The 57,671-nt window shown below is 39.5% G+C and carries 48 protein-coding genes and 1 tRNA gene (1 of these 49 cut by a window edge); 20 read left to right on the top strand and 29 right to left on the bottom strand.

Going from position 1 to position 57,671, the window contains the following annotated elements:
* Positions 1-4 precede the first annotated feature (4 nt).
* From PALPR_RS11100 to PALPR_RS11080, 5 genes are all read right to left on the bottom strand, one after another.
* Positions 5-931 carry a M14 family metallopeptidase gene (locus tag PALPR_RS11100; RefSeq protein ID WP_013445728.1) on the bottom strand — a complete coding sequence of 309 codons (927 nt, stop codon included), beginning with the start codon at positions 929-931 and terminating at the stop codon, positions 5-7.
* Complete coding sequence (locus PALPR_RS11095) at positions 928-1,872, bottom strand: M14 family metallopeptidase (protein WP_013445727.1); 945 nt, start codon at positions 1,870-1,872, stop codon at positions 928-930. The genes PALPR_RS11100 and PALPR_RS11095 overlap by 4 nt, the downstream gene beginning before the upstream one ends.
* Positions 1,869-2,648 carry a transglutaminase family protein gene (locus tag PALPR_RS11090; RefSeq protein ID WP_013445726.1) on the bottom strand — a complete coding sequence of 260 codons (780 nt, stop codon included), beginning with the start codon at positions 2,646-2,648 and terminating at the stop codon, positions 1,869-1,871. The genes PALPR_RS11095 and PALPR_RS11090 overlap by 4 nt, the downstream gene beginning before the upstream one ends.
* 9 nt (positions 2,649-2,657) lie before the next feature.
* Positions 2,658-3,353, bottom strand: coding sequence for an alpha-E domain-containing protein (locus PALPR_RS11085; RefSeq protein WP_013445725.1), 696 nt, complete (start codon positions 3,351-3,353; stop codon positions 2,658-2,660).
* Positions 3,354-3,454: 101 nt separating this feature from the next.
* Entirely contained in the window at positions 3,455-4,771 is a 1,317-nt protein-coding gene (locus PALPR_RS11080; protein WP_013445724.1) for a circularly permuted type 2 ATP-grasp protein, read from the bottom strand.
* 444 nt (positions 4,772-5,215) lie between these two features.
* Here PALPR_RS11080 and rpiB point away from each other — a divergent pair, with 444 nt between their 5' ends.
* The 3 genes from rpiB to PALPR_RS11065 all read left to right on the top strand — a co-directional run bounded on the left by rpiB (position 5,216) and on the right by PALPR_RS11065 (position 8,220).
* A complete protein-coding gene (rpiB, locus tag PALPR_RS11075; protein ID WP_013445723.1) occupies positions 5,216-5,665 on the top strand; it encodes a ribose 5-phosphate isomerase B in 450 nt (149 codons plus the stop codon).
* A 103-nt stretch (positions 5,666-5,768) separates the two neighbouring features.
* The gene (gene thiL / locus PALPR_RS11070) at positions 5,769-6,797 is read left to right on the top strand and encodes a thiamine-phosphate kinase (RefSeq protein WP_148226529.1); all 1,029 of its coding nucleotides are present in this window, start codon (positions 5,769-5,771) and stop codon (positions 6,795-6,797) included.
* Between the two features lie 43 nt (positions 6,798-6,840).
* The gene (locus PALPR_RS11065; RefSeq protein ID WP_013445721.1) at positions 6,841-8,220 is read left to right on the top strand and encodes a C1 family peptidase; all 1,380 of its coding nucleotides are present in this window, start codon (positions 6,841-6,843) and stop codon (positions 8,218-8,220) included.
* A 78-nt stretch (positions 8,221-8,298) separates the two neighbouring features.
* Here PALPR_RS11065 and PALPR_RS11060 read toward each other — a convergent pair whose 3' ends face one another.
* Positions 8,299-10,668 (bottom strand): cation:proton antiporter, encoded by a 2,370-nt coding sequence (locus tag PALPR_RS11060; protein WP_049777041.1) that lies wholly within the window; start codon positions 10,666-10,668, stop codon positions 8,299-8,301.
* A 278-nt stretch (positions 10,669-10,946) separates the two neighbouring features.
* On the opposite strand from PALPR_RS11060, the gene PALPR_RS11055 reads away from it, so the two are divergent.
* Complete coding sequence (locus PALPR_RS11055) at positions 10,947-11,906, top strand: TerC family protein (protein ID WP_013445719.1); 960 nt, start codon at positions 10,947-10,949, stop codon at positions 11,904-11,906.
* Positions 11,907-12,067: 161 nt separating this feature from the next.
* Here the strand turns inward: PALPR_RS11055 and PALPR_RS11050 are convergent, their stop codons facing one another.
* From PALPR_RS11050 to PALPR_RS11030, 5 genes are all read right to left on the bottom strand, one after another.
* Positions 12,068-12,520, bottom strand: a complete 453-nt coding sequence (locus PALPR_RS11050) for a GNAT family N-acetyltransferase (protein WP_013445718.1) — start codon at positions 12,518-12,520, stop codon at positions 12,068-12,070.
* 52 nt (positions 12,521-12,572) lie between these two features.
* Positions 12,573-13,256, bottom strand: coding sequence for a hypothetical protein (locus PALPR_RS11045; protein ID WP_013445717.1), 684 nt, complete (start codon positions 13,254-13,256; stop codon positions 12,573-12,575).
* Positions 13,257-13,320: 64 nt separating this feature from the next.
* Positions 13,321-13,809 (bottom strand): GNAT family N-acetyltransferase, encoded by a 489-nt coding sequence (locus PALPR_RS11040; protein ID WP_041620908.1) that lies wholly within the window; start codon positions 13,807-13,809, stop codon positions 13,321-13,323.
* 484 nt (positions 13,810-14,293) lie between these two features.
* The gene (locus tag PALPR_RS11035) at positions 14,294-15,235 is read right to left on the bottom strand and encodes a hypothetical protein (protein WP_013445714.1); all 942 of its coding nucleotides are present in this window, start codon (positions 15,233-15,235) and stop codon (positions 14,294-14,296) included.
* A gap of 40 nt (positions 15,236-15,275) precedes the next feature.
* A complete protein-coding gene (locus PALPR_RS11030; RefSeq protein ID WP_013445713.1) occupies positions 15,276-17,795 on the bottom strand; it encodes a DEAD/DEAH box helicase in 2,520 nt (839 codons plus the stop codon).
* A 560-nt stretch (positions 17,796-18,355) separates the two neighbouring features.
* Here PALPR_RS11030 and PALPR_RS11025 point away from each other — a divergent pair.
* The 4 genes from PALPR_RS11025 (at position 18,356) to PALPR_RS15475 (ending at position 24,042) form a co-directional block, all read left to right on the top strand.
* Entirely contained in the window at positions 18,356-19,099 is a 744-nt protein-coding gene (locus PALPR_RS11025) for a hypothetical protein (protein WP_013445712.1), read from the top strand.
* 921 nt (positions 19,100-20,020) lie between these two features.
* Entirely contained in the window at positions 20,021-20,722 is a 702-nt protein-coding gene (radC, locus tag PALPR_RS11020; RefSeq protein WP_013445711.1) for a RadC family protein, read from the top strand.
* A gap of 564 nt (positions 20,723-21,286) precedes the next feature.
* Positions 21,287-22,180, top strand: a complete 894-nt coding sequence (locus tag PALPR_RS11015; protein WP_013445708.1) for a S66 peptidase family protein — start codon at positions 21,287-21,289, stop codon at positions 22,178-22,180.
* Positions 22,181-22,320: 140 nt separating this feature from the next.
* Positions 22,321-24,042: a LysM peptidoglycan-binding domain-containing protein gene (locus PALPR_RS15475; RefSeq protein ID WP_013445707.1), complete on the top strand. Its 1,722-nt coding sequence runs from the start codon at positions 22,321-22,323 to the stop codon at positions 24,040-24,042.
* A 17-nt stretch (positions 24,043-24,059) separates the two neighbouring features.
* Here PALPR_RS15475 and recO read toward each other — a convergent pair whose 3' ends face one another.
* The gene (gene recO, locus PALPR_RS11005; protein ID WP_013445706.1) at positions 24,060-24,782 is read right to left on the bottom strand and encodes a DNA repair protein RecO; all 723 of its coding nucleotides are present in this window, start codon (positions 24,780-24,782) and stop codon (positions 24,060-24,062) included.
* Between the two features lie 217 nt (positions 24,783-24,999).
* Between recO and PALPR_RS11000 the strand changes: the two genes are divergently transcribed.
* The 4 genes from PALPR_RS11000 to PALPR_RS10985 all read left to right on the top strand — a co-directional run bounded on the left by PALPR_RS11000 (position 25,000) and on the right by PALPR_RS10985 (position 28,059).
* A tRNA-Glu gene (locus PALPR_RS11000) sits at positions 25,000-25,071 on the top strand.
* Positions 25,072-25,107: 36 nt separating this feature from the next.
* A complete protein-coding gene (gene rpsT / locus PALPR_RS10995; RefSeq protein WP_013445705.1) occupies positions 25,108-25,362 on the top strand; it encodes a 30S ribosomal protein S20 in 255 nt (84 codons plus the stop codon).
* Between the two features lie 298 nt (positions 25,363-25,660).
* On the top strand, positions 25,661-26,041 hold the full coding sequence (locus PALPR_RS10990) for a BlaI/MecI/CopY family transcriptional regulator (RefSeq protein ID WP_171805059.1): 381 nt from the start codon (positions 25,661-25,663) through the stop codon (positions 26,039-26,041).
* Positions 26,038-28,059 carry a M56 family metallopeptidase gene (locus PALPR_RS10985; protein ID WP_041620386.1) on the top strand — a complete coding sequence of 674 codons (2,022 nt, stop codon included), beginning with the start codon at positions 26,038-26,040 and terminating at the stop codon, positions 28,057-28,059. The genes PALPR_RS10990 and PALPR_RS10985 overlap by 4 nt, the downstream gene beginning before the upstream one ends.
* Before the next feature lie 148 nt (positions 28,060-28,207).
* Here PALPR_RS10985 and polA read toward each other — a convergent pair whose 3' ends face one another.
* Positions 28,208-31,057, bottom strand: a complete 2,850-nt coding sequence (gene polA, locus PALPR_RS10980; protein ID WP_013445702.1) for a DNA polymerase I — start codon at positions 31,055-31,057, stop codon at positions 28,208-28,210.
* Positions 31,058-31,239: 182 nt separating this feature from the next.
* Here polA and PALPR_RS10975 point away from each other — a divergent pair, with 182 nt between their 5' ends.
* Positions 31,240-32,214 carry a polyprenyl synthetase family protein gene (locus PALPR_RS10975; RefSeq protein WP_041620906.1) on the top strand — a complete coding sequence of 325 codons (975 nt, stop codon included), beginning with the start codon at positions 31,240-31,242 and terminating at the stop codon, positions 32,212-32,214.
* A 45-nt stretch (positions 32,215-32,259) separates the two neighbouring features.
* On the opposite strand, the gene deoC is transcribed toward PALPR_RS10975, so the two are convergent.
* The 3 genes from deoC to PALPR_RS10960 form a co-directional block, all read right to left on the bottom strand.
* Positions 32,260-33,138, bottom strand: coding sequence for a deoxyribose-phosphate aldolase (gene deoC / locus PALPR_RS10970; protein WP_013445700.1), 879 nt, complete (start codon positions 33,136-33,138; stop codon positions 32,260-32,262).
* A gap of 98 nt (positions 33,139-33,236) precedes the next feature.
* Positions 33,237-33,563 (bottom strand): nucleotide pyrophosphohydrolase, encoded by a 327-nt coding sequence (locus tag PALPR_RS10965; protein ID WP_013445699.1) that lies wholly within the window; start codon positions 33,561-33,563, stop codon positions 33,237-33,239.
* On the bottom strand, positions 33,564-34,238 hold the full coding sequence (locus PALPR_RS10960) for a phosphatidylserine decarboxylase family protein (protein WP_013445698.1): 675 nt from the start codon (positions 34,236-34,238) through the stop codon (positions 33,564-33,566).
* Positions 34,239-34,462: 224 nt separating this feature from the next.
* Between PALPR_RS10960 and purB the strand changes: the two genes are divergently transcribed.
* The 4 genes from purB to PALPR_RS10945 all read left to right on the top strand — a co-directional run bounded on the left by purB (position 34,463) and on the right by PALPR_RS10945 (position 38,955).
* The gene (gene purB, locus PALPR_RS10955; RefSeq protein ID WP_013445697.1) at positions 34,463-35,806 is read left to right on the top strand and encodes an adenylosuccinate lyase; all 1,344 of its coding nucleotides are present in this window, start codon (positions 34,463-34,465) and stop codon (positions 35,804-35,806) included.
* A gap of 108 nt (positions 35,807-35,914) precedes the next feature.
* Positions 35,915-37,753: an ABC transporter ATP-binding protein gene (locus PALPR_RS10950; protein WP_013445696.1), complete on the top strand. Its 1,839-nt coding sequence runs from the start codon at positions 35,915-35,917 to the stop codon at positions 37,751-37,753.
* Between the two features lie 232 nt (positions 37,754-37,985).
* A complete protein-coding gene (locus tag PALPR_RS16105; protein WP_272867134.1) occupies positions 37,986-38,117 on the top strand; it encodes a hypothetical protein in 132 nt (43 codons plus the stop codon).
* A gap of 208 nt (positions 38,118-38,325) precedes the next feature.
* Positions 38,326-38,955, top strand: a complete 630-nt coding sequence (locus PALPR_RS10945) for a hypothetical protein (protein ID WP_013445695.1) — start codon at positions 38,326-38,328, stop codon at positions 38,953-38,955.
* Positions 38,956-39,633: 678 nt separating this feature from the next.
* Here the strand turns inward: PALPR_RS10945 and PALPR_RS10940 are convergent.
* The 8 genes from PALPR_RS10940 to PALPR_RS10905 all read right to left on the bottom strand — a co-directional run bounded on the left by PALPR_RS10940 (position 39,634) and on the right by PALPR_RS10905 (position 45,402).
* Positions 39,634-40,314, bottom strand: coding sequence for a queuosine precursor transporter (locus tag PALPR_RS10940; protein ID WP_013445694.1), 681 nt, complete (start codon positions 40,312-40,314; stop codon positions 39,634-39,636).
* A gap of 157 nt (positions 40,315-40,471) precedes the next feature.
* A complete protein-coding gene (locus PALPR_RS10935; RefSeq protein ID WP_013445693.1) occupies positions 40,472-41,284 on the bottom strand; it encodes a purine-nucleoside phosphorylase in 813 nt (270 codons plus the stop codon).
* Positions 41,256-42,344 carry a tetraacyldisaccharide 4'-kinase gene (gene lpxK, locus PALPR_RS10930; protein ID WP_013445692.1) on the bottom strand — a complete coding sequence of 363 codons (1,089 nt, stop codon included), beginning with the start codon at positions 42,342-42,344 and terminating at the stop codon, positions 41,256-41,258. The genes PALPR_RS10935 and lpxK overlap by 29 nt, the downstream gene beginning before the upstream one ends.
* A gap of 117 nt (positions 42,345-42,461) precedes the next feature.
* A complete protein-coding gene (gene yidD / locus PALPR_RS10925; RefSeq protein ID WP_013445691.1) occupies positions 42,462-42,683 on the bottom strand; it encodes a membrane protein insertion efficiency factor YidD in 222 nt (73 codons plus the stop codon).
* 12 nt (positions 42,684-42,695) lie between these two features.
* The gene (gene rnpA / locus PALPR_RS10920; protein ID WP_013445690.1) at positions 42,696-43,130 is read right to left on the bottom strand and encodes a ribonuclease P protein component; all 435 of its coding nucleotides are present in this window, start codon (positions 43,128-43,130) and stop codon (positions 42,696-42,698) included.
* A gap of 76 nt (positions 43,131-43,206) precedes the next feature.
* Positions 43,207-43,965: a uroporphyrinogen-III synthase gene (locus PALPR_RS10915; RefSeq protein ID WP_013445689.1), complete on the bottom strand. Its 759-nt coding sequence runs from the start codon at positions 43,963-43,965 to the stop codon at positions 43,207-43,209.
* 18 nt (positions 43,966-43,983) lie between these two features.
* Positions 43,984-44,814 (bottom strand): DUF4271 domain-containing protein, encoded by an 831-nt coding sequence (locus PALPR_RS10910; RefSeq protein ID WP_013445688.1) that lies wholly within the window; start codon positions 44,812-44,814, stop codon positions 43,984-43,986.
* Positions 44,815-44,823: 9 nt separating this feature from the next.
* Positions 44,824-45,402 (bottom strand): LOG family protein, encoded by a 579-nt coding sequence (locus PALPR_RS10905; protein ID WP_013445687.1) that lies wholly within the window; start codon positions 45,400-45,402, stop codon positions 44,824-44,826.
* 91 nt (positions 45,403-45,493) lie between these two features.
* On the opposite strand from PALPR_RS10905, the gene PALPR_RS10900 reads away from it, so the two are divergent.
* Positions 45,494-46,495: an NAD-dependent epimerase/dehydratase family protein gene (locus PALPR_RS10900; RefSeq protein ID WP_013445686.1), complete on the top strand. Its 1,002-nt coding sequence runs from the start codon at positions 45,494-45,496 to the stop codon at positions 46,493-46,495.
* Between the two features lie 20 nt (positions 46,496-46,515).
* On the opposite strand, the gene PALPR_RS10895 is transcribed toward PALPR_RS10900, so the two are convergent.
* Complete coding sequence (locus PALPR_RS10895) at positions 46,516-47,646, bottom strand: aspartate aminotransferase family protein (RefSeq protein ID WP_013445685.1); 1,131 nt, start codon at positions 47,644-47,646, stop codon at positions 46,516-46,518.
* A 192-nt stretch (positions 47,647-47,838) separates the two neighbouring features.
* Here PALPR_RS10895 and PALPR_RS10890 point away from each other — a divergent pair, with 192 nt between their 5' ends.
* Positions 47,839-49,509, top strand: coding sequence for a nucleoside kinase (locus PALPR_RS10890; protein ID WP_013445684.1), 1,671 nt, complete (start codon positions 47,839-47,841; stop codon positions 49,507-49,509).
* 463 nt (positions 49,510-49,972) lie between these two features.
* Entirely contained in the window at positions 49,973-50,662 is a 690-nt protein-coding gene (locus tag PALPR_RS10885; RefSeq protein WP_013445683.1) for a DUF6089 family protein, read from the top strand.
* 87 nt (positions 50,663-50,749) lie between these two features.
* Here PALPR_RS10885 and PALPR_RS10880 read toward each other — a convergent pair whose 3' ends face one another.
* The 4 genes from PALPR_RS10880 to PALPR_RS10865 all read right to left on the bottom strand — a co-directional run.
* Positions 50,750-51,619 (bottom strand): hypothetical protein, encoded by an 870-nt coding sequence (locus PALPR_RS10880; RefSeq protein WP_013445682.1) that lies wholly within the window; start codon positions 51,617-51,619, stop codon positions 50,750-50,752.
* Positions 51,620-52,775: 1,156 nt separating this feature from the next.
* Complete coding sequence (locus PALPR_RS10875) at positions 52,776-53,432, bottom strand: hypothetical protein (RefSeq protein ID WP_013445680.1); 657 nt, start codon at positions 53,430-53,432, stop codon at positions 52,776-52,778.
* A complete protein-coding gene (locus tag PALPR_RS10870) occupies positions 53,425-56,637 on the bottom strand; it encodes a T9SS type A sorting domain-containing protein (RefSeq protein WP_171805042.1) in 3,213 nt (1,070 codons plus the stop codon). The genes PALPR_RS10875 and PALPR_RS10870 overlap by 8 nt, the downstream gene beginning before the upstream one ends.
* Positions 56,638-57,657: 1,020 nt before the next feature.
* On the bottom strand, positions 57,658-57,671 hold the end of the coding sequence (locus tag PALPR_RS10865) for a response regulator (protein ID WP_013445678.1). 622 nt of this gene lie beyond the right edge of the window; 14 of the gene's 636 nt are visible here — the last part of the coding sequence; its start codon lies beyond the right edge, outside the window; the stop codon is at positions 57,658-57,660.

The raw sequence follows: 57,671 nt of genomic DNA, 5'->3' as shown, positions 1-57,671 counted from the left end.
CGGTTCAAAACCTGACTATTTTGTACATAACCGTGTTCTGATGAATCAGTGGTTTATCGTGTGCAAAAAAGATGGTTCCATCGACCGGCGAAAAAATTTCGCTACGAACAGCTCCTGTAAATGGATCGAGAATTTTGGCCAACAAGTCACCTTCTTTGACCTCGTCTTTCGCACCGCGCAGACTGTACAAAATGCCGGCCTGATTTGATTTTATCGTTTTTAAATCCTGATCGGACAAAACACATGAATTATACCCATCGTGAATATTATTATCGATAATCTTCATGCTGTTCAGAAAACGCAGAATAGATAACCACGCGATTTTTGCAGATTCTTTATTAATCGTATCCGTATCGCCGGAGTAGATAGAAAAAGCCTGCGTATCGAACACCTGCCAATTGTAATTTAAAACCGTAGTATCGTAAGGCTTGGGCTTACGCACAAGCACATAAGGCAAACCAAATTTCTTAGCAAGCTTAGTATTCTGAAAACCCGTATCCATCATCCGCACATGCGGAATAAATTCGCCGGGCATGTAAAAACTGGCCAATTGTATTCCGTATTTAAAGCCCCTCACCTGCTCAAAAAGTGCAGAAGCTATACGCTGCGTGGTTTCTCCTTTATCGTACCCCGGGAACATCCGGTTGATATCCGTATTATCCATTGCCCAGAATCGCTTGTTGATATTCATCGAAAAATGATTGGCCGATGGAATTACAAGAATTTCATGGCCGGGCAAAATTCGTCCTTCATTCTCCAGTTCAATAAGGTTTTTCACCACTTGCGAGCAGGTAAATTGCTGTTGAATTTCATCGCCACGCATGGCTCCCACTATGGCTACAGATTTCTCTCCTTCACCAAACCGGAATCCCTGTATTTTAAAATCATCGCGGTAAGGCGACTTCATTTGGAATAATATCTCTTGTTTCATAACGAATCGTGACAAGGTGTTTTCGAAAAAATTCGGGCTATCAATGAACCTTCATAAACTACCGGATAAGTACGTAAAGTGAAAACAACTCCATCAACCGGTGAAAGTACATTCTGAAGAATCACACCCTCGAATGGATCAACAATCTGACAAAGCAAATCACCTTTTTTTACGTCTACGGAGTGTGAAACCGACGGAATAATAATACCCGATGCTTCCGCATTCATAAAACACACCTCACCCGTAGTAGAAAGCATTGGATGACTGATATCTTTCGAGACAGGACCGGACCACATCTTCATTTTTTTCATCATATTGAAAATGCCATCCACCAACCTGTTACCATAGTCGCGGGTTATACGCATTCCTATTCCCATTTCCACCACGATAGTCGGAGTTTTAATCACGTTCAGCGAATGAGCCAGTGTAGATTCCAGCACGGTAGCCGCATCATGAATCCATATAAAATCGATATTGAGCATTTTTGCATACGGAATGAGCTTGCGGGACATCTTTACGTTAATACGAGCCTGCGGCATTTCACGCAAAAAAATGTTGCTGGCGTGAATGTCAATCACCATATCGGCACCCCGCAAGTCCTGAATAATCTCGTAAGCTGTATGTTCTATCAAGTGGCCATTAGGATCGCCGGGAAATATGCGGTTCATGTCCAAATCAAAAGTCGGAATACCGCGGGTTACAGAGTCAACTCCAAGCGGATTGAGTGCCGGATAAACCTCAACAGTTCCATCCAGAAACTGAATATTCTCATTTAATCGGCGAATAAGTTCAAAACACACATATTGTCCTTCGAGTTCATCGCCATGGGTACCGGTGACAATACAAATTCGTTTTGGACCTGTTCCGTTTTGAATTACTTTCTTCCGAATCAGCAACCGCTCATCTACCGGAAGTCCTTCAGATATTATCGTTTTAATCATGAATGAATTTCTTCAACTTTTAAAAATACTTCTAAATTTTGCTGAGCCATACCGGTAAAAACACCTTTATCCAATGCGCAATCGGAGTAATCGCGACCATGAGCAATTTTTATGTATCCGGTTTCTATACAGCGGTCGTGTGTGGGATCGAAACCATACCAAACTCCAGCCTCATAGTATTCAACCCAGGCGTGGGTAAATCCTTCGCCCTGCATAAAACCACTTACGTAGCGAGCCGGAATGCCATTGCCACGGCAAAGAGCAATCAATGTATGAGCAAAATCCTGACAAACACCTTTGCCTATTTCCAATGCTTGCTCGGCGGTAGTTTGAATAGAAGTAACCCCCGATTCGTACACCAAAACCTTGCGCAATTTGGACGAAAGAAAAACCACTTTTTCAAGCGTAGTTGCATTGGTTGGCAACTTAGCATCGTCAAGCAACCTTCGAATATTACTCATTGGGAGGGTGTATTTGGAAGGATAAAGATATAGGCGATTAAGCTCTTCCTCTATGCTGTAATAGCTCTGTTCAACAATACCCGTTGCTTCAAATTCAAAAAAATTATGAAAATCTCCGATATAACCATCGTAAATCAGGTTTCCAAAGCTATCTCTTCCCACGCTTACAGTTCCATTGGGAGAAATCACACATTTTTCTTCAATAATTTTCTGAAAATCAAACACACTGGGCGCACATCTCAGCAAGAAATGATGTTTATATATGTTTTCACTAAAAGTTATTCGGGTCTTGTAACTATACTGTAGTTTTATCATTTTTTAGTGTTAAGCTCGAAATAAGGTATTTATAAGCTTCAATACTCCTATATTTTTATAATCGTCGAATGTAAAATACTGCTTTAGGGTCAATAAAGTCATTTCATCACAAATATAACATTCTTTTTCTATAGTGTGAAGCATGCGTTCAAAGATTTCATTGACGCGGTTAAACGGATAGTCGAAACGAATATGCAAATCCAGACTTTCGAGGTATTTTCCGAATTTAATGGAGTGTCTTATCTGATTATCAACAATGCGTTCGTCTATTGAGCCCCAAAATGCCAACATATAATCAGTAATCCGCTGAAGTCCCTCTATTCCCCGGGTTTGCACCTCGGGTTTATTCATGTAAGCAATGCTAAGTTCAATGTAACAAAGTGTCTCGGTCATAATTTCTTCGCGCAACATCATAGCATTATCTTTCACCCGCTCAAGCATATTTATGACCGATTCGGGATTTGAGAGGTCATACAAATAACGTCTTGTAAAATCATCGGCAGAAATGTACTTGTTCTCTATTCCCATTTTAGTACAAAAAACAATATACGAGTCTTTATCTTCATCTATCATGATGTCGAAATGTTTGCGAAGCATGTGCAAAGTAAGGTATACACGTTCGGCATATCTGCCTAACCAAAAAAGGCGATTAGCCTTTGCCGACGAAACGCCGGAGTTTATTTTTGTTGCTGTTAATGTTTGCATAATTTATTTTTTAGTTTCGTGTTACAAGGATTTAGTTAGAGTTAAATAAAAATAGTAAAGAGATACTCGTTACTTGTAACCATACCTTAGTAACTATGTTATTATTTTTTCATTATCCATGTATCTTTAAACCCGCCTCCCTGCGACGAATTGACTATGAACGATGTTGGATTGCGAGTATATCGTGTAAGTCCACTGTGCCAAACCTTGGTTTCCGCTTCGCTGATAACAAAGGCACGTAAATCCGACTTCCGAAACACTTTTTCTTCTCCTTCCATAATTTCCAGGTCGATGAAATCGATAATTTCTTGTGCAATCCAACGCCTCGGTTCGGTTTCGATAAGTCGTGTGATATTGGCCAGTTGCTCGTCGTTCATATCTCTTCCGAACATTACGCCGTATCCACCTGCTTCAGCCACATCTTTTATGACCAAGGTTTTCAGGTTTGCCAGCACATAGTTCTTATCATCAGCATAGTAAGGTAGATATGTTGGCGCATTTTGTAAAATAGCTTTTTCTCCCAGATAAAATTCAATCATCTTCGGCACGAAATAATATATCCCTTTGTCATCGGCCACCCCGTTACCCAACGCATTCATTATGGCTACATTGCCTTTGGCGTAAGCACGCATAAGGTTGGGAACACCCAGCAGCGAAGTACTTTCAAAAGCCAGCGGATCAAGATACTCATCGGAAATTCTGCGGTAAATCACTCCCACCCGTTCGCGCTTGTCAAACAGACCTTTATAATATACCGTATCGTTTTCCACGATCAAATCATCGGCAAAAGCCAGAATAACGCCTGCTTTTTCGGCCAAATAAGAATGCTCGAAATAAGCCGAGTTATATCGTCCGGGAGTAAGAATCACCTCCAGTCCGTTGTCGATATTCACATAATCCATCGCTTTTCGGATCAGCGTTGAATAATTCCGGTTATCAAATACTGCATTTTCTTTAAATGTCTCGGGCGAAACTTTACGGGTTACCGTTCGGGCAATCATTGGGTAAGAAGCTCCTGAAGGTATACGCAGATTGTCTTCGAGCACTATCCATTTTCCATCCTTAGCCTGTACTAAATCTATACCTGATATGTGAGAGAAAATTTTCTTTGATGGTGTTATGCCTTCGCACTGAGCCAGATATCCACTCGAAGAATAAATAAATTCTTCAGGGATAATGCCTTTTTTTACGATGTCTTTCTCATTGTAAACATCTTCCAGAAACATGTTTAATGCATTTACACGCTGTATTAAACCGGCTTCTATTTCTAGCCAGTCTTTGTGACTTATTACCCTTGGAATCGGATCGAACGGAAAAAGTTGTTCGTGAAAGTTGCCACCTTTATAAATTCCGAAACGAACCCCGAATCGCTCCATCCATTTGTTGACGGTGTCTCTTTGTTTTACTAGTGAATACATGTACTGCTTTTTAGTTTTACAATCTTTTTGATAGAATCAATTCTATTTTTGTATTATTATGTAATATATTCTTGCGACTACATATCCATATAATGCAAATATAGTTATTTTGATGATATTATGTCATATTTTATCAATTTATTGTCTCATTTTGTATCAAAACATTTAAATTCAGTATCAAAAAGAATTATTTCTATGAAATTTTAGTCACTTTAAGGACAGAATCATTCCGATACCTGTGCAGTTCGAGAAGTTTATACTGGCAATTAGTCCTACAAAAAAGTAATAATTATACAATTATTGGAATTATTACAACCATAACAGATAAGATGGAGAAGCAATTGGAGAAGATAACTGGTTGCATACTCAGGCTTTTTATCTTCACAATTAGTGGAAGTTGAAAATTAATTTCTACTTTTGCAAGTCAATAAAAACTCAGTATTTATGAATCCATTTAAGAACCTTCGAATTGCTATTTGTAACGACCATGCAGGTTACGAACTGAAAAACAAAGTTGTGGAATACCTTCAGGACGAAGGCGTAAAAAAGCTAAAAGATTTTGGAGCTTTTTCGGCCGAAAGCAGCGATTATCCCGACTACGCTCACCCAATGGCTACAGCTATCGAAAATAAAGAATTCGATTTTGGTATTTCAATTTGCGGAAGTGGCAACGGTATCAGCATGACATTGAATAAACACCAGGGTATTCGTGCGGCACTTTGCTGGAAACCCGAAATTGCAGCATTAGCTCGCCGTCATAACGACGCCAATATTCTTTCATTACCCGCTCGTTTTGTATCCGAGTCTGAAGCACTGGATATGATTTTTACATTTTTCTCTGCAGAATTTGAAGGCGGAAGACATAAAACACGTGTGGACAAAATCCCTTGTTAAACAGCGAACTAAGAGATAAAACATCCTTAGTTTCTGACATCTCATTCTAACCCCAAAAACTTTTCCAAAGGACAACCCTTTGGAAAAGTTTATTTTTACAACTATTATGCAACGAACAGAAATATCAGCTTACGGTGAATTCGGATTAATAAAACACCTGACCGACAAGTTCAAAATCCAGAACGAATCAACCTTGAAAGGAATTGGCGACGATGCTGCTGTTCTAAGCTATGAGAACAAAAAAGTGTTGGTTACCACTGACTTATTATTGGAAGGCATTCATTTCGATTTGGTGTATGTTCCGCTTATGCACTTAGGCTACAAAGCTGCTGTTGTTAATTTTTCAGACATATATGCTATGAACGGTCAACCGAAACAAATGACCGTTTCCATCGGTGTTTCGAAGCGTTTTTCGGTGGAAGATCTGGAACAGCTTTATGCCGGTATGGAGTTGGCTTGTAAAAAGTACGGAGTAGATCTCATCGGGGGTGACACTTCTGCTTCGCTCACCGGCCTAGCCATAAGTATCACCTGTATTGGCGAAGGCGAGGAAGGCAAAATAGTGTATCGCAACGGCGCCGGACAAACCGACCTGATATGCGTAACCGGAGACCTGGGATCGGCATATATGGGTCTGCAATTGCTGGAACGCGAGAAAATCGTATTTGCTGCCAACGATCAGGCTCAACCTGATTTCGAAGGACGGGATTATATCCTGCAACGTCAGCTAAAACCCGAAGCGAGAAAAGATATAATTGAACTCCTTCACGAAAAAAACGTAGTACCCACAGCCATGATGGATATTTCGGATGGATTATCTTCGGAATTGATGCACATTTGCTCGCAAAGCAATGCCGGATGCAGGGTGTATGAAGATAAAATCCCTATTAATTATCAGGCGGTAGTCATGGCCGAAGAACTCAACATGAGCATTGTAACCGCAGCGTTGAATGGTGGCGAAGACTACGAGTTATTGTTCACCGTATCGCTCGAAGACTACGATAAAATAGTGACTATGGAAGGCATTGCCATTGTTGGACACATGACTAAACCCGAACTGGGTTTACAGTTAGTAGGTCGCGAAGGCGAAGAAATTGAATTAAAGGCTCAAGGCTGGAATTCTCTGAAATAAAACAAATTATCCGCATATTATAAAATTACAAATTACCGAGAATATGAAGTTCAAACTATTCACCACCTTTATGCTGCTTTCAGCTTTGGGCGCCAATGCTCAATCTATTACTGAAAGCGATCTGAAAGATATCCGAAGCACCTTTACGCTTACGCCCGGTACAAAGGCAATTCAAAATGCTTTGACTACCGATGAGAACATCAAATCACTGGCTTTGAACCGTGATTTACAGGGTAAAATCGATCATTTTTTTAAATACCGGGTTACCGTAAAAGGTATTACAAACCAAAAAAGTTCAGGACGCTGCTGGATGTTTACCTCCATGAATGTAATGCGCCCGTTGGCTATGGACAAATACGGACTGGATAAATTTGATTTCTCGCACAATTATTTATACTTCTGGGATTTATTTGAAAAATCAAATCTATTTCTGGAAAATATTATCAGCACCGGTAAATTATCGCTCGACGACAGAGCGGTAAATCAGTACTTCAAATCACCGGTTGGCGATGGTGGTGTTTGGAACTTGTATCTCAACGCAGCCGAGAAATACGGTATCGTTCCGCAAGATGTGATGCCCGAAACAGCTCACTCCAACAACACCGGTCAATTTGTAAAAATACTGAACGAACTGCTTCGAAAAGGCGGATATGATTTACGCGAGATGGTAGCTTCAGGCAAAAAAACTACCGACGTACGTCAACAAAAGAAAACTATTCTCGCCGAAGTATATCGTGTGTTGGCCTTGTGCCTTGGCGAACCGCCTACCACCTTCACATGGCGTTATAAAGATAAAAAAGGCGAAGTAAAAGAGCTCAAAAACTACACTCCAAAGCAGTTCTACAATGACATTAAGCCTGCAGATTACTCTCCGGAAAACTATATCATGATAATGAACGACCCGACACGTGAGTATTATAAAATGTATGAAATACAAAACGACCGTAACACCGTTGAGGGTATCAACTGGGTATATCTGAACCTTCCTAACGACGACATCAAAAAAGCAGCATTAGCCTCTATTAAGGCCAATGAACCAATGTACGCATCGTGCGATGTGGGCAAACAGGCAAACCGCGAGACCGGAGTGTTAGACCCCAAAATGTACGATTACGAGTCTTTGTTCGGGGTGAAACTGGAAATGGACAAGAAAGCCCGCATCCTGACTCAGCAAAGTGGCTCTACTCATGCCATGACACTTATCGGTTGCGATGTTGATGCCAACGATAAGCCGATGAAATGGGAGTTTGAGAACAGTTGGGGAGAATCTGCAGGAAACAAAGGATATCTCACTTTTACCGATGAATGGTTCAATGAGTATCTGTTCCGCGTGGTGATTCATCGTAAATACCTCGATAAAAAAGCAATCGAAAGTCTGAAACAAAAACCTGTTCAATTGCCTGTTTGGGATTACATGAACTAAAACATGCTACTATAATATACAAAAAGAGAGCGAAAGATAAAAATCTTTCGCTCTCTTTTTGTATCGCTAAATTACATTTTACAAACTTTCCCCCACAGGATCGATGGATATGTTTGATACGGTTTTATTGCGTACGCCGGTATGAAAACGACTTACTTTTTTATTGATAATAAGCGTGGACGGAATGTATTCAAACTCTTTCTTATCCGAATTTGAAAGCAAATTCCAGGTCTGGTAACTTATCAGCATGAAACTGTGTTTCGACAAAATACTGGAGCTTATGCGGCTGGCTTTGTGTACCTTTACCTCGTCGGGGAACTGCTGGCGCAATTCATGAATTCCATGACGAATAACTTCACTCGTTGAGGCCAGTTTATTGGTATCGAATATATTAATGTTCACGCCACTGTCATTCTTAATCAAACGACGGGCATAGCGCAACAAAAACTCGTCTGACTCGTCGTGTATCAGAACCAGCGTGGAAGTAATTCCTTCAAAGCCCCGGTTTACAAAAACACCTACGCTGCAATTGGTATTTTCAATAAAGTACCGGGTCTTGTCTTTGATAAGCGTGCCGGGATAAAAGAAAGTCTGTTGCTTGGATATTTTGTTGATAATTGCGTTCAACCATTTAATATTACGAAACATGGAACTCTCTTTAAAGAAAGGTATGCCCGACAACGAAAGCCCCGCCCCCACCAACAAAAAGTCAAAGTTATTGTAATTGGCCGACTTCACTATTTCCAGCTCGATATTATCTGTTACCTTATATTCCGTTTCGAGCGGAATATTAAGTTCCGTCGCAGCTTCATTCACTCCCCTGAAACTATCCACCGAAAATTGCTCACCGTAAATCGGGTTAGTGTCCGTACCGGGAGTTATGTGTAATGCTGTCACCGCCAGGCTGTTTTTTGTACCATCTAACACCGTTTTGGCAACATTCAGTAATGCTTTACCATTTTCGGGGTTACCCAGCGCAACCATAGCCTTGAAGATTCCCTGTGTTTGCTGTATAATATATTCCTTTTCTACATCTTTTTCCGGGAAAATCATATTGATAAGCGACAAAGCCGGCGTAGTCATAAAAGTAGTGACCAAAGCCATGATTACCAGCATAACGAAAATAGGAGGCGGAAGTATACCCATTTCGTAACCGATATTCAATACGATTAGCTCCATCAGTCCGCGTGTATTCATCAAAACACCTATCGACAGACTATCCTTCCAGCTTTCGCCCAGTATGCGAGCCGTAAAAGCTCCACCCACAAATTTTCCGGTAACGGCTACCAAAATAAAAATTCCGCAGATAGTCCAGAGGTAAGGAGTATTAAGCAGTCCTATTTCGGTACGCAAACCCGTGAACACAAAAAACAGCGGCAACAGCAGCGTAACCGATACATCTTCTATTTTATCAATAATCAGCTTGCGGAAATGAGGAAGCTGAGGCATAACCACTCCGGCCAAAAATGCTCCGAATAAGGCATGAATACCAATTACCTGAGTGGCAAAAGCAGAAAGAATCAAAATCAACAACAAAAAAGCGACAATACTTTTATTCAGTACCTCGCTGTTGCTATAAATCTCACCAACCCGCTTCAGAAACGGGCGAACCACCATCAACATAATCACTACGTAAAGAATGGAAAAGCCAATGGTGTACAGCGAGCTTACAAAACTTCCGGTTTTGGCAATGGCTATAACCGCAGCCAAAATACACCAGGCAGTTACATCATCATTGGCTGCACTGGCAATAGCCATAGTACCCAGATGAGTTTTAGACAACCCTTTCTCCTGCACTATTCGCGCCAGCACCGGAAAGGCCGTGATACTCATCGAAATACCGATAAACAGCGCAAACGAGAGAAAATCTGTTTGTTTGGCAGCAAATTCATTATACACGAAATAAGCCAACAACATGCCTAAAAAGTAGGGAATAAGAATACTGGCATGACTGATAACGTAGGTTTCGCCTATCTTCTGCCGTAGCGTACTCAGGTTCAACTCCATCCCAATGGTAAACATAAATAGAATAAGCCCTATCTGGCTTAGAATATAAAGGTTACCCAAGGATTTTGGAGCGAATAAAAAGTGAAATGCGTCCGGATAAAAATAGCCCAACAGCGATGGACCCAGCACAATACCTGCCAGAATCTCGCCTATCACCGTAGGTTGTCCCATTTTGGCAAACAGGAACCCAAAAATACGCGATACAATTAAAATAGAAATAATCTGCAGAAGCAACATAGAAGCCGGTTCGGCTACATTGTTCAATAATGAGAGCTTGAATAATTGAAAATTATCAGAAGCCTGAGCGTTACTTACTAATTCAGCGGTATGATGTTTAGGAACATTAAATGACGTTGCTTTCTCAAACAACAGGTATGTGAAGAGGCTGAATAGTATCAACATCAACGCATAAAAAATCCAGGTTTTGATATGTGATTTCATTATGTCGTCTTTAATACCCGAAAGTTTTTGTATCACTCTGCAGAGCTGCACCTTCAGGCTGATTAATACGTAAAAAAACTGCGTTTTACCGCTTATTGAACAATCACTTGTAGTAATTGGTTTTCAGAGTACAAAGATAATGTTTTTTCAATGCGTTAATTGTGAATAATTCAACAATATTTGGTTATAACTATTGTTCTTCAACACATTTTTGCGAATGTCCTATTTATTGATTTACTTTGCAGAGTATTAGAACGGTTTAATTTATTCTTAAAAAAATGGAAGTTGGTATTAATTTTTGGATTGGTTTCGTAGTGTTTGTTGCCATCATGCTTTCGCTCGACTTATTCGTGTTTCATAAGAAAAATACGGTGGTCAAGGTAAAAGAAGCGCTCCTCTGGAGTTTATTCTGGATAGGGCTTGCCGTGGCTTTTAATTTAGTTGTTTACTTTTGGCTGGGTAAGGTCAAAGCACTCGAATTTCTTACCGGTTATCTTATTGAAGAGTCGTTGAGTGTCGACAATCTGTTCGTGTTTATTCTTATTTTCGGTTTCTTCAAAATAGACGCAAAATATCAGCACAAAATTCTTTTCTGGGGCATTATCGGCGCTATCGTTATGCGTGCCGTCTTTATTTTTGCGGGTGTAGCCATTATCGAAAAATTTGCCTGGGTGATGTATATCTTCGGAGCATTTCTGGTATACACCGGTATTCACATGCTGTTCGAAAAAGAAAAAGATGATTATAACCCCAATAAAAATCCGTTGATAAGGGGTTTCAAGAAAATTTTTCCGGTGACGGACGATATGTCCAGACCGCACTTTTTCATACGCAAGGATAAAATTCTCTATGCCACACCATTTTTCATCGCGCTGCTGGTAATCGAAGCTTCGGATCTTATTTTTGCGGTCGATTCTATTCCGGCGGTTTTATCGGTTTCCAAAGATCCGTTTATCGTTTACACATCCAATATTTTTGCCATTCTCGGATTGCGGTCGCTTTATTTTGCCCTGAACGGCATCATGGGCTACTTCCAATTCCTGAAATATGCACTATCGGGCATTCTGACCTTTATCGGATTCAAAATGTGTATCAACGAGCTTGCAGCCGAGTTGGGCTACAGCTTTCATATTTCCAATGTCACATCGCTGGCCGTGATAGTCAGTCTGCTTACTTTCTCCATCCTACTGTCTGTGGTAGTAAAGAAAAACGCCGAGCGGAAAATAGCCAAACAATAAATAACAACATCGCGCTAACCCGCGTGAGCTCATACTAAAAGAGGCAGTACAGATTTTTCTCTGTGCTGCCTCTTGCTTTATACCTCTATAGACGGGAACTTGGGTATTCTCATTCCGAATCGACGATCGAGACCATCATCCCAGTTCTGCAACCTAATATTTTATAATTTCTTCTCAAAACAAATACTCTTTTCCATTCCTTCGTATTGTCCGTAATTAGGTATTTGCTTGTAATTGTTTCTTGAATAAAGATGTATTGCATCAGGCATCATCTTCCCAGTTTCTAAAATGCTATGCACAAAACCTAATTCCTGCGCCCACAATTCCAGTTCTGCCAGTACTTTAGACCCAATCCCTTTTCCTCTCGCACTTTCAGCTACAAACATTCTTTTAATCTCTACAGTGTTTTGAGAGTACGGTCTTATTGCACCGCAGCCTACGGCCTTATTGTCATCGTATGCTACGACTACGTGTTTTATTGTTTCAATTTTATTATAAGGCTTACATTTTGAATGAGCTTCTTCATCAGCATGCGTCAGATACTCTTCTAAATTCATTACCAGATTGCGAAAATCTTCATGCTCAGAGTTCGTACGTTTTAATTCAATTGTCATTATATCAGTAATTATTTGTAGATTTCACAGCAAAACACTGCAATGAGTTTTCTCAATCGCGTAAAGAAATGATGTCGGTTTTCTTCCGACTCCTTCGTTTCCATATATCGTAGGTTTCAAGAAAATACATTATATCCTTAAACCGTGCACTTGCCGGTACAATGTCGATAAAATTCTGATTGATTCCATAATACCGAAAAAGATCACCCAGTGTTTTAAATTCGTTGGATTTGATGACTCTTTTCAGGCCGTGTCTGTCATCGTACAAATAGTAATCGTAATAATCTATATACTTATTCGAAGTTCCTGTGCTAAAATAACTTTCCTTCGTTGTTATTTCTTTGTACAGCGCCAAATGTCCCTGATAAATCAGGTTTAAGAACCGAAGTTTTTGTCTTTCGCTACTTACAAGACTTTTGTATTCAACCAATAATGTTTTGAACTTATAGTCTGTCGATCTGTACGTAAAACCGAAGCCTGCAATATCTTCAGGGGTAAAAGCCCTAAAGCGTTCAGTATTCTTTTCCCTGAAATACAATACCGACTGAAAAGATTTCAGGTCGATTCCATTGATTATGATTCCTCCTGAAAAAGGATCAAAAAATGGAATACTTACTTCACCCAGAACAGTATCATTGCTGTTTTTGATTATAAAGCCGGGCACTTTCCTTGCATAAACAGCATTTATGCCTAAAGTCAATACTACGCTTATAATAAAGAATCTTATTTTAATCATCCTCTTTCTTTGATAGATATTATTCAGGGTTTAGGGTAATTCTCCAACCCTAACAGAAGCATTATTATAGCTGCTTATTCATAAAGCATACCCGAAATGGTAAATGCTCAAAGTCCTTGGTTTCAGTTTCTTTAAATCCTTGTGCTGAATACCATTTCTTGAGTTTAGTATTCGAATCAATTAAAGCTACGGAAACACTCTTTCCACCTGACTCCTTTATTTTTGTCACGGCGAAATCCATTAATTTAACTCCAACTCCCTGATTTCTGAACTCCGGTACAACAGAGACTTTCTCAATGTAAAAGCCATCTATTTCCCTTGCCGATTTTTCAATTGCAATGCATCCTATCAATTGGCCATTCGTCGATATTGCATATAAATCAATCCCTTTGAGTAATTGAGTTCTTAATGTCGATTCATCTATAAATGCGTTATTTGTAGGATTATTTTGTCTGGTAAATCCAAAATCCCTTGCTACCGTTCCATGCGATACATTTAGAACCTGTACAATCGCCGATAAATCATCGCTTGAGCTGATAAAAGAAATATCCATAGAAATCATTTATTTTTTTACGGTTTGTCATAGAACAATAAATATTTGCTTTTTCAAAGCAAGGCACCATGCTGCTGCACGAATTCTACCTAAAATAGCACGGGGCGGTGAAATCTTTGTATTTTTCGTAGGTTCTCATAAGGCTAAGTGGAAATCAGAGGGTAAAATACGAGGGATATAAATAGAAAACGCCCCCCAAGTATGCTGCCCATAAGGCAAGCCCGGGAGGCTTATTATCATTGAGTTAGACAAATTGCAAGTAGAATGTTTTACTAAAACGGTGTGCGAAATTAACCCAATATTCGCATATGAGCAAACAATTGAGCATATATTTTTTGTATTTTTATTTATTTCCATATATCTTCTTCTTTCCAGCTTTCGGTAAAACTCTGCTGCCGTACGAATTCTATCCTGTGGCAAACCATCGACTAACCGCCTATTCCTTTTTAGCATCCCCACGAGATACAATCGCGCGGAAGCGGTGTTATTTCTTTGTAGATGTGTCTGATGATGAATAATTAATTGATTTAAAAATATCATTGTGATCCAAAGATACTATATAGGCTGTTTCTAAAACAAAAAAGACTTCCCTTGCTCTTTGATAATGATAAAAAGACTCTATTACAATTTTCCAAATTTTAGCAAAAATATAAACGACAATTGAACAATAAATTGGTATAAGTAAATATTGAATTGTGTTAAGATTAATTAGAGAAATAAGTATGTTTGCAAATATACATAGCAATGATATAGTTTTAATATATCTTAAAGAATGCCAAAGTGAAGACATTAATCTTATGTGTCCTTCATTTTTTAGAATTTCGCCCATACAGTCTGGTCTATAATAATTAATTCTAATCTTAAGAAGATTAATAAAAGTTTTTGATCTTTTTGTGAAATCAGTTTCGTCCCATGGAATAATTTTTGCCAAGTGTAGCAACCCTCTTTTCTCAAAATATGATTTTAAATATCTATATGGATATTCAACAACGCAATTTTTCAATTCATCAATTTTGTAATGTTCTACCCAATCACCTCCCCAGTTTTTATTTTTTTTATTCTCTTTCTTTAGAATTCGTAAATAACTTGCATTATCAGCATCCTTTGGATCCTTTCTATATAGAAATTGCCCTAATACATACGAGGATACTAATACAACTAGAGCAAAGTAAAATGAAAATCCCTTAACAAAGCTAGAAAAAGTGTCGAGAAATCTGTATGCATTAATATTCTCGTTATGTGGCAAATAAATGGAGACAAGTGCTTTTATTTGATAAATTAAATAAATCGATGTCGAGCCAAAAGTTAGAACTATTGCAAGACAAAACAATAACCCTGGACACAGTGCTCCAAGAAAATCGACTAAAAAATCACTTATCTCAAAATTCTTTTTAAATCTTCGATAATATGTTAACTCTTGATTCATAATTGTGATAGTTTTATAGTTTGCATTCTTTTAGTACCAGTTATTTTTTTGTGTATTTTTCTGTATATTCAATTTCTAAGCTTGTAATGTCTAGTTTATGAGTATTTAATAATTCTTGAAACTTTTCATCGCTTATTTCGTTGATATTGAAAGTTCGAAATTCTTTTGAATATGCTTTTATGTTTTTCTTTAAACCATTTAGTTTGTTTTTTCTCATTATTTCAACATCATGAGTAAAATCTCCATAATATGAAAGTTTTCTTGTCGGAATAATCAAAATTCTTTTTACCGAGCTATCACTGTATTCGCTTTCAAACCACCCACAATGTGAATTCATTTGACCAGCTTCATGCTTACTAATTTCTTCTCTTGAATCATCAACTTCACTTTTACATTCAATTAAAAAGAATTTATTCTCCACACCACACCAAAGGTTGTCTGGTCCTTTTCTAAATTCTTTGTCTGGTCTCTGGCTTATAAAACCTAGAAGATTGCCAATTTCCATAGTCGCACTTTCAAATTTCTCTGCATTTACGCCAAAACTAAAATCCCCTAATATGCTATCAATAGCAAGGCTAAGTTCACTATACGAATTGAATTTTGAAATCCATTGTTTAATTCTTTTTATTCTGTTTTCATTGATAAATTCTAATTTTTTGTAACTTATACCGTCTTTAGGTTTAAGCATTTGTGAATTTGATTCAAATGCGCTTTTTTGCAATCTATTTGATTCAGATTTACTAATAAAATATTGATAGCGTGCAAGCAACTGTAAATACCAACCTCTCTCTGCAACTTCTTGAACATAGTTATCCAGGATATTCTGAATTTTTTTACACGCGGCTTCGTTATCTCCTTTCAGATTCGCTAATTCAGCTTCTTTTTCAAGCTGTAAAACTGTATAAATATTATTCTCAGTAGAAATGTTATCTATTTTATTCATTTCTTCCTTGTAAAACTCTTTCCAACCTTCATCTCTTTTTATTGATTGATTAATTAGAGAAGTTACAACCTTCAACGCAGTTTCATCTGCTTTAAGTTCATCTTTTGCCATTTCAGCAATCTCAAGACCAAGCTCTATTTGTTTTCGTGTCTGTGCAGAAAAATACTTATTTGTTCTCACACTTTTAACGAACTTTACTAAGCTCTCACCGATAATCAAAATTGCGCTATAATCTTTTTCCCCACGGACACTTCGCCCTAAACCTTGTTCTATTCTTTGTGCTAATTTTACGTTAATAACATCACTATTAACCCTACATTGCTCTTCATATCTATCGCAAAACGACTCAAAAAATGGCATTGAATCAATTATTAGTATTCGACAAGATTCATCTGGTAAATCAATTCCATCGTATCTATTTACTATAACAAGTGTTTTGGTAATCTCACCTCTTTTCAAAGCACTAACTTGATCGAATATGTTTTGAGAATTTGCTATTTCAGATCCAATATGTTCATATTGATCTGCCGTTCTGAAACTGGATACCAATGCGACAGTACCAAATGGTCTTTCAGCAGGTTTTGCAAAAAAAGAAACTACTAAATCCCTATCTAATGAATCATCAATTAAAGAAGGAATTAGAAGCATTTTCTCACCAGACCAAGTCTGTTCAGGATTAATTAATGGTTTTTTTATTGCTTCAACATTAAATCCCAGCCCTTTAATAAAGAAAGAATCATCTTGTGTTGTCGCTGACATTAAAATTCTTTGATTTGCTTTTGAAAAAGAGCAAAATGAATTGATAGGAATAAATAATGGCACTATTTCAATCCCTTTTGCTGTTATAAATGCTTGACAGTTTTCTAATTGATTTTTTATTATAGGCCAAACAAAAGTTAATTCAACTGTGTCACTATATGCAGATAGAGCAGACAAGACGTCGCTTTTTTTATCTATCCAAGCCCAATATGGAATCACAATAAGTGTGTTGTAAATATTTGCTTTTATGTCTAGGAAGCTACCTTCTCCTTGTTCTTTCAGATCGTCTTCAAATAAAGTCAGTATAGTGTTGTATAACAAGTGTTCTCTACGAATTTTTACGGTAAAAGAACTTTTTATAGAATCAATGCAAGCGTGAGAATCATCTAAAATAATATTGCTTACTTCAATGTAATTATGATCTAAACCAAATTTTGATTTGCCATTAAACAGCACTTGAACATGTGTAATTAATATTTTTTTTCCATCTAAAAAGTCATTTGGAATCTGGTTGTCTGCTTCTAATAGGCAAAAAGGAATTCCAAATTTTTGGGCTTCTAAAGCAGCCTGCTTGACGAGGTAAATATTCGGGCATATATATAAACAGGGACCTTCATCTTGATTTATTTTAGACAATAGAATCAGCAGCCCAATAAGTGTTTTTCCTTCTCCAGTATGTAGTTTTATTATTAAGTCTTTATCTTCTTGGTGGTTTGAAAACCAATCAGACAATATTCTACTCTGTGCAGGTCTTAGTGGTCCAGTGATACTTCTTCTGTCAAGTGAATTGTAAATTTCTAAAGGATCAGTTTTTTTGTCAATTTGTGTCTTTCCTAATTTCTTTTTAAAGTCGACCATAGTATATGATTTTTGAGTTTATTTTAAAAGTTCGTAACAATGTTTTTTTTATAATTGACGCTAACACCTATATATGCACAATACCATTACATATAATCGCACTTTATTCTCAGTCATGTATTTTTTTCGCATCCAAAGATATAAATAATCTTTTATATTAACGTTGTACTCTTTTGATTAATTCCACTTATCCCGAAAGTATTAAAAAACATAAAAATCAAACAGTCCCAAAAAGACTAAAAAATATGTTTTTAAGTTGCTTTATGTTCTTTTTATACAAAATATAGATTGTGTCTCAAACTCCCGTATTTGTTAGGTTTTAGCAATGTTGCATACTTTGTTTTGCATTTACTTTTCGGGGTATTTTGAGGCTATTAGTTCAACTGTACAATAGATTACGGAAATTATAAATAATGTTAACCTATGGCTTGCGTTATTTTTTTAATTAAAAACCATTTCTATATTTACACCCGCAAATCTGTGGCGGCCGCCTGATGTATTATGCATTATATACTTAAATATTTATTCTAACTTAACAAATTAATTAATCTATTTCGCTTATGAAAACATCAATTGGCTCCGGTCACGAGCATAATGTGACAAACTTTAATACTGAAATTTCGTGCATTCTTACTTTTGGTCCTCAGTACAATCCTTCGGTGTCTGCGCTCACCATTTCGGAGCTGAACAGGCTGTATCAGCAGGGCGTGGAAGTCAACAGAACAGTTAAAGACAACGAGATTGCACTGGATAACGCCACCGCCGCCCGCGCCAACAAGTTCGAAGTTTTCGACGACACGGTAACCCGCATTATCAATGCCGTGCGGATATGTGGCACCACCCCACAGATAATAGACCAGGCCGAATCAATCGTGCGCGAGCTTAGAGCCAAAAGAGCAAGCACCAAACCTACAGATGAAGAACTGGCCGCCGAAAAAGCCAAAGGAAACAACGTCCGCCAGGTGACACTGCACAAGGGCACGTTCGAGCGCAAAATTGTGAACTTCGAAAAACTGCAGCAGCTCCTTAATACCATTCCTTCGTACCGACCCAATGAGCCGGAATTGTCTGTCAATGCCCTCAATAGTTCGCTTACGGAATATAAAGCGCTCAACGACGCGGTGGTCAACGCTCAGGCAGCTTTGGATGCTTCGGACATAGTTCGTCGGGCGTTCCTCTACACCGAAGGCACGGGGCTGATTGATGTGGCGCTGGCCGCCAAGCAGTATGTAAAGTCGGTTTTCGGAGCCACTTCGCCTCAGTACAAGCAAATCAGCAATATACCCTTTACCCGTCCGAAATAAACGGACTCTTTCTGACAAAGGTTGAAGCATGTTTAAATCGCTTCTCAATTTCTCATAACATGAGTTGAATATGTATCGTCTTGCGACTTGCTCTTTTAAGTCCCCTTTAGGGGAACCAACGGTCAGCGACCAACGGGAGATAATTAGGGGCGGTAGTTTTATATGACGAAAAAATGAAGGAAGGTTTAGGTAAAACCCCAATAAATGCACTTCTAGTTATAAAATATGTTCACTATTCCTTGTGCCGTCGGCAGTAGCTCCGTTCAGGAGTTACCACCGACGGTTTTATGTTTTTCCTTCTTGGGTTTGGTTTGTGTTCTCTTGGGTGGAGTTATCATAGCTTCCGGTTGGGGGTCAGCTAGCTTCGGTCGATGATTATTTGCTTCGGGCTGAGTATTTTTGCTTTCCGGCCGAGGGGAACTTATGTCGGACTGAGGGGAAATGCTTTCCGTTTGAGTATTTTTTGTGTCGGACTGAGTATTTTCAATTGCGGACTGAGTGTTCTTTAATACTTTTTAAGGGGGATACAGTTCCATTAAAGTATTTTTACATTCTGACTGAGTATTTTCGATGGCGGACTGAGTATTTTTCACTGCGGGCTGAGTGTTTTTGCATGCGGACTGAGTATTCTTTAGGACTTTTTAAAGGGGATGCAGTTCCATTAAAGTATTTCTGCATTCCAATTGAGTATTTTCATCGGCGGGCTGAGTATTTTCGGTTGCGGTTTAAGTGTTTTCCATGTCGGACTGAGCTGTGAACTAACATACTTCAGCAATGTGTTGTACGAACGAGCTTATCACCTTCTTTATTCGTACCAATTCGCATTTGGGGTTGGGATTTTTGTTTACCGTTTTTTGTGGTACGCTTGCGGTCTTAGTTTGTTTGAGTTGTAAAAAAGAAAATTATTCGTATTTTTGACGTATGGTAACCGACGATAAACGATTGACAATCCGCGATTGGGCCGAAGATGACCGCCCGCGCGAAAAGATGCTCTGTAAAGGCTGTCAATGCCTTTCGGATGCTGAGTTGCTGGCCATACTTATCGGCTCGGGCAATCGCGACGAATCGGCCGTGGAACTCTCGCGCCGCATCATGCACGAGTGCAGCGACAATATCAACGAACTGGCACAACTGAGCATCACCGATCTTTGCAAACGCTTCAAAGGCATAGGCGAGGCGAAGGCCATCACCATCATGGCAGCACTCGAAATAGGGAAACGCCGCAAGACCAGCGAAGTGGTAGAGCGTAAAAAAATAACTTCGAGCCTAGATCTCTTCGACCTCTTTGAACCGCAACTGGTGGACCTGCCGCACGAAGAATTTTGGGTAGGACTGCTCAACGGAGCCAATAAAGTTATTGAGATAAAACGATTGACACAGGGTGGCAGCCGACAAACGGTGGTGGATATACCGATGTTGCTCAAAATGGCACTGGAAAAATCGGCACTGGCGGTGGTCGTTGCGCACAATCATCCTTCGGGCCAAAACCGCCCGAGCCACGAAGACGAGCAGATAACCCGCAAGATAAAAGTCGGCTGCGAAGCCATTGGCATCACCCTGCTCGACCATATCATCATTGCCAAAGGGCAATATTATAGTTTTGCCGATGAGGGAAAAATGTGATTGATGTGATGATTTTTTGATGTGATAATGTGACGATTTTTGATTTGAAGATTAATTTATTGGCTAAATGAAAGATTTTATAATTAATGTATTGTCTTACATAAAACAAATGTATTGCCCAATATCAAGAAATTATGTCGGTGCGCTGCACCTCACACTTCAATCACTGCTGAGTTTCTACAAATATCTCGGGACACTGTCCCTTTGAGTCTTAACAAAAAAAGTGCAGAGCACTGTAATCTTTGTAGAATATAGTCGAAGAAAAACAACAGAGGTGCAGAGCACCGATATCTATTTTTCTTAAATTATAAGTGGACAACAAAACGATTATTCATAATGCTAAAGATTGCTGCCAAAGAGGGCGACGAAACAGAATATTGGTTACTTTTATGCCAACATTCATCGGGTTATCCCTTTGATCCCATTTTGATCTCAAAATTAATCAGTATAAAAAAACTACTTTCAAGCATTATTTCCAAAATGAAAAGCCAACTAAAGACATAATCAACACATCAGAAATCACCATATCAACACATTAAAGTATTATCACATCATCACCTCATCATGACTCCAAATACACTAAAATACAACGATCAAATTCGTATCATTTCCCCTTCGGGTGTCATAAATCCCGACTATATAGATGGAGCTAAAAAAATACTTACCAGTTGGGGGTTGAGACCATCCGAAGGTCAGTATACTCGTGCGGAATACGGGCGCTTTGCCGGAACACACAGTCAGCGCGTGGCCGATGTGCAGCAAGCACTCGACGACCCCGCTGTGAAAGCTATTCTGTGTAGCAGAGGAGGCTACGGACTGGCACCGATTATAGACAAACTGGATTTCTCCGGTTTTCAGAAATCACCCAAATGGCTTATCGGATTCAGCGATATCAGCATACTCCACAATGCCATCACCAATTTGGGCATTGCCTCCATTCATGGCGTTATGACCAAGTATTTCACCGAATTACCGCCCGATGCCGAACAGCTGCAAGGTATAAAAGACATTTTATTCGGCAAGTTTCCGGCTTATACTCTTCCGGCTCAGCCGCTCAACAGGACAGGGCAAGCTACAGGAAAACTTATCGGTGGAAATCTTTCGGTGCTGCTAGGCATGCGCGGTAGCAAATTCGATATGCAGTTGCAAAACAACATCCTTTTTCTCGAAGATGTTGGGGAAAGACCTTATCAAATCGACAGAATGATGCAAAGCCTGCGGCTAAGTGGTGCATTGTCGCAAATTTCCGGTCTTGTTGTGGGTCAGTTTAGCGAAACCAGCGAAGATCCGCTGATGAATAAATCCATTTCGGAGATTATATACGATACTGTTGCGGAGTACGATTATCCGGTTTGTTTCGATTTTCCGGCCGGACATGTGGATTATAATTTACCCTTAGTGTTAGGTGCACCGGCTCACCTCAACGTAACATCTGATGGAGCAACTTTAGGGTATTAGGTTCGAATTATTGTATAAAAAAAACAAAAGTTCAGCTTTAAAAAGAATCTCTTTTTTTATTAAAAAGAGAAAACGTGTTCCTTTTTGTTGACCGAATGTCCTATCTTTGCAAGGAGTCAGTCAACAATTGCGTCATTCTTATGCCTTTACAAAAACACACATATATCATTATCTCTCTGTTTATCATTATGTTGTCACCGTTTGCCAATCTGCAAGCTTTGACAAACCAATACTTTGCATCCGACTCTACCAGAGTGGATTATATTTCTAAAAACCACTCTGCAGTTGCCGATTCTATTATCAACTACGGTAAACTCTTCTTAAATACACCTTATCGATACGGTTCAACCGGAGTCTCTTCTTTTGATTGTTCTGGTTTTACATCGTATGTTTACCGAAATTTTGGTTACGATTTAGGACGCTCCTCTGTCGATCAGTCCAGACAGTTTAGTCAGGTAGACAAAAATGAGCTTAAAGCCGGTGATTTAGTATTTTTCTCTGGTCGTCGCCGGAGTAAAAATGTAGGTCATGTGGGGATAGTAGTGTCTGCCGGTAATGGCGAATTTAATTTCATTCATGCAGCGGTACACAACGGAGTGACTATTTCCAATTCAAAAGAAGCCTATTACACCAAACGATTTTTGAAAGCCAGTAGGGTAATCGGTGCAACTCCAATTCTGACGGCTGTGCATAAGTTCTTCACCAAGACTTTCAGCAACGACGAACCTGCCGCTAAGCAAACCCCTGCTAAAACTCAGGTTCAGAATTTTGCAGCCAATCAGCCTCAGGCTGCTCTACAAGCTACAACTCCGGTAAAGAAAACCAGAAAAATACCGGCCGAGTACCATACTGTAAAATCGGGTGAAACACTTTCTTCCATAGCGCTCCAATACGGATTAACGATTGCCGAACTCAAAAAAAAGAATAAAATCAAAGGCAACAAGCTAAAGCTGAAACAGAAAATAAAAGTCAAGGATGAAGAAACCGTTGTGGAAACCATTAACCAACCGGCTACCAATGCTCCGCAGATAGCCGAAAGCAAAAACACTTCAGGCAAAGCAGATGCTCAAAAATCGAACAACGAGGCTACTGCTAAATCAAATGACATATCTCATAAAGTAAAGAAGGGCGAGACGCTCTACAGCATAGCTCGGCAGTATAACCTCTCGGTGGATGAGTTGAAAAAGATCAATGATATTCCTAATGGCAAGATACGTCCGGGGCAGGAGCTGAAAGTGGCACAACAGCAGGCAGACCGCCCTGCTAAAAACGCAGAAATAGCCAAAGTAGAACCTTCACAGAAGTCGGGAACGCACAAAGTAACTTCGGGCGAATCTTTGTATAGTATTGCCAAAATGCATGGCATCACCGTGGATGAACTTAAGCGTATTAACAACATTCCAACAGGAAAAATACGCCCCGGACAGGAGCTGAAGCTGTCTGACGATGGAGATAAAAATAAAAATGCAGTAGCTGAGAAAGTAGAAAACAAGCCATCGCCTAAAAACGAAACAACTGCTAATGCAAATACCGTAAACTATAAAGTAAAGAAAGGCGAAAGTCTTATTACAATAGCTAATGACAATAATATCACGGTAGAAGAGTTGAAAAAGATGAACAACTTGAGTGATTCAAAAATTAAAGCTGGACAAGAACTTAAGCTTACTCAAACTACCGAAAAATCACAAACCTTTAAAAACCACGCCGAGTCTAAAACTATTCAGCACAAGGTAAAATCCGGAGAATCTTATTACTCCATTGCCAAAGATTACGGCTGCACGGTTGACGATCTGAAAGAGTGGAACAAAAAAACCGGAAACAAGATCAAACCCGGCGATAAGATTATCGTACGCCCCAATTAATCCTTCCGGGTTATTGCCTAATCAAACAAGCTCTGAAGCACAGCCAGCGAATGTAAGGTATGAAATTCGGGGATATGCAATAAATAATATTCTACGAGTCCTTTGAGCAGCACAGAACGTCTTTCTCTGGTCAAAATAAGTCTGTGCATACCTGCATAGTCCGTTTCAAGCAACGAAATAAAATCAATGGTGGTTTCTGGAAGCAGATAATGCATATGAAGTGCTTTTTGCTCCGAAAAAACGCCATTCATCAGATCAAAGTATTTAGCACCGCCGTCTTCAGTATTTGGTGCAAAGCCCAGGTAGCGCGACATTTTAATCAGAAATACCAGATGAAAGTTGGCTATTCCCTCCTCGCAGCAATCGAGCTGCTGAATAGAATTCTCTAAAAACAGGTATAGATTTTCGTCAGGTTCGGTCTGGCGAAGGCTTTTGAAAAGCACTTCGGACAGAAAAAGAGCCAGCGAATTTTTCACCGGATTGAATGGAATACCTGTAAACTGGTAATTCATTCTCAGGTCTTTTATGCGTTGAATATCCTTACCGGGGACATGAAATACATCCATCTCCACCATTGAGAGCGGTTGAAGAAGTGCAGCCCTGCACATCGATTTCTTTTTATTTACGCCATGTACCATGTACGAAACCCGTCCGAACTGCTGCGTATATACCGTAACAATGGATGCAGAATCCGTATATTTTATCGAGTGAAGTATAATTCCGGTGGTTTTACTTAGCATAAAAGCATGTTTTAAATGCAAAAGTAGCAAAAATATCAGGGCTTACACATCCTGCAACAAGGAAAAATAAGATGGGTTGAGATTTATACATATTGATAAATAAGCATTTACAAAAAAGAAGAAATATTTATCAGAAAGGCTTTGCCAATTCAAAAAAGTGCCGTATATTTGCACCCGCAATTGAGACAAACAACTCATAGTTGCAAAGACCAGTAATGGTCCCTTCGTCTATCGGTTAGGACGCCAGGTTTTCATCCTGGAAAGAGGGGTTCGACTCCCCTAGGGACTACTAAAATAAAAAATAAAGACTAAAATAAAGATTGAGATGGCAAATCATAAATCATCGATTAAAAGAATACGTCAAACTGACAAGAAAAAACTGCACAACCGCTATTACGCTAAAACAGCACGTAATGCTGTTCGTAAATTGCGTACCACTGCAGACAAAACTGTTGCAACTGAAATGTTACCAAAAATCAGCGCAATGTTAGACAAGTTGGCTAAACGTAATATTATTCACAAAAACAAAGCCAGCAACTTGAAATCAAAGTTAGCGGTTTACGTGAACAAACTAGCATAATTTGCTTCTTGTAAAATATACAGAAGCCCTTTTCCAAATGGAAAAGGGCTTTTTTGTCATCAATATTACTCTCCCACCCGCCCTTTAGCCCTTCATTTCCTTCGGATAAAATTTCCATCTTTTTTATAGAATAAACTAACCGGTTTATTATTCTTCATATCAACGTATTATAGAATTTCTCTAACTTCTGAAGCAATAGAATAAAGTTAAATATCTCATATAACTAAAACTTTAGTTGTGTGATTAAAATATTAGTTTTATGTTTGCAGTATTGAATTGCTTAATAAATAAATAAATCATCATGGAAATAAAAGAACTTACAAAAGTAGAACTGCAACTGATGAACGTGCTGTGGGACAAGCAGCAAGGATTCGTAAACGACATCCTGGCTGAATTACCCGAACCAAAACCTGCATATAACACCGTGTCTACCTTTATGCGAATACTCGTTACCAAAGGATTTGTAGGATATAAGAGTTTTGGGAAGAGTCATCAGTATTATCCTCTCATTTCGAGAGAGGTTTATATGGAGAATTTTATGACCGGCGTGAAAAATACATTTTTCAGCGGTTCATTGCGTTCTATGATCTCCTTTTTTGCTCAAAAAGAAAAATTGTCGAACAAAGAAATAGAGAGTATCATCAAGATTTTAAATGAAAATAAAAACGATATACCATGATGCAAGAATTGTTAGCCTTAGCACTTCCGGTGGGGAAGTATATTCTAGCCGCCATTTTGATGGTTGCTTTTTATTGGTTTTTGTTTCGCGAAAAAGCGACGTTCAATAACTGCCGCATGTATTTGTTGTCCATAGCGCTGGTGGCCATACTTATTTCTCAATTTAGCATAGTGGTTTATACGCCACCGGCTCAGGTGGTAGAAATAGAGGCAACGCCTACTGTAACGGTAATGTCGAACCAGCCTAGCAGCGCAATGCGGCCTCAGACAACTACTCCCACTACGGCTTCTATTGCAGCTTCAACGCCTGCGGAAAAAGTCACGGAACCAAACAAATACCTCGCTTTATTGAAAGTGAAGAACATGGTATTGGTGATATATATCGCAGTTACTGCAGTGCTGTTTGTATTGCTGTTTGTTCAGTTCTTCAAAATTCTGGGGCTTAAACGCAGAGGGCGGTTGACAACGAAGGATGGATTTGAGGTGATTGAAAGCGATGAAATACCAACGCCGTTTTCGTTTTACAAAACCATATTTCTGAGTCCGAACCTTACGGGTACAAAACTGGAGATGATCCTCAAACACGAGCAATGGCATATTAAACACCGCCATTATGTGGATGTATTTATCATAGAAATCCTGGTCCGCCTGCTGTGGTTTAACCCGGTGCTTTGGTGGGTGCGCCGCGAACTCCGTAACGTTAGCGAGTTTCATGCCGACCGCAGCGTGTTGGATGAAGGACAGGATTTGTACAAATATCAAACAGTTATACTGGAAGAGGTGATGGAAAAAAATCCTTACCTGGCCAACGGTTTCAATAATTCATTTACCAGAAAAAGATTTATTATGATGAAAAACAAATGTCACATCCGTTTTACAACGCTTCGCCGGGCGTTGTATGTTCCATTCCTGGTTCTCGTTTTTTCTCTATTTTCTTTTACTATTGGAAAAGGTGAGGTTAGGTATGTTGAGAAACAATCCGAAAAATCGGAGTTGAATAACAAGCAAGAGTTATCCAACGAATTGCCTGTTGCAGCCAAATCAACAGTAAATTCAAAAAATGATACGCTTGAATTGGTAAACAAAATAATCAATGAGTATCCTGAAAAACTGGACATTGCAATTAAGAAGTTCATGAATATTCAAAAGTACGATAATCTAATGATATATTTTACAGACATGAAATTCATTCTAAATACTTTAGAGATACAATATGACACAAAAAATGAAAAACTTAAACCATCAATGGGAGGAAGTAGTGGTGTTTCGAGTGAAAGATTAGTTGGCGTTATCAATCAATTGACTGAGTCGAGAAAAGCGATTATGGATTTAAAATTCACAGAAGCACCAAATCAAAAGATTGATTTATTAAGAAGAGAATTAGGAAAGATTCAGGAGAACCCAGTTATAAAAATAATTATTAGAACTATTAGTGGTGATCAAACTAATAACTTATCAACCATATCTAATACGTTGACTTTTGCAAAATTATATCCAATAATTCCGCCAAAAGAAAATATTGTAGAAAACAACAAATCACCATTTTTAAAAACAATACCACTCACAGATGAACAGGCAGATAAATTATTAGTTATTTATTCGGACGAATTAGACAAATTGATAATCAGGCTTGATAAACTCATATCCGAATATAGTCCTCAAGCTTTAAGAGAAGGTTTACTATCAGCAGTAAAGATGGAAAATGAACGTAAAACGATTTTAAGAGACATAGAGCCCAATAGTTTCTGTGATGAATTCTATGCTACTATCTCAAAAGAAGAGCTTGAAGAATGTCTGGCAGCATTTAAAATATCAAAGAGTAATATTGAAAAAATCAGAAAATCAGATACAAAAGCCAAAAGTCTTTCAGATATAACGAGTTCACTTTGGAATCAAAAAGTACAAATGAAGATTATGATGGAAGTGTCTCGTATTAGAGGCATTGGACGTAATCAAATTCATTATTCTCCTTCTGAATACTATAAGAATGTCAAGATGACTTCTGCAAATACCAAATAGAGAAAAGTATAAAGACCAAAAATTTTTATTCTAAATTATTCAATATTAAACGCATTCCATTTTTAATGCTGATTTAGTGTAAAGAAAATCCCCTAAAACCAAAGAATCATCTTCTTGATTTTAGGGGATTATTTTGATAGTATATATCTTAATGCGCTTCCAGCCAGTTGGCGCCCACACCACAGTCGGCAATAAGAGGCACCTGAAGTTTGATGGCATTTTCCATTTCTTCAATAACAGCTTTTTGTAGGGCTTCAAGCTCATTTTTCGGAACGGTGAAGTTCAACTCATCATGTACCTGCATGGTCATTTTGGCTTGCAGGCTTTCATTCTCCAATCGGTTTTGTATGCGTACCATGGCTATTTTGATAATATCGGCTGCCGTGCCCTGTATCGGTGCATTGATGGCGTTTCGCTCCGCAAAACCCCGCACAATGCTGTTTTGCGAGTTGATATCGGGTAGAAAGCGTTTGCGTCCAAGCAACGTTTCCACATAGCCCATTTCTTTGGCTTTCTGAATAGCGTTATCCATGTATTTCTTTACGTCGGGATAGGTGGCAAAGTAACCCTCGATAAGTTCTTTGGCTTCGGCACGCGGAATACTCAACCTGTCCGACAGTCCGAACACCGATATGCCGTAAATAATCCCGAAGTTAGCCGTTTTAGCTTTCCGGCGCATATCCGAAGTCACTTCTTCCAACGGAATTTTGTAGATTTTGGCTGCGGTAGCGGTGTGGATATCGTGTCCGCTATTGAAAGCCTCCAGCATATTTTTATCGCCGCTCAGGTGAGCCATAATGCGAAGTTCAATTTGCGAATAATCGGCACTGAAAAACAAACAATCTGCATCGGGGATAAATGCCTTGCGGATTTCTTTGCCTTGCGCATCCCGAATCGGAATGTTTTGCAGGTTCGGATTCGTGGAACTGAGTCGACCGGTAGCCGCTACCGTCTGATTGTACGAAGTATGTACCTTGCCTGTAATCGGACTGATTAACTGAGGCAAAGCATCGATATAGGTGCTGAGTAGTTTTTTTAAACCGCGATAGTCCAGAATCTTGCCGATAATCGGATGCTTCGATTGTAGTTTCTCCAGAATGTCTTCCGAAGTGGAGTATTGTCCGGTTTTGGTTTTCTTGGCTTTATCATCCAGTTTCAGTCGGTCGAAAAGTATTTCGCCAACCTGCATAGGCGAGCTGACATTAAATTCGTATCCTGCCAGTTGGTGTATCTCTTTTTCGAGCTTCAACATTTCGTCGGTCAGAATCACCGAACTCTGCCGCAGAGCTTCGCTGTCGATGCGTACTCCGGTATGCTCCATGGTGGCCAGCACTTGCATCAGTGGCATTTCTATTTCGTAGAAAAGATTTTCAAGCGCATCTGCTTTCAATTCTTTTTCTAATATTTGTTTCAGTCTGAAAGTCACATCCGCATCTTCGGCTGCGTAGTCGCATAATTTATTGATGTCCACCGTGCGTATGTCTGCCTGATTTTTTCCTTTTGCTCCGACTAAATCTTCAAAATGAATGGTTCGGTAATTCAGGTAAATTTCTGCCAGATAATCCATACCGTGACGCAATTCAGGTTGAACCAGATAATGCGCAATCATGGTGTCGAAAAGCTTTCCTTTTAGCTCAATACCATATTGCCAGAGCATCAGCAAATCGAATTTCATGTTCTGACCTATTTTCTCGATTCTGTCATTTTCAAAAAAAGCTTTGAATTCACGCAACACTTCTTTCGATTCTGTTTTGTCTTCGGGCAACGAAACATAATATGCTTCGCCTTCTGCAAAACAGAATGACATCCCTACCAAATCAGAGGTAAACATGTCCAGTCCGGTAGTTTCGGTATCGAAACAAACAGATTTCTGGATAAAAAGCTGCGAAATAAGGTTCGAGCGTTTTACTTTAGTATCGATCAGCACATACTTATGAGGAATATTTTCGAGCCCCTTCATACCGGAGGTTGAAACAACCACTTGCTGTTCGTCAGCCGGTGCAGCGTCAGATTGTTTTTCAGTCGGCTTAACGTCATTACTTTCAGCTTCATCAAACAAAGACATTTGTCCGGCAGGTTTTGGCTTTACCTGCCTGATACTTGGCAATGGCTGATCGGGAGGAAATGAGCTAAAAGGAGTTGCCAGTTTGGCCGACATAGTACGGAATTCGAGTTCATCAAACAAAGCCCGCAGTTCGGTTTCGTTACGGGGCACTATTTCCAGGCTCTTTTCATCAAAATCGATGGGAACATCTACTTTAATCGTAGCCAGGAAACGTGAGAAAATAATTTGCTCTTTGTTTTCTTCTATTTTTGTTTTCAATGCCCCTTTCAGTTCACCGGTTCTCGAAAGCAGGGTGTCAATGCTCCCGAATTCTTTCAACAGTTTCACCGCTGTTTTTTCACCCACGCCGGGGCAGCCGGGGATATTATCGGATGCATCGCCCATCAACCCGAGCAAGTCGATAACCTGTTCGTGGCTGTCCAGATCGTATTTTGCTTTTACTTCGTCCGGGCCCATAGTTTCGAAACCGCCGGTATGTTTTGGGCGGTACATAAAAATGTGGTCAGACACCAACTGTCCATAATCTTTGTCGGGCGTAAGCATGAAGACTTCAAATCCTGCCTGTTCGGCTTTTTTAGCCATGGTTCCGATTACGTCGTCAGCTTCATATCCGGGGATTTCCAACGCCGGAATGTTGTAGGCTTTAATGAGGTTTTTTATGATTGGCACCGCCAGTCGGATGTCTTCCGGTGTAGCTTCGCGCTGCGCTTTGTATTGCTCGTAAGCTTCGTGACGAAAAGTCTTGCCTTTGGGGTCGAAAGCGACGGCAATATGAGTGGGTTTTTCGCGTTTAAGTACGTCTTCAAGCGTGTTGACAAATCCAAAAATAGCCGATGTGTTCAGCCCTTTTGAATTTACTCTGGGGTTTCGGATAAAAGCGTAATAAGCTCTGTATATGATAGCGTAAGCATCAACAAGGAATAACTTTTTCATTCAATGTATATTTTTAAATGGCATTAAAGGTGTTGGAAAAACAATCAGAATGGTGAAACTGTTCTTACAATAAACTTTTCTGACCGTAAAAGTAATTAAAATATGCACAGAAATAAACCGGGACAGTTAAACAAACGACAAAAATGTTTACTTTTGTAGTTCATACCAATATGAGCATTCATATGAATTTAATAGACACCATTAAACAGCCGATTCTTCAGGAAATGCAATTGTTCAGAGAGACATTTGCAGAAGCTCTCAAAACGGACAACCCCATGCTTGAAACCGTGCATGAATATGTACTGCAGAAAAGTGGGAAGCAACTACGACCCATGTTGGTGTTGTTGTCGGCTAAGTTGTGCGGACATGTAAATCAGAATACGGTAGATGGTGCCCTTGCACTGGAACTGCTTCATACAGCCAGCCTTATTCACGACGATGTGGTGGATGACACGCTGGAACGCCGGGGAAAGCCATCGATAAACGCCCGATGGACTAATAAAATAGCCATTCTATCAGGCGATTACATTTTATCTAAAGCATTGGTATGTGCTACCAAAACCAACAGTCTGCCCGTATTGAAATCTATTGCCAATATCGGTATGCAGCTTTCGGACGGTGAGTTGCTCCAGCTGAGCAACGTGCAGGTGCTGAATGCTTCCGAAGAAAATTACCTTACCATTATACGCAAAAAAACAGCTTTATTATTCTCTACTTGCACCGAAGTGGGCGGACTTTCTGTGAATGCTGCGGAGGATACATTAGTCAGACTGCGCAATTTCGGAGAATACCTGGGTATCTGTTTTCAGATAAAAGACGATATTTTTGACTACTCAGAAAATATATCCATTGGGAAACCTACAGCTAATGATGTGCGTGATGGTAAAATTACTTTACCACTGATTTTTGCCCTTAAAAATTCGGAAGGCGATGAAAAAAACAAAGTGGTGAAAATTATTGAGGAGAAAGATTTTACGCCTGAGAATATTCAGACCATTATCCACTTTACACATGATAACGGTGGGGTGGCTTACGCGGCAAAACAAATGGAAGCGTATAAAAACAAAGCCATCGATGAACTCAATGGCTTTGCTGGCAGCGATGTAAAAACATCACTTATACGATGTGCTGAATACGCTGCGAACAGAGATTTCTAATAGCCGCATTCCCTATAAATCAGGAAAAAGAGCATCAGAAATTCATTAAAAATACTTGACTTCCTGGCCTTCTATTGAGCTCAGCAAGTTGTTGGCTAAGCGGCTTGCACCGAACCTGAACATGGTATTATTCAACCATTCTTCACCCAGAATTTCTTTTACCAGTGTGTAATGCTTCACGGCATCTTCGGTGGTTACAATTCCTCCGGCCGGTTTGTAGCTCACTTTCACTTTGTTTTTCTCGTTCCACGCTTTTATTGCCTGACACATTACGTAGGTAGCTTCGAGCGTTGCTGCAACAGGAATTTTGCCGGTGGACGTTTTAATAAAATCGGCGCCCGCAGCCATTGCCAACACAGAAGCTTTCATAATATTCGAAGCTGATTTTAAAGCTCCTGTTTCCAGAATCACTTTCAGGTGCGCTCCACGACAAGACGATTTGATTTCCGTCAATTCTTCAAAAACTTCTTCGTAGTTGCCTTCCAGAAATTTTCCGATAGAAATAACCACATCAATTTCGGTGGCACCTTCCATCACGGCCATAGCTGTTTCGGCCACTTTTACCTCAATAAAGGTTTGCGAAGCCGGAAATCCTGCGGCTACCGAAGCAATGCCGACATTCTCGGTCAGATACTCTTTTACAATCGGAACCAATGCCGGGTAGACACAAATGGCAGCCACGTTAGGCAATACCGGATAGACATTGTTGAAGTTATTTACCTTTTCTACCAAGGCTATAATTTCGGTATCTGTATCGGAGCCATTCAGTGAAGTCAGGTCAATCTGATTCAGACATTGTTTGTACACAGCCACGTTGTCATTTTCGGCATAATGCGCAGCCAGAATTTTGTCTATATCTTGTTTTACGCTTTCGTCGCTGATGTTGCAGTTGTATTGTTTAAAAAGGTCGTCAAATTTGCTCATATTGTTTTCTTTTTGTCTGACACCGGTCTCCGGTCTTCAGACTTGGTTAGTCAATGGGTTATAATAGTAGTGTTGTCTGGTGACTTGAGGCAGGAGACTTACAACAGTTTATCGTTTTCCAGATGTCGGGTGCTGTCTCGCTCTGTTTTCTTTAGCATGTTTTTTTCGAATGCTTCGGTGAGGTTTACGCCGGTTTGGTTGGCCAGGCAAATAAGCACCCACAGGATATCGGCCATTTCGTCGCCCAGATTCCTGTTTTCATCAGATTTTTTGAAAGATTGTTCGCCGTATTTTCGGGCAATGATACGTGCCAGCTCACCAACTTCTTCGGTCAGAATTACCATGTTGGTCAGTTCGCTAAAGTAACGAACACCGTAGGTTTTTATCCAGTCGTCGACTTGTTTCTGAGCTTCTTCGATAGTCATTTAATCTTCGTTTAGACGAGCAATGATGGTTTCGTTTCCGGTAGTCGATTCGCCTACGGTTACAAAAATTTCTGTGTCCAATGGAAAATATAAGTCAACACGCGAACCGAACTTGATAAATCCGAGATGTTCGTTGAGATGACATTTTTTTCCGGCATGCGCATAGGTTACGATTCGGCGCGCCAAAGCTCCTGCAATCTGGCGAACCAGAATTTGTGTTTTTCCTTCGGATTCGATAATTACCGTCGAACGTTCATTTTCTGTGCTTGATTTTGGCAAAAAGGCTGCCATGTGGCGTCCGCTGTGGTGAGTCGATTTCAGCACGGTTCCCTTCACCGGATACCAGTTTGCATGCACGTTGAAAACCGACATAAAGATTGAAACCTGAATACGTTTGTCTCCAAAATACTCCAGTTCATCAGTAGGTTCAACCACCACTATGGTTCCATCGGCAGGTGCAACTACCAGGCTCGGATCGTCGATATACACCTTGCGGGGCGGATTACGAAAGAAGTATGCAAAGAAAGACAGCAAGAGCGCCGAAACAATGATGTTGATAATGGGCACTATGCCAAAGGTAAAATGCGTGCAGATGTATAAATTCAGGAAAAAGATAACCAGCGTCAGTGTTATTAAAATCAATCGTCCTTCTTTATGAATTCTAACGTATCTCATGAATGTGTTGGGTTGTTTGGAGACTTGCCTGTATGTAAAAATTGCAAATCGGCTTTATGTATGTTATTAGTTTTATTTTGTGAAACAAAAGTAAAGAAAAAGAATCAGTGCTGCAAGGGAGTAGCCAAACTTTTATAATCCGATAGAATTGATTAACTTTGCGGCTTAAAATAAAGTACATACCGGCATGTACATAATCCGGAAAACTACAAAAACACGTTCTTATGAATTTATCTCTTCTCACGGCTATTTCACCCGTTGATGGTCGTTATCGTTCTAAAACCGAAGCTTATGCAGCTTACTTTTCGGAGTATGCCCTGATGCGTTACCGCGTTTTGGTTGAAATTGAATATTTTATTGCCCTGTGCGAAATTCCGCTAAAGCAACTGGAACAGGTTCCTGTATCGGTTTTTCCGAAGCTGCGTGCCATTTATACCGAGTTTTCTGAAGCCGATGCGCTCAAAGTAAAAGAAATTGAAAGCGTAACCAATCATGATGTCAAAGCGATAGAATACTTTATCAAAGAAAAATTTGACTTGCTGGGACTTGAAGCTTTTAAAGAGTTTATTCACTTCGGACTTACCTCGCAGGATATTAATAACACGGCTGTTCCGTACTCGATAAAAGATGCTTTGAACAATGTGTACTATCCTGAGATGGATGCTTTGCTGGTGTTGCTGAACCATCAGGTAGAAGAGTGGCGCGATGTGTCGATGCTGGCTAAAACACACGGACAGCCGGCCTCGCCTACCCGCCTGGGTAAAGAAATGATGGTGTTTGTGAACAGGCTGAACCAACAACTGGCCATCCTGAAACAAACTCCCAACTCCGCAAAATTCGGGGGAGCTACCGGAAACTTCAATGCGCACGCAGTGGCGTATCCACTGATTGACTGGAAAAACTTCGGAAATCATTTTGTGAACGACAAGCTTGGGCTGGATCGTGAGCAATGGACAACTCAGATTTCCAACTACGATAACCTGGCTTCGCAGTTCGATGCCATGAAACGTATCAACACGATTTTGATTGATTTCTGTCGTGATATCTGGACTTATGTGTCGATGGAATATTTCAAACAACGTATCAAAGCAGGCGAAGTCGGTTCTTCTGCCATGCCACACAAAGTGAACCCAATTGACTTTGAAAATGCGGAAGGAAACCTGGCCATGGCTAATGCTTCGTTTGAATTTCTGGCCGGCAAACTGCCTGTTTCACGCTTGCAACGCGACCTAACCGACAGCACCGTGCTGCGCAACGTGGGTGTACCGTTTGCTCATACGATTATTGCCACACAAAGCATTATCAAAGGATTGAACAAGCTGTTGCTGAACGAAACCGCCATCTATCGCGACCTGGACAATACCTGGGCAGTAGTGGCTGAAGGTATTCAGACTATCCTGCGCCGCGAGGCTTATCCTGCTCCATACGAAGCACTAAAAGCCCTGACCCGTACCAACGAAGGTATCAACGAAAAATCGATTCGTGATTTTATCGAAACGCTGGATGTAAGCCAATCGGTAAAAGAAGAACTAAAACGCATCACTCCGAGAAATTATACGGGAGTCTAGGATATTAGTTACCAGTCACGAGTTACAAGTTACAAGTAACTGATTCTCGTAACTCGTAACCAAATCTTTGTAACTCGTAACTAAATCTTGTAACTCGTAACTAAAAGAATGTTCAAATTCATAACGCTTCTTAAGCGGTTTATTCCGCCCTATAAGAAATATGTTTTCTTAAGTTTGCTGTTCAACCTGCTTTCTACGGTTTTCAGCTTATTTTCTTTCGCGGCCATTATTCCTATTCTGGGAATGCTTTTCAAAACCGAAAAAGCCATCAAAGTATATCAGATCTGGAACTGGCATGATAGTCTGAAGGTGATAGTGGCGGGCATTAAAAATAATCTGTCATATTCCGTTCAGCAGTTTATCGAAACCATAGGACCAAGCGCGGCATTGCTTTACCTTGGCCTATTTCTTATTGTAATGACAGCCTTCAAAGTTGGCACTTCGTATCTGGGATCTTATTTTATGATTCCGATCCGCACCGGCGTGTTACGCGACCTCCGAAACCAACTTTACCGGAAAATCATCAGTCTGCCGATAGGCTTTTTTACCGCCGAACGCAAAGGCGATATTATGTCGCGCATGACGGGCGATGTGGTGGAAGTGGAAGCCTCCATTATGAGTTCACTGGACATGATGTTCAAAAATCCTATCACCATTTTGTTTTATCTGGGCGTAATGTTTGCCATGAGCTGGGAGCTGACGCTCTTTGTGCTGGTGCTGCTTCCGTTTAGCGGGTGGCTGATAGGTAAGATCGGTAAATCGCTGAAAAAACGCTCTACGCTGGGGCAGGAACAAACCGGCGAACTGCTGTCGCAGATAGAAGAAACGCTGGGCGGACTACGCGTGATAAAAGCCTTTAATGCCGAACATAAACTCGAAGCACGGTTTGGTGCACTGAACGAGAAACTGCGCCGCACCTTTATGCGCCTGAACCGTCGCTATGATCTTGCACATCCCGTAAGTGAGCTGTTGGGAACGGTGGTTATCGCCATTTTACTCTGGTTTGGCGGAGTACTTATTTTGGGCAACAAAAGCAGCATCGATGCAGCCGAATTTATCTACTACATTGTTATTTTCTACAGCATTATAGCTCCGGCCAAAGAGTTGTCCAAAGCTTCGTACAGCATCCAAAAGGGACTGGCTTCGCTGGAACGTGTAGATAAGATTCTGATGAGCGAAAGCACAATAAAAGAACCTGAAAACGCGCAAACCATGAAGCCGTTTTCGGATAAAATAGAATTTCGCAACCTGAGTTTCAGGTACGAGACCGACTGGGTGCTACAGGATATCAATGTGGTGGTACCCAAAGGAAAAACCGTGGCACTGGTAGGTCAGTCCGGCTCGGGAAAATCCACCCTGGTAGATTTGCTGCCCCGCTATTACGACCCCGTGAAAGGGGAAATTCTGATGGACGGCGTCAATATCAAAAACTTTAAAGCCTACGACCTGCGCTCGCAAATGGGGAATGTAAATCAGGAAGCCATCCTGTTCAACGATACGTTTTTCAATAACATCGCCTTCGGGGTCGAAAATGCAACGCAGGAACAGGTGATAGAAGCCGCCAAAATAGCCAATGCACATGAGTTTATTATGGCTACCGAAAACGGCTACGACTCTACCATAGGCGACCGTGGCAGCAAGCTTTCGGGCGGACAGCGCCAACGCGTGAGTATAGCCCGCGCCATACTGAAAAACCCGCCGATACTGATACTGGACGAAGCCACTTCGGCGCTCGACACCGAATCGGAAAAAATGGTGCAGGAAGCGCTCGAAAACCTTATGCTCAACCGCACTACGCTGGTGGTGGCTCACCGCTTGTCCACCATTAAGCGTGCCGACGAGATTTGTGTGCTGCACGAAGGCAAAATAGTAGAACGCGGCAAACACGACGAACTGATAGCCCTGGATGGATATTACAAGCGTCTGTGCGATATGCAATCGTTCTAACAGGAGCAAGAAAGTAAGAGGTAAGAAAGTAAGAATATAAAAGAGTTTAATCCGATGGATTAAGCTCTTTTTTGCATTGTAGGGTTCCGCAAGCCTGCTAAATTTTCCGGAACGACGCTCAAAAGTTCGGAACGCGGCTAAACTTTTCGGAATGTCGCTCGAAAGATGGAGAAGCCTGCTCGAAAGTTCGGAACGACGCTAAAAAAACCGGAACGCTGCTCGAAAGATGGAAATGCCCGCTAGATTTTTCGGAACGCCGCTAAAATTTCCGGAAGACCGCTCGAAAGTTGGAGAAGCTCGCTCGAAAGTTCGGAACGTCGCTAAAGTTTTCGGAACGCTGCTCGAAAGTTCGGAACGTCGCTAAAATTTTCGGAACGCTGCTCGAAAGTTCGGAACGACGCTCGAAAATTTAGAGATTGTCCCAAAAACGGTGTAAATTAAAAAAATAACAGATTCATTGATATTGTAAAATAATGTTTTTATCTTTGGGGTTGAAAACAGATAACTTGACATAAAGTAAAACAATGTAGCACATACAGAGATGTTAGGCGGCATTTTAGAAAAAAAAGAAAATGAAGAATTTAGAGAATTACGGACTGGCTCTGACAAATGGTAAAATTCCGAATACCGTAAATTTTGACGAACTAGATATATTTGAAATAATTGAATCTGGAATATTTGATGGAGTTCCTGGTTTAGGGGAAATCATATCGACATATAAGGGATTTATGGACTTGCGAGATAAAATCTTCATGAAGAAATTCTTAAGATTTTTGCAAACATACAACGCTCATACTATCGACGAAGAAAAGCTGGTAAAATTTAGAAATAAGATTAAATCGGACAAGAAATATCGGACTAAAATAACAGAGACACTTATTGAATATATTGATGACTATAAAAGCGCACAAAAAGTCGAAATATATTCAAACTTATTTACAGCTTATATTAATGACTTCTACGACTGGGAATATTTTCTAACTCTCTCTGACTGTCTCAGGAAAGTCAACTTGAAAAATCTGAATGTAATACCTAAAATTGATACGACAGAAGGAAAAGAAGTAACTGAGTATGATGAATCTGAAGTTTCTGCAGAATCTGATTTAGTTTCTGCAGGTTTAGCTATACAAATGAGTGTTTGGTCTTCTGATACTTACCCTACTTGTTTTGGAAAAGATTTATTGAAATACGGACTGAAATAAATTGATAAACATACTAAAATCTATTGGACATAGAATTGTTTATATAATTGGAATATCAATAAATATTGTTCTGATTTCAAGATATTTTTTTGACAAAATCACTATTTGTTGTGAACCTTGTATTGACCCAAATGATTGTCCTCCTTGTCAAACTGAGTATATGAAAAATATTGGGATTTATATAATTGCATTCAATATATTATTTACGATAAGCATAATTATAAAACGAAAAATCGAAAAGAAAAAAACGACTGCCTAACACACGCTCTCTTAGGTTTGCATATAAAATAGAATTTTGAGAAGCAAGGTTGATTTCTTCTGTCGTGCTAAATATATCTCTCGGTGCTCTGCACCTCTTCTGTATCTTTCTTACTTTATTCTACAAAGATTTTGGTGCTCTGCACCAAATACTTTTGACAGTACTACTCAAAGGGACAGCGTCCCGAGCTATTTGTAGAAACGGAATAATTGTTGAATCCTGAGGTGCAGCGCACCGATATATTTTTGTTATCAGGGAATTTCTCACTACCCCTCGTTTGTAACGAGGGGTCTGTGGTCAATCGTTTTATAAACGATACATAAGAAAATAGTGAGTTGGTTAGTGCCACTACCCAACTGAAACTTTTAGCAAATAACGGTAAGAGGTACCAGTATTCCACAAGCAAATAAATACCCCTTTCAAATATCTTTCACTTTAAACGGATTGTAGGAAATATCCGTATCGAACACATCGGTTTGCTCCGTTTTCTTCACTTTCTTTATCACGAAGTTGGTCAGCGGGAGGGCTATAATTTCGTACCCGGTTTTCAGGGCTGTCTGTGTAAGAATAAGCATCAGCAATGCGCGATGTCCCATAACACCCGAGAAGGCAATGGTGAAAAACACCAGTGAATCGGCTCCTTCGCCCACAATGGTAGAAGCTACGGCACGGATAGAAAAATGCCGTCCATGCTGCCATATCTTCATTTTACTCATCACGTAAGCATTCAGAAACGATCCGAAAAGAAAGGCGATAAAACTGGCCACCACCATGCGTTCGGAGCTTTGAAGAACCAGCGCAAATGACTTCTGATAATAGAAATGCGGCGAAGCCGGCGCCCAGATACTCAGCCTGAAAACGATAGCCGCCAGAAAATTCATCAGAAAACCATTCCAGATAATAAGGCGCATTTTACGATAGCCCCACACTTCGGCAATTAAATCGTTGATGATGTAGGTAATGGGGAAGATAAGCAGTCCGGCGGTGATTTCGAATCCGCCCACGGCAATAAGTTTTTGACCTACGATATTAGCGATAAGCAGGCAGACTGTAAACATCAGTCCGAACCACATAAAGGCAACAGAAACTTGTTTTTTCATTGGGCTGGTTTTCAAGTAGTCGGTTATAAATTATTGCCTGCAAAGATATGAGATTTTTATTGATAAACAAAAAAGGAATTGCTAAATGCAACTCCTTTATGTATTGAGAATAGCCGACTCTCACCTTCTGATAAGGTGCAATATCGGGCAAAACTGTTTATGCCTGATGTATCAGCTCTTTCATGATAAGCGTCATAAGCGGCTGCACGGAATTACCTATTTCCTGCACTTCCTCGTGGCTTACTTCCACTATCTTTCCGGGAACACCCAAGTCGGTAACGATCGAAATTCCGAAACAGCGCATGCCGGCATGGTTGGCCACTATCACTTCGGGCACGGTACTCATCCCTACAGCATCAGCTCCAATGGTGCGGAAATAACGGTATTCGGCAGGCGTTTCGAACGTTGGTCCGGTGGTACCTACATACACACCTTCTACCACTTTTATATTGTTTTTAGCCGCTATTTGTTTGGCTTTAGCTATCAATTCTTTGGAGTAAGCTTCGCTCATATCGGGGAAACGGGTACCCAGTTCCGGGAAATTCTTTCCGCGAAGCGGATGTTCCGGAAACAGGTTGATATGATCGGTTATAATCATCAAATCACCGATTTCGAAGTCGGGATTCACACCACCCGAAGCGTTGGATACCAAAAGCGTTTCGATACCCAGGGCTTTCATTACCCGCACAGGGAAAGTAACGGCTTTCATATCATAGCCTTCATAATAATGGAAACGACCCTGCATAGCCAGTACTTCCACATCGCCAAGCTTGCCCACAATAAGTTTTCCGCTGTGGCCTTCTACGGTCGAGACAGGAAAATTAGGTATAGTTTCGTATGGAATTTCAGTTTTATCGGTAATTTGTGTCACCAGATTCCCTAAACCTGTGCCCAGAATAATTCCGGTTTTAGGATTAGAAGGAATTTTAGAACGTAGAAAATCAGCGGTTTCTTGAATTTTCTGCAACATAACTTTTAATTTTTTGAATAAATAATGATTCTTGATTGTGTAATATCTGCACCCGAATAGGCAAAGCAAATACCCGGGATTTAAGCGCCTCGGGGAAATTAGGATTAGAAATCAGGCGGGCCGCATCCTTTTCGGTGACCAGCATAATTTTTTCATCGGCTTTTATCGATTCAAATGCTGACTGTATCTGATTAAAATCTTTCGTTGTAAACGCATGATGATCGGCAAAGAAAAGCGTCTCAATCGTTTTTGTATAAATGCTCAACTGCTCCACAATAGGTTCAGGCGAAACTATTCCGGCCACAAGCAAAGCGCCTGCTCCGCTGTCGGCAATTTTCTGAAAAGTCCAGTTTTCAGGCTGCGCTGCAGGAAATACAGGCACCATTTCGTCGTAAACAAAGCATGAGAAAAATACTTCCTGATTGGTTTCAGGCTTTAGCTCCATCTCGGTCAGCCGCATATCTATAGGTGTCAGGTCCGGCGGGCATTTAGTCACCACTATTATGTTCGCTCTCTTGCTTCCATGCTTGGCTTCACGCAATCGGCCGTAGGGCAACAAGCTGTCATGCCTGTAGATATTGGAATAATCTGTTAGCAAAATGGATAATCCGGGCTGTATGTACCTGTGCTGAAAAGCATCGTCGAGCAACACCAGTTGTAGGTCAGGAACCTGCTTCAATAACTCTCCTACCCCGTGTACTCTTTTCTCATCAACGGCAACTGTCACTCCCGGAAACTTCTGATGTATTTGAAACGGTTCATCCCCCAGAGTCAGACTGCTGGAATTTTCATCGGCCAGATAAAAGCCTTTTGTCCGGCGCTTGTATCCACGGCTCAATACCGCCGATTTCCATTCCGTTTGCAGAAACGACAGAATAAACTCGGTGTGCGGAGTCTTGCCCGTTCCGCCTACCGCCAGATTTCCAACGGAAATAACAGGAATATCGAACGATGTGGATTTGAGAATATCGCTATTGAACAACCAGTTACGAATGCCTGTCACTATCCCGTAAAGTAGTGAAAAAGGTAAAAAGATACTATGTTTTACTTGCGTCTTCAAGTAGCGATAATTTTCAGAAAAAATGAAGGGGATGACAAAGATACAATATTTCTTTTGGGCAACAACCGGTTAATTCATCATTTTATTAATGGAATCGAATCAGCATACGCCCACCGTTCAGGGCACCGGATCATATCCACTGCCACCCCAAGGATGACAGCTGCTAATGCGTTTTATGGCGAGCCAGCTACCTTTAAAAATCCCGTGTTTGTTCACCGCTTCTATGGTGTATTGCGAGCAGGTGGGTGTGTACCGGCAGCGTGCCGGAAAAAGCGGCGAAATGCTGTACTTGTAAAAATACACCGGAAGGAGCACTATAAAGTGTAATATCTTTTTCATATTATTTATAGCTTATAAGTTCGGAGCTTCAGGAGTAACAGCCAACGAAACAGCATCTTTGTTTATGACTTTCTCTTTGAGTCGTTCCAGCGCGATTTTCATTTTTTTCTCTACCGCCTCAAAATCAAGCACATCGTCAGAGACATAATTGAAAGCCACGTGTATTTGCAACTGTTTGTCATCAAGGGCTTCTATCAGTTCCTGTTTGTTCAGTCGGTAACTCTCGCGCATCAGGCGTTTCAGTCGGTTTCTTTTCACCGCTCTTTTGAAACGCTTCTTCGGCACACTCACCATGATGCTGGCAGCTGCCACATCATTCCGGGACTCAATAAGATAAACCACACGCAGCGGATAAGCAATAAAAGCATCGCCCCGGGTAAACAGTTTAGTAATGCGCTTATCACCGCATAAATGTTCCGCTTTTGCAAATGAGTTTGGGTGGTTCATGGTCAAAAAATAAACTATCCCAAAAGTACGGAAATTCTTCGATACTTTTGGGATAGTAAAAATCGTTCGAAACGAATTATTTTCGTGTTTTCTTATTATTCTCTTTCAAAAAGTTATCCAGTGCCATAGTCATTGAAGGCACACCCGGAAGCGGAACTTCAATATCAAGGCGTAGTCCGGCATCGCGTACCGCTTGAGCAGTGGTAGCACCAAAGCATCCTATCTGAATTTCTCCTTGTTCAAAATTCGGGAAGTTTTTCAGAAGTGAAGCAATTCCAATCGGGCTAAAGAACAATAACATATCGTAGTTAAATTCTTCATCCGGACCAAAGTCATTACTTACTGTTTTGTACATTACCGCTTTGGCATAAGTAACTTTTAATTTTTCCAGCGTAGCGATAGTATCTTCATTTTGCACATCCGAGGTAATAAGTAAATATTTCTCATCGGTGTGTTTGTTCATAATGGTCACCAACTCGGCCAGTTTTCCGGTAGCTCCATAAAAAACCTTGCGCTTACGATAATGTATATAGCGCTGTAAATACAATGCTACCGACTCGGAAACACAGAAATACTTCATGGTTTCGGGTATAGTGATACGCATCTCTTCGCACAATCTGAAGAAATGATCAATACCATGACGAGCATTAAAGATAATAGCAGTATAATCTAAAATAGTTATGCGTTGAGTTCTGAACTCTTTTGCTAAAATAGGCTCAACCTTTATGAATGGACGAAAATCAATCTTGACACTATATTTCTCGCTAATGTCAAAATAGGGTGATTTTTCGGTTGTCGGCCGTGGTTGCGACACAAGTATCCTCTTGATTTTCAAAACACTAAAGTTTAAATTTTAAACACTCAATAAAATCAAATTATACACCTGAAATAATCCTAGCAGGGGTAAAAATTCAAGGGTGCAAAGATACAACAATATATAAAAAGAAGCTACTGTTTTATGGGAAAAAATTTGAAATAGTTTAATTATGACTAGAATACATGCAATAATGCACATTGCCAAACTAACAGATTGTATTATATATGCGTTATTGTGAATGTAAATTTGCATTATGAGTAATGGATACAAAACTATCCCCAGAAACGAAATCACATTAAAATAACTCTCTTTTGCCATTTTCAAACTCACAGGAGTCAGGAAAACATACCCTAAAAAGTTGAACAAAATAGACTTAAGAAACAAGAATAAAGCAGTAAGCGCATAGAAAATACAATATTCTCTGAAAACAAAGTGATCGCCCGGTTTAAACAAAATCAGGTAGACATACAAACTTAATACTCCTAAAGAAAATATGTTTAGAAAGAATCTGAACTGAAAATCGTTTACGGTGGCCTTGCTGAAAATACTGGAGCGCTCTTTTACCTGAAAGAATGTTTTGATAGTTTCCGAAATAAAACCGGACGACTGTGAAACAGCCAACACCAATAGAAAAAACAAAATAAATAAAACGATGAATACCCAACTCTCATTTTGAGGAAGCGATGGGTGCGGAACTCCTACAAAACCACGGGGAATAAGAGCCACAGCCCGGAGCGAATCAACTACGTGCAACGAATCTGCTTTTGCTAAAGAGTCAAGCCGTGCCAATGAATCAAGGCGTGCCATCGTATCAGGCAGTACTTTGACACTTTCGGTTATGGTATGTAATGAATCGGGCTGAAGCATAAATATTCCTTATAATGCGGCAAAACTTCGGGCGTTCGAATCCCAGTTTACTGAATTTTGAATAGCAGGCAGAACTTCTTCGGGTGTTTCTACCACTTCCCACATCCTACGATGCTCATCTCTCATGAAGTGTTCATCTACTGCTCTGTCAAGCATCGTTATCAATGCATCGAAATACCCTTCCAGGTTTACAATCACTATCGGTTTAGTGAATATCCCCAAGCGTTTCCAGGTAATAACTTCCAACAGTTCTTCCAACGTGCCGCATCCGCCGGGTAGCGCCACAACAGCATCGGCCATAAGAGCCATCTTTTCTTTCCGTTCGTGCATAGTCTCTACCAGAATAAGCTCTGTCAGATTTGTGTGGTTCCACTCCACTTCGCACATAAAACGCGGAATAATGCCGGTTATTTTACCTCTTGATGCCAACATGCTGTCGGCCAACTGCCCCATAAGTCCGTTAGAACCTCCACCGTACACCACCGATAAACCTGCTTTAGCCAATATCGAGGCTAACGAGGCTGTTGCTTCAAAATAAGACGGCTTTACCTGTGTGCTCGAAGCACAATAGACACAAATAGTTTGCATGACTTGGGGAAACAATTTTTTTCGTGAAATTAAATGCAAAAATACTGTTTTCTTTCCGTATTTTTGAAGTTCAAATAAAAATTACAGAAAAATGATATTGGTAACCGGAGCCACCGGTTTGGTGGGAGGAAATTTATTGTGGTATCTGTTACAGCAGAACGAAAGAGTTGTAGCCATACGCCGACCATCAAGCAATGTACAAGCACTGCGCACCATATTCAGCTTTTACAGCCCGGAGCCGGATAAATTTTTAGAACGTATCGATTGGAGGATAGCAGATATGCTGGATATCAACTCCATCAGGGCAGCACTTTGCGAAGTGACTACAATTTATCATTGTGCAGCCATGGTCTCACTGGGCGGAAATTCAGATACAATATTGAATACCAACATTCTGGGCACAAAAAATATTGTCACGGCTGCTCTCGAAGCTAAAGTCGATAAATTTTGCTTTGTCAGCTCAATTGCTGCCTGCGGAAAGGATAAAAACAAGACCGAAATCGATGAAAATTCAACCTGGACAGACTCCCCTGCAAGATCATTTTATTCAAAAAGTAAATATGAGTCGGAGCAGGAGGTTTGGAAAGGAATCAGTCAGGGATTAAAAGCAGTGATAGTCAACCCGGGAGTAATTTTGGGAGTTTCGGGTAACGAAAACGGAAGCGCGCAACTATTTTCGCAAGTGCGCAAGGGATTACCATTCTACACCAACGGTGGAAGCGGATACGTGGATGTCAGCGATGTGGCTAAAGCAATGATCTTGCTTACCAACTCCGATATATCCGGCGAAAGGTACATTCTGGTTGGCGAAAATTGTTCCAATAAAGACATTCTGGGCTGGATGGCAGATGGTTTCAATAAACGTCGACCATTTATTCCTATCGGGGGAAAAATACTTTGGTTAGCAGGAATTATCGCCGAACTGGCAGGACGGATTTTTAATTTCACTCCGGTAATTGATCGTGGAACGGCACGCTCAGCCACCAACAGAGAATACTATTCAAACCGAAAGATAATTCAATCCACAGGATTTACATTTACACCCATAAAGCAATGCATCGGTGATGTATGCAAATTTCTATTGAAAAAATGAGGAAAAGCACTCCAACCGGACTAAACCGATTGGAGAATTTCTTTGAAGCTCGTCAAAAAGATGTCTGCATCCGATTTGGATAAACACAATGGAGGCAATAACCGGATGGTATTAGTACCACTGGCGCCTGTAAATATTTTTTTCTCGAACAATAAGCGGTTACGTATTTCTTTCACCGGCTGTTCAAACTCAATGCCGATCATCAGTCCTAAACCTCTGATTTCTTTTATCTGATGAATTTTGGATAGTTCTTCTATCAGATAATTTCCTATCTTTTCAGCATTTTCAACCAAGTGTTCTACTTTGATAATATCGAGCACAGCGATAGCAGCAGTACATGCCAAATGACTTCCGCCAAAAGTAGTCCCCAACATACCATGCGATGCTTCAAACATTGGACTGATAAGCACTCCTCCGATAGGAAAACCATTTCCCATACCTTTGGCCACGGTTATCAAATCGGGACGAATTCCTGCATGCTGGTGCGCAAAGAATTTTCCGCTACGTCCATAGCCTGATTGTACTTCATCCAATATCAGAACAGTTCCCGCAGCCTTACACGCTTCGCTCAACTCCTGAAGGAACTTGTTTTCCGGTGTACGAATTCCGCCTACACCCTGAACACCCTCAATGATAACAGCACAAACATCTCCCTTACTGAGTGATTTACGTACAGCTTCAATATCGTTTAAAGGCAAAAAATCTACTTCAAATCCTTCGTTTATCGGTGCAACTATTTTGGGGTTATCCGTTACTCGCACGGCTGCCGAAGTTCTTCCATGAAAGCTTTTATCAAAAGCAATCACTTTACGGCGACCGGTATGAAACGAAGCCAGCTTGAGTGCATTTTCATTGGCCTCGGCTCCTGAATTTATAAGAAAAAGAGAGTAATCTTCGTAACCCGACATTTTACCCAATTTCTCGGCCAGTTCCACCTGCAACTTGTTTATTACCGAATTGGAATAAAAAACCAGATTTTCTATCTGATGAGTTAGCTTCTGAACGTAATATGGGTGAGAGTGACCCACTGATATCACAGCATGTCCACCATACAAATCGAGGTATTCGATTCCATGATTGTCATACGTTCTACAACCAATTCCCTTCGCTATTTCGATATCAAAAAGCGGATATACATTAAACAAGTTCATACATCTAAGATTTAGTGATAATATCTATATTTCAGTTTACAAGACATTTAGACTACAATCAAAAGTTCCTGAAAATTGACTACAAAAGTAATTCAAAAATTAGAGACACTCAAACAAATACATATAAAAAAAATAATGTAATTTTACACCGCTTTTATGCAAAAATATCGTTAATTAAACTCAGATTAATCTATGGACAAATCGGTTACCATTTACTGCAAAAACACACAATCATACCATAACTATCCATTAGGAACATCGCTTATAGAGATATATCAGGATTTGAAAATAGAGTTAAAATACCCGGTAATGGCTGCTCGTGTAAACTACAAAGTGGAAGACCTGAATTTTCTGGTATATAAACCCAAAGACATTGAGTTTATCGACTTAAGTACTCCATCGGGGATGCGGGTGTATGTCCGCACTTTATGCATGGTATTGTCCAAAGCTATTTCCGAACTGTATCCGCATGTTACTCTACAGATAGAACATCCCATCTCCAAAGGCTACTACTGCAAACTCGAAAATCTGAACGAACCGATAACTCCCCAAATTATTGCGAAGATAAAAGAACGTGTAAACGAGACTATCGCTCAGGGGAAGCGCATTATATGCGAGGAAAAGCAAACCAAGGAGGTAAAGGAATTGTTCGTAAACAAGAATCTACAATCGGACAAAACAGCGCTTTTCGAAACGCTTGGAAACCCCTATTTCAGGTTTTTCAGAATAGATGATTATATCGATTATTACAACGGAGTGTTGCTGCCATCTACCGATTATCTTGGAATTTACGATTTAATCCGGTATTACGATGGTTTGTTGCTGTGTATCCCTTGCCGTGAAAATCCCGTGGAACTCGAAGAAATGGTTTTAATGCCCAAAATGTACGACATTTACAAAGAATACGTTGGCTGGAACAAAATCATGAAAATAAACAATGTTGGAGACTTTAATATTGCCTGCCGCAACAACCAATCGTTCAACATGATCAAAGTTTCGGAGGCATTGCATGAGAAAAAAGTTGCGTCCATTGCCGATATGATATCTCAACGTGCTGAAAAAGTCAAGTTTGTGCTTATTTCGGGTCCATCTTCCTCTGGAAAAACGACGTTCAGCAAACGTCTTTCAGTCCAACTTATGGTAAGTGGTTTAAAACCGGTAGCAGTATCACTCGATAACTATTTCGTGAACCGGGACGAAACACCACTGGACGAAAACGGCGAATATGATTTTGAGCATCTGCATGCGCTGGATTTAGCTACTTTCAACGAACATCTTAAATTGCTTTTGGCTGGCGAAGAGATTGAAGTTCCATTCTTCAACTTCGAGGATGGTAAACGATACTACAAGGGAGAGAAGCTGAAACTGAACGATGACAGCATTCTTGTGCTGGAAGGCATACATGCCCTGAATCCGGCACTTACTCCGGATATTCCGAGCGAAACTACATTCAAAATTTATGTTTCAGCCCTTACAACTATCCCTATCGATAACCACAACTGGATACCCACTACCGACACCAGGCTTCTTCGCCGTATTATTCGCGATTCTCGCTTTAGAAATTACTCAGCGAGGGAAACTATCAGCCGTTGGCCAAGTGTGCGCAGAGGCGAGGAAAAGTGGATATTCCCGTATCAGGAAAATGCCGATGTGCTTTTCAACTCTGCACTGTTATTTGAGCTTGCTGTTTTAAAAAGATACGCAGAGCCTATTTTAGCAGAAGTTCCAAAATACTGCGACGAATATACCGAAACGCATCGTCTAATTAAATTTCTAAACTATTTTGTTCCGATCTTAGACCGTGAGATTCCACCAACTTCATTGCTCCGTGAGTTTGTAGGAGGAAGTAGTTTCAGGTACTGAAAAAACTTATATTTATTAAATAACCATGCAGTTCGGGCAAAAAGTATTTGGGATGTCTTTTTTTTCCCTATTTTTGTCCCGAATTTGTTTATACATCGAGGTTCTACGCTTGTTCTTCTATTTACAAGTGTATTAACCCATTCTCATTTTAACCATCTCTTTTATCAGACACAGTTCTAAAGAAACTTACCGTGTTTGTTTTTACTTCTATTAAAAATCCCGGATTCAGGTCTGATTGACTGCCGTTCGGCGATATTTTGGGGACATAGTATCTATGTACCTGTAAAATTGTATTTTCCTGACAATTACATGTTGACAGGCTGGTATTTACGTCGTTTTACCCGTATTGTGAATCGTAAAATTTTATACCTTTTCTCAAGATTTGTATCTTAACTTTATGCTTAAAAATTTCTCATTTGTTCTCGCGAAAATCCACTAAAGTCGTTTTTAAGTATTGCTAAGAATGAGAAAACTATTTCTATCCTTTTCACTTATTATTCTAATGCCCTTTTTCCTGTTTTCTCAACGTAGGTATGGGCAGATTGAAAAAAGCAATGCAAACAGCGGAGCCATACTTCTCTCGCTAGGAACTGAATACTGTTTTGCCGACACAAAAAAATCTCCATTCTCTCAAGGTATTTCGGGCAATAAAGAATTTTCTTTAGGATACAAAGCAAAATACTCCAATAACCTTGGCTACAGAGCGCAAATTAATTATACCACCGTGACCGGTTCTGATGGCGTATCCGAGATACGGAATTACGACTTCTCATCTAAAATCTGGCAAGCGTCCATACATGGCGAATACACTGTCAATCTTGGTCAGGTTTTTAATCGGTCAGAGTCACCTAATTCTATTTATATTTTCCTCGGTATAGGCTTGATTAATACCAGCGCCAATCTTAATTACAATCAACGAATTGACTATAATTACAAAACTCAAAAAAACAACGAAACCGATATTTCAGCAGTTATTCCTTACGGCATTGGATACCAATATGACTTCAATAATAATTTCAGCTTTGGGATAGAGTATAATTTACGCTACTCATTCTCCGATTATCTGGATGGCTTTAAACCTCCTTATCCCGATTCTAAGTCAAACGATATTCTACAAGGATTTTCGTTTGTTTTTGGCTACAAACTCTTTTAAGGGACAAAAAGAAATGTGCAGTAAAATAACTTCTACTGCACATCACCCTGCAATCAAATCAATAACCCTAATCAAATTTAAACTCTATTATAAAATTACTGTCTTAGAAAGTTCTTCGTTATTTGTTTTTGCATATACTACGTAACTACCGGATAATTCGTCAGTTGGAATCACTGTAGTTGCAAAGCTTCCAAATGTAGATTGCTTAACCAGCTTTCCTGTACTTGCATTGTACACGCTTATCTGTCCCACTTGTTTGTCTGCATTGTTTATCACAATCATTTTTTGAGCTGTATATACTTTTATCTTCTTTGTCTTTACGATAGAAGCATCACCTGTATTAGGCTGTGAAACAACGTTTTTAGAATTGTCAACTGCAAAACCGGAAGAAACAATAGCTGTAGAGGCTATAGCACCCTCATTTATATTAGATGAATCTATAGAATCTGGTTTCAATACTGTTGCTGTTAATGGTAATTCACTTACAATTTTGAAGCGTTTTTCGGTCTTCTTATTAGTTGCTTTGAAAGTGTATGTGGAGCCGTCAGCATATACGTCAATTGTCTTCTTAGCTACCGAGTCAATTAAATACAATTTAGAATAACCCAATTGCATATTTTGGTGAGTAAATGTAAGTGTATAAACAGAATCTTGTCCAGCTATAAATCCCAACACTATATTATTTACATTATTTGTTGCATCAATTTGGTAATTACCGTCTTTCTCTACAGCAAATAACTGTGGAACTCTAGGACTTCCTATTTCTTTAAAACCATCCCAACCATTATCGAAGCTACTTGTACAGCTTCCAATAGTATAAAGCCACAATTTATCGGTATAGTTTGAACCTTTATTTACATCAATACGTGTACCGATCAAATCTTGAGCAGAAGCATTAGACACTACTAGTATTAATGCCAGCTTCGCTAGTAATAGTTTAATAGTAGTTGCTTTCATAAGTTTGTCTTTTAAATTAAAATTCCTTTGTCGTTTTGTACATGACAAACTTAATGAAAATATTTTATATTGCTGATAATCAGTATTTTGTAGTGATATTTTCAGGAGTGTAGTAATTTATACTATAGGATATTCAACTATCAATTTTTAGATGACAACATGTTTCAATTGTCAAAAGCTCTGGAAACCGCTTGGTATAAAGGAAAAAGGAGAGGAGAGATAAAAAATATGTAGTAATAATGCCAGTAAGTCGTTTATTTATAGTAATTAGTATTACAACTGATATAAAAATACCACTGCTGAATTTAGAGTTGCAATATTGGTGAATAGATAAACAGAAAGAAAATATTAATCTTCTTTAATGTTTATTGTATATAAAAGCTATATATTTGCAATTATTCACAATAAAAAGACTGTATTTAACTCTAACTATGTATCACAAATTCCATTTCGTCCGACTTTAACGTCAAGAATAGTAGAAATTACAAAAGCGTACTAATAAATTCTATAAAGATATTAGAACAAAAATCGACAGGATTGACTAAATCTCTCCTGAAAACACAGTAATACGCTATAAATGAACAGATTGACTCTAAATCCAAAAGAATAAAAGACAACCTTTTGCATAATAAATGAAGTATTTGACGAGTTAAATGTAGTAGATAGTTTATATAAACCTATAAATACTCAATAATGAATATCCGTTGTTCTACCTAAAGCATATAAATTACCAAAAACCAAATATATGTCGGTGCACTGCACCTCAGGATTCAATAATAATTACGTTTCTACTAATAGCTCGGGACGCTGTCCCTTTGAATTTTGTAAAATATAAGGTGCAGAGCACCAAAATCTTTGTAGAATAACATAGAAAAGAAATAAAAGAGGTGCAGCGCACCGATATATTTTTTCTTAAATCATAAATAGCTAACAAAACGGATATTCATAATTCAATATTATCAAAAAACAGGGAGCCTTTTGCTGTATCCATCCTGTATCCATCCTGTATTTATCATATATCCATCCTATACTCATCTCATACTAATCCTATACTCATATTATACGGATTTAATAAAACCTTATCAGAACATTTAAACACAAAAAACCCACGTTATTTTCTGAAAATAACGTGGGTTTGTAAATAAAATACAGAGGCTTATGAATGTGCAAAAATTCGCTTCTTTATAATACCATAACTGGCTGCAAGGAGTAATAAAAACACCCAACCATCACCAACAGGGATTGGAGGTCCGGTAGGATCACCACCGGGATTTTGACCACCATCATTAGTACTATAGCCTTGACCAGCACTTTTAGTTATCTTGTTAGGGGCAGACGTGGTTAAATTTGACGAAAGAGTAGTTATTCCCCCGTTATTCATGGAAACAGCAGAACTTGCATCGCTACCACGTGAATCATTATTGGAGATAAAGGTGCTTCCTCCACCACCTGTACCAACTGACGAACCATCCTTTGAGTTCTGATACGTTTGTGAACCTGAGATGCTATAGGAAGCCACCGCACCCGATGTATTATTACTGGCCGGAGATGTATAATTATAAGAGGACGAAGGCTTATTTACACTTTCATCGTTACTATAATCAGGAATATCTAAGTCATTATCGCTACCTGATTCGGAGCTGAAATTTGCTCCATTCCCTATGCTGCTCTCATTAAAATTCGCATTCGGGACTCCTGCATAATCGGACGATGAATATAAATCAGGACTTCCTATAGGTGAATAGAGAACCACCAAGAGCAATGCTGCCCATGTAAAAATCCAAACTAATATGTTTTTCTTTTTATTATTCACTTTGATAGTTTACTATAATTCGTTTACTTACTTTTTCGGATGCTGTTACAGCTTTTACTACATAAGCACCACTTTTAGGAATCATGGAGAATGAAGATATACTGCTAGGTCCAAAAATCTCTTTCTTTAAATACCGACCCATCATATCGTAAAAATAAAGCTCTCCTTTTTCATTACTTTGATTATCAACAAAAACAGAAGTATTGTCATTAAACACTTTTATCTGAGTGTTCAAATCAGCTGCATCTTTCACATAAGGCTCTGTGACAATTTTAAACCGTTTTACCGGAGCAGCGGTCGACTCAGACTTAAACGCATATTGCGTACCGGATTTACTAATATCAACTACTTTGTTCTCTACTAAATCTACCAGATAAAGACCATCGTATTTTAATGCAATATTTGCATGGGTAAACGTAAGTGTATCTTCCACATCCACACCTGCCTGAAAGCCTAAATACGTGTTATTCATATTATCAGAGGTGTTTACCTGATAGTTTCCACTTTGCTCCATCGCAAATAACTGAGGGGCGCCAACAGACCCTACAACTTTAGTTCCATCCCAACCATTATCAAAACCATGCGAGGTTCCCGGTTCATCAATCAACCACATGCGGTCACCGAGGTGCGACCCATTTAATGTTATCTCCATATAGGTCTTATCTGTTGTGATGGTTGTTTTGCTTTGAGGAGCCCGTTGCGCACTTATATTTGGTATGATAACATCATTATACTTAATAGTTACGCCTGCAGATACCGGTCCGCTAATTGCTTTAACCATAAATGCCGACATAGATGGAATATCTGCAGGAATGGATCCCGTACCTGCTTGCCCTTTAGGTATAGCTATATACTGTCCGGCCAGAGCTAAAGTCGAATTTGAGTTATTAGTACCTTCTCCATTATTATTAGCCCATTGGGCGTACGAACCTGTATTGTATAGATAAACCGTATTTTCAACAGTAGTTGTAGAAGCGAAAGTTAGTTTATTAATGTCAATGGCTGCAGTATATGGATTAGCCAACATATTTTGCCCCGGATCATATGCCGCTGGAGTATAACCAAGATCAATAGGTTTATCATTATTTACAAGCGTTCCTTGAAAAACTATTGTAGTAGGCGCAACTTGTGTAATCTCATAACCTACAAATGGGCTTAACACATCCGCATTGCCTAATGAGATCCATTTGCCAAGAGTATTGGTACTAGCTTCATCATTTCTACGCAAGTATGACCCATAGAATGTTGGGTCTGCTTTAACCGAAGTCAACGGGACACCAAAATATTGCCAAGTATAGTGGTATTCAAGTCCTGTACTGTTATCTTTAAATGGAGTGGGGTAATACTGAGCCTGAGTGTACATCTCCACCGTAGCATTTACTGGCTGAGCTGAAGTATTATGAAATATCAACGAACCGCTAGGGAGTGTAGGATTAGATTGACTGGATTGAATGTAAATTTGATTATTATTGTTTGATGTTGTCGTAATTACGCCATTTGCTGTTAAGCTAGTAGCTGGGGCAATGATTAATTGTTTTCCTGACTGATTCTTAAAATTACCAACTACATAGTCATTATCTAGAACCATATTATTTTTAGCATCCAAATTTGCATTTCCTGAATTTGCAGTTGATGCGAATTCAACATCATCGCCTGGGTAAGGAACACCGTCTGACCAGTTAGAAGCGGTATTCCAGTCTGTGCTAGTATTCCATGTAGTACTAACTGGTGCTGCTCCCCCTATCCAATAATTAGGACAACCTTTAATCCTTACTGTGGCTGCATTTGATTCGTTAGTAATGTTTGTAGGATTATTTATACCAATATTATTAGCTGTTCTCAATGTTGTAACTCTATACAAATAATAAACACCTACTTTATTGCTAAATGTGGCTGGAGACGGGGTAAACGTTGCTCCGGTTCCATTAGTAGTAATTTTTATTCTTGTTGTAGGATCTGCAGACGTGCTATAGTACCATTGATAACCAACAAGTGTTATCCCTGCAGTTAAAGCACCAATTGCATCTCCACTTATTGGAGAGCCTGCTCCTGAAGTTTTACAAAGAACTTGTGATGTATTTGTTTTCAATGCATTTGAGAAAATCTGGGTCAAATTATAAAAGCCTACAACATTTTGTGCATTTTGTTCATAATAGTCTAACTGTAGCGAACTACTGCCTGACAATGAAATAAGTTGATTATCGTATGCTACAGGAGCATGATCATTCCAATATTCAAACATTTTTGTATTATCAACTGTAAGTCTCACTCCATCATCACTTGCAATGGTGACAGTATAAAAACCACTTTTTGTTGATTTCATACGATAATGCACAGAGAAAGTTTCATCTAATACCTGAGCTCTGACTGCCCCATTAGAACTAACATTAAAACCATGTGAATTGTCGCTATTTATATTAGGCCAAGGTCCACCGCTAGGATAAAACGATTCTTGAAATTCATCTGTTTTTCCATTGTATTGTGTAGTATTATAATAACCAATATAATTGTTAAACGAAATACCATCATAGACTTGCCCTATCCAAGTATCTGAACCTGCAACGCTAGGGTCATCTTGCGTATTATTACCGCCACTTACATTTGTATTTACGGTTAGATTTCCGGTACCATTATCTGAACAGTCTGCCTGACGACTAATCATAACTCTTACCTGACCCGATAATGGTGAAGTGAAAGACAAGAAAACATCCTTTGAACTTGAGGTCCCTGGATTTCCTGTATTACTAGAAGAAAAAGCTAAAACAGGTCCCGCAGCATTGCCTTCTTCATAAACTGTCATTTTTAACGGATAACTGGGAGAATTGCTAGTATAAACCTGATAAGTCAACCCTTTAATTACATTCATTACAAAGTGCTGCCCAGTTTTAAAGTTCGTAGACGGTATTTGCTGTACATGGCTTGCCATATCAATAACCGGGGTGAACGTTATTCCACTTGAAGTTGTAGTGCCATATTGACAAATTTGAGGCTTTAAAGCTAAAATTATTCCACCAAGATATGCATTGTTACTCACCGAAAAAGATCCCGTTCCTGTAGATCCGGCAGTAGTCTTTATACCAGTTGCAGCACCAAGCGAAACATAATAGTCTCCCCTGAAGTCATATATTTCATTCAAAGATGGAGAGGTAGTTAAAGACCAATTACTAAATGAACGAGCAGTATAAGAACTGCTATTGTAACTCATTCCGAGCATTAGAATTAAGTCATTACTTGTAGTCGTTGTAACACTTGAAATACCACTAATTGAATTACTTCCACTAGTGTTTCCTACTGTAATCGATCCTGGAGTTACGTCAAAAGGTGTTGTTTGATCAACACCCCTGTATGCAACTAGAGACACTTCCATATCATCTGCTTTAGGCCACCATCCGGAATTTGTGACTACCTGAATAGGATTATTTACAGTATTGTAATCTGCAAACTTGTATAAAACTGCCGTTTGAACAGTTCCTGTAGAATTCAAAGTCGCATTAATACAAGTCCAACCTGAAGCGTTATTATTGATATATGGAATACTTGTGGTTAAAGAATTTGATTGTACAACCGTCACAATAACTAAATCACCAATAGCTAATCCACTTGGTTGTGCAACCGTTACAGATTGGACTCCATAATCATAAGCTTTAGAACTACCAACCAGCGTAATCTGAGCACTCGCACTCCCCACCCCTATCACTAACAGCAATAAAACCAGTACCGAGCTATAGAAAAAATTGGAGGACTTAGTAGGATGGACAATATTTTTAGGCACAAAAGTCCCCTTAACCACAGGAATGATTAAGGAGAGTTTTTTGAGTAGGAATTTGAGACTTTTAGTGTAAAATTTCATCATAAATATCCAGCTGTATTGAGTACTTAAACAGAGAAATGAAAAGTGTGCAAATATACATAAAATTTATGATATTGTAGTTTTTACTACAAAACAATATTACATTTATCTAAACAAATACTAAATAACGACAAAAAATCTTTACGCTTTGTCGGCTTGAGGAGTAATTTATATCATTTATCGAAAAAACACGTCCACTCAACTTAGTAATGTTTATCCATAAAAACACTTAAATTCAAACTTGAAGAATGCACAAATATACACAAACTTAGCAAAAACAAGCATTTTATAACATTTTTCCTGCTCTTTATAGCTCACAAAAGAAAAAATTTGACAAAAAACACATAAAAAGTCGCAAAATATACTACAAAGCTATTAATCAACGAGTT

Origin of the sequence: Paludibacter propionicigenes WB4, assembly GCF_000183135.1 — a bacterium.
GTDB lineage: Bacteria > Bacteroidota > Bacteroidia > Bacteroidales > Paludibacteraceae > Paludibacter > Paludibacter propionicigenes.
The sequence above is the reverse complement of the archived record's forward strand: the minus strand, read 5'-3'. Positions and strand labels throughout refer to the sequence as shown.

Bases quoted from the DNA above. Each gene is read 5' to 3' on its own strand.
- PALPR_RS11025 (WP_013445712.1), top strand. From the start codon at position 18,356: ATGAAAACATCAATTGGCTCCGGTCACGAGCATAATGTGACAAACTTT.
- PALPR_RS11035 (WP_013445714.1), bottom strand. From the start codon at position 15,235: ATGAATCAAGAGTTAACATATTATCGAAGATTTAAAAAGAATTTTGAG.
- radC (WP_013445711.1), top strand. From the start codon at position 20,021: ATGGTAACCGACGATAAACGATTGACAATCCGCGATTGGGCCGAAGAT.
- PALPR_RS10910 (WP_013445688.1), bottom strand. From the start codon at position 44,814: ATGCTTCAGCCCGATTCATTACATACCATAACCGAAAGTGTCAAAGTA.
- PALPR_RS10880 (WP_013445682.1), bottom strand. From the start codon at position 51,619: ATGAAAGCAACTACTATTAAACTATTACTAGCGAAGCTGGCATTAATA.
- PALPR_RS10940 (WP_013445694.1), bottom strand. From the start codon at position 40,314: ATGAAAAAACAAGTTTCTGTTGCCTTTATGTGGTTCGGACTGATGTTT.
- PALPR_RS10945 (WP_013445695.1), top strand. From the start codon at position 38,326: ATGAAGAATTTAGAGAATTACGGACTGGCTCTGACAAATGGTAAAATT.
- PALPR_RS10870 (WP_171805042.1), bottom strand. From the start codon at position 56,637: ATGAGTTACAATAGCAGTTCTTATACTGCTCGTTCATTTAGTAATTGG.
- PALPR_RS10950 (WP_013445696.1), top strand. From the start codon at position 35,915: ATGTTCAAATTCATAACGCTTCTTAAGCGGTTTATTCCGCCCTATAAG.
- rnpA (WP_013445690.1), bottom strand. From the start codon at position 43,130: ATGAACCACCCAAACTCATTTGCAAAAGCGGAACATTTATGCGGTGAT.
- PALPR_RS10885 (WP_013445683.1), top strand. From the start codon at position 49,973: ATGAGAAAACTATTTCTATCCTTTTCACTTATTATTCTAATGCCCTTT.
- rpsT (WP_013445705.1), top strand. From the start codon at position 25,108: ATGGCAAATCATAAATCATCGATTAAAAGAATACGTCAAACTGACAAG.
- polA (WP_013445702.1), bottom strand. From the start codon at position 31,057: ATGAAAAAGTTATTCCTTGTTGATGCTTACGCTATCATATACAGAGCT.
- PALPR_RS11095 (WP_013445727.1), bottom strand. From the start codon at position 1,872: ATGATTAAAACGATAATATCTGAAGGACTTCCGGTAGATGAGCGGTTG.
- PALPR_RS11060 (WP_049777041.1), bottom strand. From the start codon at position 10,668: ATGAAATCACATATCAAAACCTGGATTTTTTATGCGTTGATGTTGATA.
- PALPR_RS11055 (WP_013445719.1), top strand. From the start codon at position 10,947: ATGGAAGTTGGTATTAATTTTTGGATTGGTTTCGTAGTGTTTGTTGCC.
- PALPR_RS11100 (WP_013445728.1), bottom strand. From the start codon at position 931: ATGAAACAAGAGATATTATTCCAAATGAAGTCGCCTTACCGCGATGAT.
- PALPR_RS15475 (WP_013445707.1), top strand. From the start codon at position 22,321: ATGCCTTTACAAAAACACACATATATCATTATCTCTCTGTTTATCATT.
- PALPR_RS10905 (WP_013445687.1), bottom strand. From the start codon at position 45,402: ATGCAAACTATTTGTGTCTATTGTGCTTCGAGCACACAGGTAAAGCCG.
- yidD (WP_013445691.1), bottom strand. From the start codon at position 42,683: ATGAAAAAGATATTACACTTTATAGTGCTCCTTCCGGTGTATTTTTAC.
- PALPR_RS10900 (WP_013445686.1), top strand. From the start codon at position 45,494: ATGATATTGGTAACCGGAGCCACCGGTTTGGTGGGAGGAAATTTATTG.
- PALPR_RS11015 (WP_013445708.1), top strand. From the start codon at position 21,287: ATGACTCCAAATACACTAAAATACAACGATCAAATTCGTATCATTTCC.
- PALPR_RS11080 (WP_013445724.1), bottom strand. From the start codon at position 4,771: ATGTATTCACTAGTAAAACAAAGAGACACCGTCAACAAATGGATGGAG.
- PALPR_RS10985 (WP_041620386.1), top strand. From the start codon at position 26,038: ATGATGCAAGAATTGTTAGCCTTAGCACTTCCGGTGGGGAAGTATATT.
- PALPR_RS11085 (WP_013445725.1), bottom strand. From the start codon at position 3,353: ATGCAAACATTAACAGCAACAAAAATAAACTCCGGCGTTTCGTCGGCA.
- PALPR_RS11065 (WP_013445721.1), top strand. From the start codon at position 6,841: ATGAAGTTCAAACTATTCACCACCTTTATGCTGCTTTCAGCTTTGGGC.
- PALPR_RS10895 (WP_013445685.1), bottom strand. From the start codon at position 47,646: ATGAACTTGTTTAATGTATATCCGCTTTTTGATATCGAAATAGCGAAG.
- PALPR_RS11090 (WP_013445726.1), bottom strand. From the start codon at position 2,648: ATGATAAAACTACAGTATAGTTACAAGACCCGAATAACTTTTAGTGAA.
- PALPR_RS10890 (WP_013445684.1), top strand. From the start codon at position 47,839: ATGGACAAATCGGTTACCATTTACTGCAAAAACACACAATCATACCAT.
- recO (WP_013445706.1), bottom strand. From the start codon at position 24,782: ATGCTAAGTAAAACCACCGGAATTATACTTCACTCGATAAAATATACG.
- PALPR_RS10965 (WP_013445699.1), bottom strand. From the start codon at position 33,563: ATGACTATCGAAGAAGCTCAGAAACAAGTCGACGACTGGATAAAAACC.
- PALPR_RS16105 (WP_272867134.1), top strand. From the start codon at position 37,986: ATGCCCGCTAGATTTTTCGGAACGCCGCTAAAATTTCCGGAAGACCGC.
- purB (WP_013445697.1), top strand. From the start codon at position 34,463: ATGAATTTATCTCTTCTCACGGCTATTTCACCCGTTGATGGTCGTTAT.
- PALPR_RS11030 (WP_013445713.1), bottom strand. From the start codon at position 17,795: ATGGTCGACTTTAAAAAGAAATTAGGAAAGACACAAATTGACAAAAAA.
- rpiB (WP_013445723.1), top strand. From the start codon at position 5,216: ATGAATCCATTTAAGAACCTTCGAATTGCTATTTGTAACGACCATGCA.
- PALPR_RS11040 (WP_041620908.1), bottom strand. From the start codon at position 13,809: ATGGATATTTCTTTTATCAGCTCAAGCGATGATTTATCGGCGATTGTA.
- PALPR_RS10975 (WP_041620906.1), top strand. From the start codon at position 31,240: ATGAATTTAATAGACACCATTAAACAGCCGATTCTTCAGGAAATGCAA.
- PALPR_RS10935 (WP_013445693.1), bottom strand. From the start codon at position 41,284: ATGTTGCAGAAAATTCAAGAAACCGCTGATTTTCTACGTTCTAAAATT.
- PALPR_RS11050 (WP_013445718.1), bottom strand. From the start codon at position 12,520: ATGACAATTGAATTAAAACGTACGAACTCTGAGCATGAAGATTTTCGC.
- PALPR_RS10960 (WP_013445698.1), bottom strand. From the start codon at position 34,238: ATGAGATACGTTAGAATTCATAAAGAAGGACGATTGATTTTAATAACA.
- PALPR_RS11045 (WP_013445717.1), bottom strand. From the start codon at position 13,256: ATGATTAAAATAAGATTCTTTATTATAAGCGTAGTATTGACTTTAGGC.
- deoC (WP_013445700.1), bottom strand. From the start codon at position 33,138: ATGAGCAAATTTGACGACCTTTTTAAACAATACAACTGCAACATCAGC.